The sequence below is a fragment of the Curtobacterium sp. USHLN213 genome, from assembly GCF_037144815.1.
Classification (GTDB): Bacteria; Actinomycetota; Actinomycetes; order Actinomycetales; family Microbacteriaceae; genus Curtobacterium.
The window spans coordinates 1-55,142 of sequence record NZ_JBBCYQ010000002.1 but is presented as its reverse complement, the minus strand read 5'-3'; the positions used below and the strand labels follow the sequence as shown (position 1 = coordinate 55,142).

Genomic DNA, 55,142 nt, shown 5'->3' with positions numbered 1-55,142 from the left:
TTGAGAATCTCCATCGCGCGAACCTCAACCCGCTCGAAGAGGCATCGGCGTACCAGCAGCTCCTTGCGGACTTCGGGATCACGCAGGAGCAGCTCGCCCAGCGGATCGGCCGTTCGCGTCCGCAGATCACCAACACGATCCGACTGCTGCGCCTCCCCTCCCCCGTTCAGCGGCGTGTGGCAGCGGGCGTGCTCTCGGCTGGACACGCACGTGCGATCCTCGCTGCGCCTGATGCCGAGGCCATGGAGTACCTCGCCGAGAAGATCGTCAACGAGGACCTGTCCGTCCGGGCCGCCGAGTCGATCGCGCAGCAGCTCGCGGCGAAGACGCCGGTGAAGCCCAAGGCGGAGCCGTCCAAGCGGCAGGTGCACTTCAACGACCTGGCGGAGCGGCTCGGGGATCGGTTGAACACGCGGGTCAAGATCGCTGTCGGGGCGCGGAAGAGCTCGGTGACGATCGACTTCGCGAACGGGGATGACCTCAACCGGATCCTCGGGGAGCTCGGTATCGAGGACGTCGCGGGCTGACGTTCGGCCGTCTCCTGCCGCGGGGTCTCTCTACGGCGCTGTGCGGCCGCCTGCCGACTAGACGGCGTCGCCGGGTCCGTGGGTCTGACGGTGGGTCTACTGGGCCCTGAGTGAGCCTGCTGTGGCCTCTCGGGTACCCCATTGTTCGGGGCCTGATCGTGCAGGCAGCGTTTCACGTGGAACATCGAGTCGAAGCGCCGAGGGTGGTTCGTGTCGTCCAGCAGGCGCCGTTCTGGCCGATCGCGGCGCCGTGCTTGCGCCCTCCGGAGTCGTCAGACCGAGCGATCTCGCCCCTGCACCGAGCGGCCAGGAGCGGCCAGGAGCGGCCAGGCGTCGATACCGGTGGCTCGCGTGTCCCCGTCGCGGCGATCATCCGGGCCAGGCACTCGCGGTGGGGCTGTGGAGCGGCTGCCGCGCGCCTCGAATCCGACCTCGAGCCGAGCTGCACGTTTGTACGCTTATGGGTGGCGGGAGACATTGAGACGGGATGTCGGATGTCCCGCAAGATACGAGGCGGAGTTGGTCCCCGGGGTTCCTTGTCGGCATTGGCGCGATCCGTGATGGGCAGGGCGCTCGGGCCGGACCGCTCCCCCGTTGGACGATGAGCTGCGAATGATCTCCTCGGCGCTTGGCATGGAGCCCTGGTCCTTGAGTCGCTGCGAAAGGCTCCAGTTCGAGGGCGATGAGATGGGTGCGGGCCAACCGGAGGAACCGTGCCCATCATGCGTCACGGCCGTGAGCAGGGATCCGCACCCGTCCCGGCATGCATGGAAATGAGGGCTGTGGCTCCGGGCTGGCTCACTCTGCCCGCGACCCTCGGGCGGCGAGTGAGGATCGCGGAGAGGTCGAGGCCGGCGTCTTGCGCGCGGGCTTGGGCGAATGTTCCCCGTGGAACGGGTGGATCAGGCCGGAGGGCTCACGTGGAACACGGCACGGAGCTTCCACAGCCCCACGGCAGCGAACACCGGCTTCAGCAGGCTCATCTCGCCGAACCGATAGTCATCGGCAGCCACGAGCCGCCCAGCGAGCTCCGGTCGCTGACGCCCAGCGATCCGAGCCCGCCACCGATTCACGACGTTGATCCGACGGCCCCGATTGCCGAACCCCAGGACGACGACGAGCCCAGTAGAGCCCTTCGTCGGTCGTGGAAGCCGTCCAGCCCGACGTGCGGCCCGGCAGTGCACGGCTTCGCCTGCGGCCAGTGTCACGAGGCCCAAGGCCGCGAGGACGACGGCAAGGGATGTTCCACGTGGAACGTGTCGGCACCCCACGATCGCGGTGTCAGGCCCGGTGGTCGCTGATCGCCTGCTCCGCGAGCTCGGCGTAGGTCCATCCCAGGTCGAAGCCCGACGCGGACAACGCCTGCGGCACGAGAGAGGTCTCGGTGAGCCCGGGGAGGACGTTCGCCTCGAGGAACCAGGGCGTCCCAGCGGCGTCGACGATGAGGTCGACGCGCGAGATGTGTCGCAGACCGAGGGCCTCGTGGGCTGCCACGGCGGCGGCGGACGCAGCAGCCGCGAACTCCTCGGACAGGCGGGCCGGCGTGTAGAAGGTGGTCTCGCCGGCGTTGTACCGCGCCTCGAACCCGTAGATACCGCTGCGCGGGACGATCTCGACGGCGGAGAGCGCCACCGGACCGTCGCCGGTGTCGATGATGCCGACCGCGACCTCGGTCCCACGGATGAGCTGCTCGACCACGACGTCGTCGCAGTACGTGTACGCGGTGACCATCGCGCGCGGCAGGTCGTTCACGTCGTCGACGAGGGTGACGCCCTGGGCGCTGCCGCCTCGGGCAGGCTTGACGGCGAGTGGGACCGGGTGTTCGACAGCGATGCTCTCGAGGACGCCGACCGCGCCGAGCTCCCGGAAGACATCGTGCGAGAGCGTGACCGAGCGAGGGGTCCGGACTCCCGCCCGCGCGACCAGCGCCGAAGCGGTGGGCTTGTCCCATGCCAGCCGGGCCGACGTCGAACGTGAGCCGACGAACGGGATGTCCAGCGCCTCCAGGATGCCCCGCAGGGCGCCGTCCTCACCGGAGGCGCCGTGCAGAGCCGGCCACACGACGTCCGGGCGGCTCTCCCGCAGGGTCGGCAGCAACGATGCGTCTGCGTCGCGGAGGTCCACCTGCCAGCCGTACCCGGTCAGGGAGTCGGCCACACGGCGACCGGAGCGCAGGGAGACGTCACGCTCGTGCGAGATCCCTCCCGCGACGACGACGACGTGACGGCGGGTGAGCTCGGCCATGCGGATGGACCTCCGGTACTGCAGGTGGAACGGTGAAAAAGGCTGATCAGGAGATGTTCGGCGGCGGAGCGCTGACCGACGATGCGGGTCGGACGACCGCGTTGGGCCGCGTCGCGGACCCGAAGGTCTCGACCAGCTCGAGCTCGTCGTTGACGACGTTCGCGAGCCGCTTCACGCCGATGCGGATCTGCTCCGGCGTCGGGTAGCAGAACGACAGGCGGATGTGACCGCCCCCGCGTCCGTCGGCGTAGAAGGCCGTCCCCGGGGTGTAGGCGACGAGCTCCTTGACCGCCCGCGGCAGCATCCCCTTGGAGTCGAGCGACTCGGGCAGGGTCAGCCACACGAAGAAGCCACCGTTCGGCTTCGTCCAGGACAGGTCCGGCAGGAACTCCCCCAGCGCGGACAGCATGGCGTCACGACGTTCGGCGTAGAGGCCCCGGAAGGTGTCGACCTGACCCTTCCAGTCCGCGGCGTCGAGGTAGGCGTTCACCACGTACTGGCCGAAGGAGTTCGGCGCGAGGACGGCCGACTCGTTGGCGAGGACGAGCTTCTCGCGGATGGCGTGGGGTGCGAGGGCCCAGCCGACGCGGAAGCCCGGCGCGAGCGTCTTGGAGAACGAGCCGAGGTAGACCACGCCCTCTTCGTCGATCGATCGGATCGCTTGCGGCGCCGGCTCATCGAACCAGAGGAGGCCGTACGGGTTGTCCTCGAGCACGAGGATGTTGTTCGACCGGCAGATGTCGAGGATCTCGATGCGACGCTCGCGGCTGAGCGTCACACCTGCGGGGTTGTGGAAGTTCGGGATCGTGTAGAGGAACTTGATCCGCTTGCCCTGGGTCCGCAGGTTCGCGATCGCTTCGCGCAGCGCTTCGGGGACGAGACCGTTCTCGTCGGTGGTGACGTGCACGGTCTCGGCCTGGTACGACCGGAAGACCCCGATCGCGCCGACGTAGGACGGCGATTCGGCGAGCACGACGTCACCCGGGTCGATGAAGAGTCGGGTGACGAGGTCCAGCGCGTGCTGCGACCCGGTGGTGACGACGACGTCCTCGGCGCTGGCACGGATGCCCTCGAGGCTCATCACGTCGACGATGTGCTCGCGCAGGGACCGCAGGCCCTGTCCCCCGCCGTACTGGAGCGCCATGGCGGCGTCCTCGGCCATCACACGGTCGAGGGAGCCCGTGACGAGCTCACGCGGCAGCGCGGAGACGTACGGCATGCCGCCGGCGAGCGAGACCACCTCGGGCCGCGACGCGACGGCGAACAGGGCTCGGACCTCGGAGGCGCTCAGCCCGGCGGTGCGCTGGGCGTAGGAGTCGTACCAGGGGTCGAGGCTGTTGCCGTTCGTCATCTTGGCTCCGTTCCAGCGGGACCTGCCCGCCACTCACATTCCCGCCACACTACGACATCGACCCCGGAAACCCGGGCCCCGCGACGGGGCCGATCCTGAACCAGTGGCCCGGGAACGCGAGCGGCCCCGCACCCGGTGGGGTGCGGGGCCGCTCGGTGGGGCAGGTGCCTACGCGAGGAACTCTGCGAGGTCGGCCTCGAGCGCCGGCTTCGGCTTCGCGCCGATGACGGTCTTGACGACCTCGCCGCCCTTGAAGACCTTCATCGCCGGGATCGACGTGATCTGGTAGTTCATGGCCGACTGGGGGTTGTCGTCCACGTTGAGCTTCACGATCTCGATCTTGCCGGCGTGCTCTTCGGCGATCTGGTCGAGGATCGGCGAGACCGCGCGACACGGGCCGCACCACTCGGCCCAGAAGTCGACGAGGATCGTCTTGTCGGACTTGAGGACCTCGTCCGAGAAGGTGGCGTCGGTGACTGCCTTGGCGTTGGACATGTGTGCTCCTTCGAGAAGTCGATCAGTGGGTGCAACGCCCGGGGCGCTGCGGTATTCCGTGGATCAGGCGTGGGCGGCTTCGACGTCGACCGTGACGGGCGACTCCGGCGTGACGCCCTCGGCGGGGCCGGTCAGCGCGTCGTCGAGCTCGGCGAGGTACTTCTCCGCGTCGAGCGCCGCGACGGTGCCGGAGCCGGCAGCCGTGATCGCCTGGCGGTAGGTCGGGTCGATGACGTCACCGGCGGCGAACACGCCGGGCAGGTTCGTCTTCGAGGAGCGACCCTGGACCGCGATCGTGCCCTCGGGGGCGATGTCGATCTGGCCGTGGATCAGGTGCGTGCGCGGGTCGTTGCCGATCGCGATGAAGAGGCCGTCGAGGGCCAGCTCGCTCTCGGTGCCGTCCACCGTGTCGCGCAGCGTGACGCCGGTCACCGCGGAGTCACCCGTGATGCCGGTGACCTCCTTGTTCCACGCGAACTCGATCTTCGGGTCGTTCATCGCCCGGTCCTGCATGATCTTCGACGCGCGCAGGGTGTCCTTGCGGTGGATGACCGTCACCTTGTCGGCGAAGCGGGTGAGGAACGTCGCCTCTTCCATCGCGGAGTCGCCACCCCCGACGACGGCGATGTTCTTCTGGCGGAAGAAGAAGCCGTCGCAGGTCGCGCACCAGCTGACGCCGTGGCCGGACAGTCGCTCTTCGTCGGCGAGGCCGAGGTGGCGGTACGCCGAACCGGTCGCGTAGATGACCGCGAGGGCCTCGTACGTCTCGCCGGAGCCGACCGTGACCTTCTTGACGTCACCGGTGAGGTCGACCGACACGGCGTCGTCGTACAGGACCTCGGCGCCGAACTTCTCGGCCTGTTCCTGCATCTTGATCATGAGGTCCGGGCCCTGGATCCCCTCGGGGAAGCCCGGGAAGTTCTCGACCTCGGTCGTCTTCGTGAGCTCGCCGCCGGTCTCGACGCTGGAGGCGACGATCAGGGGCTTGAGCTCCGCGCGTGCCGCGTAGATGCCGGCGGTGAACCCGGCCGGGCCGGAACCGATGATGATGAGCTGGCGCATGCCTCGCTGCCCTTCCGTAGATAGCTGACCGGGTCAACACATGCTACCGGCGTGGCATTCCGCATCACCCGGGAGCGCGTCAGCGACCGAGCCGCTTCCGCAGGATGTCGACCGCGCCCCTGATCTCGCCGTTCTTCGCGACGACGAGCGCCCCGAAGTAGACGAGCACCATCACGGCGCCGGTGAGGGCGATGGTGATCAGTGCGCCGGAGACGTCGGACATCGCGAACCCGTCGGCCGAGAAGCCGCCGAAGAAGTTGACGACGACGAGCCCCACGACGCCGGAGATGAGCGCGGCGATGACGAACTGCACGTGCGACCGGGTGACGATCGGCCCCTCGATGCCGTTCAGACGCTTGCGGACGAGGACGAGCGCGATGATCGTCTGCACGGTGCCCGCGACGGTCGTGCACACCGCGATCGAGACGCCGATCACGTTGCCGGGGAAGGTCGCGACGGCGAGGGCGCCGATGACGAAGAGCACCGACTGCACGCACTGCATCAGGAACGGCGTGCGGTGGTCGTGCAGGGCCCAGAACACCCGCTGGATGATGAAGAGCATGCTGAACAGCACGAGACCCGGCATGTAGGCCCACAGGACCTCGGCCATCGCCTGGGTGTGGTCGAACCGGTTCTCCCAGATCCGGGCGAACGGCATCGCGAGCACGATGAGCGCGACGCTCGCGAACACGGTGAACAGGCCGACGATCCGCAGCGAGAGCGAGAGGTTGCGGCGCACTGCTCCGAGGTCGCCGCGTTCGGCGTCGTGGCTCATCCGCGTGAAGTACGCCGTCGCGATGGAGACCGCGATGATCGAGTGCGGGAGCATGAACAGCAGCCACGTCGTGCCGAGGGTGGCGATGCCGGCGCCCCCGGCGAGCGACGCGACGCGGGACTGCACGATGCCGGCGAGCTGCGTCACGAGGATCATCGCGAAGAGCCACCCGGCGGCCGTCCCGGTGGAGCGCAGGCCCACCCCGCGCCAGCGGAAGTCCGGTCGGAAGGTCAGTCCGGCACGCCGCCAGAAGAACGGCAGGAAGGCGGCCTGCGCGAACACGCCCAGCGACGCGCTGCCGGCGAGGACGGCGATCTTGATCGCCGTCCACCCCTCTGTGGAGGAGTTGACGTCGCGACCGCCGAACAGCGCGATGAAGACGATCAGTCCAGCGATCGCGATGACGTTGTTGAGCAGCGGCGCCCAGGTGAAGGGCCCGAACACCTGCTTCGCGTTGAGGACCTCGCCGAGGAGCGAGTACATCGCGTAGAAGAGGATCTGCGGCAGGCACCAGAAGGCGAACGCGACGGCCAGGTCCGTCTGCGCGTCGGTGAAGCCCTTGCTGTCGCCGGACGCCTGCTGGCTGTACACGGAGACGAGGAACGGTGCGAGGAGCGTCGCGACGACGGCGATGACGATGAACACCGACCCGCCGAGCGTCACGATCTTGTTGACGTAGGCCACGCCGCCGTCGGTGTGCTGCTTCATCGACCGGACGATCTGCGGGATGAGCACGGCGGACAGCAGGCCGCCGGCGATGAGCGCGTAGATGTTGTTCGGCAGCTGGTTCGAGATGCCGAAGGCGTTCGCGGCGTCGGAGCCGGTGTTGCCGATCGCGAAGGCGAGGACGAAGGTCTTCGCGAAGCCGAGGATGCGCGACAGCATGGTGCCGGCAGCGAGCATCGCACTGGCACGGCCGAGACTGCGCTCGGCGGCCGGCTCCGCGTCGACGGACGGCTCGGGCTGGGTGGCGCTGATGGTCGGCTCCTCGGGGTCGGCTGTCGGTGCGTCGCGCACCGCGGTGTCGGACTGGAGGAACGGTGCCCGCCCGTCGTGCGGCGATGCGGCGGGCGCGGGGTCCCCACCGACCACCGGCTGGACCTCGAGCAGCCGGTTCGGGTCCTCGTCGTCGTCCTCGTCGACGTCGCCGTTCCGGCGACGGCGACGCTTCCGGATGCTCCGGAAGATGCCGAACCCGAAGATCGCGACGAGCGCCACCGCCGCGGCCGCGGTGATCACGGTCTCCCACTGCGCCTGGACGTTCAGCTCCACGGTGGCCGGGGTCGCGATCTTCACCCCGGTCGGACTCGTGAGGGAGAGGGTCAGGTTGACCTTGCCGTTCGCGACCGACTGGACCGGCACCGTCGTACGGGTGGAGGAGTCCGGCTGGATCTTCACCTCGATGTCGTTCCGCACCACCCGCAGCGCGGAGTTGGACGGCTGCACGGACAACAGCACCGTGACCGGGAAGTCGGAGCGGTTCCGGATGGAGATCGGCAGCGAGGACCGGTCGCCGAGCAGGGTGAGGCTGCTCGAGTCGGGGATGCTGATCTGCGAGGTCTTGCCCGCCCAGTTCGCGACCTGGGCGTCCACGGCGGTCGCGAGGCCGTCCGTGTCGGTGCGCCAGGCGTTCGAGGCCAGGGCGAGCAGCCGGAGTCGGGCGGGCGCGGTCAGGTCGGTCGGGGTGTCCAGCGCGGACGCGAACCCGGCGAGGTCCTGTTCGCCGGCCACCAGCCGCTGCAGCTGGTCGATGCGGGCGTCGCCGTTCGTCCCGGCGGACAGCGTGAGGGAGCCGGCCGTGGCGGAGGCCGCGGTGGAGAGGTCCGCCGGGGCGACCCAGGCGGTGTCCTCGAGCGCGTCGAGGGCCTGGCTCAGCCGCGCGGAGTTCGTCGGCCAGTCGCGACCGAGGGTCAGCAGGATCGGTGCCTCGGCGGTGCCCGCCCGGGCGGAGGTGGCGAGCGTCGCGGTGAGCTCGGACATGGCCGTCGACCACTCCTGCTGGCTCGACGCGGTCGCCGCGGTGCGGAGCAGGGCGGACATCGACTGGTCGGACACGAGGACGTGTTGCCCGGCGATCTGCTCGGACGCGGCGATCGTCGTGTCCGCGCCGGCCGACGTGTTGCCGCTCGACACGATCGTCGTCTTGGAACCGGCCTTCGCGAGCGCCGGCAGGTCCGCCGCGGTGACGGTGCCGTCCGACGGCCAGGCGATCCCGTCCATCGAGTAGGGGAAGTCGAGCAGGGAATCGGTGGTGGGCAGCGTCGCGGGTGCCTCGTCGTCCGTCCCGGGGTCGGCGGTGGCGTCGTCGGTCGGTGACGTCGAGGCGGAGGGGTCGGCCGTCGGGCTCTGCGGATCCGACGTCGGGGTCGGGGTCGGGGTGGACGCGCCGGGGAAGTTCTGCTGCTTGATCTCCTGGTCGAGGGAGATCGGCGAGAGGACCCCGTCGGCTCCCGCTTGCCGGAGGCCGGTGACGTCGGCGTCGGCGTACGGGAGCGCGAAGGTCTCGTTCCGGAGCGACTCGAGCCGGTCCAACCACGCGGTCGCCGACGACGGTGCGTTCTCGCCGAGGATCCGGATGGACGCGATGATCCGCGGGTCGATCGCGACGGCGACGTTGTGGTCCTCGGCGGCGTCGAGCTGCTGGGTGAGCGTGCCGTCGACGGCGGTCGCTGAGGCCAGGACGCCGGCCGTCAGGACGCCCTGGTTCGTCGCCGGGACGGTGATGGGCATCGCGACCGAGACGCTCACCGGGGTCTGGTCGGTCTCGGGGTACCAGGTGATCGCCGACCGCGCCACGGCGTAGGTGTCACCCGCCGTGTACTCGGCGGCGATGCGTCGCGCGCCGAACGACGAGTACCCGCCGAGGGCGACGTTGCCCGAGACGATCTTCACCGAGCCGAGCGTGACGGATCGGTGTGCCGGGACCGCCGGGACGTCCACGGAGTCCATCGGGGCGCCGAGGTAACCGGTCGTGCTGGTGTCGGCGAGCCAGTCGGAGAGGACGTCGCGCGTGCTCACGGAGCGGAAGATGTCGAGCTCCGCGGTGCCGGCGGGGACGTCCGCGTCGGTGTCGTTCGTGACCGTGACGGAGAGCTCGAGGTCCTCGTCGCGCTGGACGATCCCGCGGTTCGCCGGCGCGATCGTGATCGTCGTCCGGCCCTGCTCGGCCGCAGCGGGGTGTGCGGCGTGCGTCGTGGTCGTGGAGGCCGTCGTGGCGAGTGCACCGTCGGCCGCAGCGGGCGCGACGACGAGGCCGAGCGCGACGAGGGCCGACGCGGCGGCGGCGAGCGTGGTGCGGAAGATCTGCATGCGGGAGGGGCCACGGGGTCGGTTCGGGCCGTCCACGAGTGTATGAGGCCCGACCATGAACGCTCCCGTGCGCGCGCACGTTGTGGAGAACTCAGGCCTGCGATCTGGGAGGATGAGGACCGTCATGCAGTCCGTTGCCCAGGCCGTCGAGCGACTCGACGCACTCGCCGCCACCGAGCCCGTCGCCATCCTCGCTCGGGCCTTCGCCGACGCCGGACACGAACTGGCCCTCGTCGGCGGGCCCGTCCGCGACGCCTTCCTCGGGCGAGCGGTCACCGACCTCGACTTCACCACGGACGCCCGTCCGGACGACATCCTGCGGATCGTCGGACCGATCGCGAGCAACACCTGGGACGTCGGTCGGCAGTTCGGCACCATCGCCGCGCGGGTGGCCGGCGAGCAGGTCGAGATCACCACGTACCGCAGCGACGTCTACGACGGCGAGACCCGGAAGCCCGAGGTCGCGTTCGGCGACACCATCGAGGACGACCTGCTCCGCCGAGACTTCACCGTCAACGCGATGGCGCTCCGGTTGCCCGCACGGGAGCTCGTCGACGTGCACGGCGGCGTCGAGGACCTCCTCGCCGAGCGCCTGCACACGCCCCAGGCCGCCCGGGTCTCCTTCCGCGACGACCCCCTGCGGATGATGCGCGCCGCCCGGTTCACCGCGCAGCTCGGCTTCACGGTCTCGGACGAGGTGCGCGAGGCCATGACGGACCTGGTCGACTCGATCGACATCGTCTCCGCCGAGCGGGTCCGCGACGAACTGGTCAAGCTCCTGAACACGGACGAACCGGTGGACGGCGTGCGTCTGCTCGTCGACACCGGGCTGGCCGAGCGGTTCCTCCCCGAACTGCCGGCGATGCGGCTCGAGATCGACGAGCACCACCACCACAAGGACGTCTACGAGCACTCCCTCACGGTGCTGACGCAGGCGATCGGCTACGAGGCCGAGCGGCACCCCGGCGACGCCCCCGACACCGTGCTCCGACTCGCCGCGCTCCTGCACGACATCGGGAAGCCGGCGACCCGCAAGCTCGAGCCCGGCGGCGCCGTGAGCTTCCACCACCACGACCTCGTCGGCTCGAAGCTCGCGAAGAAGCGGCTCCGTGCCCTGCGCTTCGACAACGACACCATCGCCGCCGTCAGCCGCCTGATCGAGCTGCACCTCCGCTTCTTCGGCTACACGGACGGCGCGTGGACCGACTCCGCCGTCCGTCGCTACGTCCGGGACGCCGGCGACCAGCTCGAACGCCTGCACGAGCTCACCCGCTCCGACGTCACCACCCGGAACCGCCGCAAGGCCGACCGGCTCGCCTTCGCGTACGACGACCTCGAGGACCGGATCCGGGAACTCTCCGAGCAGGAGAAGCTCGACTCGATCCGGCCGGACCTCTCCGGTGACGACATCATGCGCATCCTCGACATCCCGCCGGGGCGTGCCGTGGGCGAGGCCTACCGCTTCCTCCTCGAGGTGCGGATGGACGAGGGCCCCCTCGGGTCCGACGATGCCGAAGCGCGCCTGCGCGACTGGTGGGCCGCCCGCGACGCGACCGCCTGACGGACGCGATCGGTTCTGCACAGCCGGTGGCGCGCCTCCAGGCCGTCCGCTAAGCTTGCCGGGTTGTCCGCGCGCACTCTGCGTGGCAGGACACATGCATCAACCCTCCTGCCCCGAGAACTGCTCGGGGCCGCTGAGACCAGAGGAGGTGGGTTCCGCATGCACCAGTACGAACTGATGGCGATCCTCGACCCCGAGATCGACGAGCGCACCGTCGCTCCCAGCCTGGACAAGTTCCTCGCTGTGATCCGCAACGACGGTGGCACCGTCGACAACGTGGACGTCTGGGGCCGTCGTCGTCTCGCCTACGAGATCGCGAAGAAGTCCGAGGGCATCTACGCCGTCGTGGACTTCACGTCCACCCCCGAGGCCGCCAAGGAGCTGGACCGTCAGCTCGGCCTCTCCGAGGCCGTGCTCCGCACGAAGGTCCTCCGCGCCGAAGAGGGCATCGCGCAGGTCGCCGCCCAGAAGCAGCGCGACGAGGCCCGCGCGGCCCGCAAGGCCGCCAACGCAACCGCGACCGCGAGCGCCGAGTAACCCGTGGCCGGCGAAACCGTCATCACGGTGGTGGGCAACCTCACCGCGGACCCGGAGCTGCGGTACACGCAGAACGGGCTCGCCGTGGCGAACTTCACCATCGCGTCGACTCCTCGCACGTTCGACCGTCAGGCGAACGAGTGGAAGGACGGCGACGCGCTGTTCCTCCGTGCGAGCGTCTGGCGCGAGTTCGCCGAGCACGTGGCGGGCTCGCTGACGAAGGGCTCGCGCGTCATCGCGCAGGGTCGTCTCCGTCAGCGCTCGTACCAGGACCGTGAGGGCCAGCAGCGCACGAGCATCGAGCTCGAGGTCGACGAGATCGGCCCGTCGCTCCGCTACGCGACCGCGCAGATCACCCGTGCCGCGGGTGGTTCCGGCGGCGGTCGTGGCCAGGTCGGTGGCGGCAACGCCCCGGCGGGCAACGGCGGCAACGGCGGCGGCTGGAACAACAACGGCGGCGGTCAGTCGGACGCGCCCTGGTCCCCCCAGGGTGGCCAGCAGGGCGGCAACGCACAGTCGAACGACGTGTGGAGCACCCCGGGCGGCACGTACGACGACGAGACCCCGTTCTGATCCTCCGCGGTTCAACGGACACAACTTCCACTTCTTAAGGACAAACAATGGCTGGAAAGAGCACCGGCGATCGCCGGAAGCCTCGCGGTAAGGGCGGCAAGAACGCCGCTCCCGCGAAGTCGATCAAGGTCGGCGTCATCGACTACAAGGACGTCGCGACCCTTCGCAAGTTCATCTCGGAGCGTGGCAAGATCCGCGCCCGTCGCATCACCGGCGTCTCCGTCCAGGAGCAGCGCCTCATCGCCCGTGCCGTGAAGAACGCCCGTGAGATGGCGCTCCTCCCCTACGCCGGCTCCGGCCGCTGATCGGAGGTCGACACATGTCGAAGCTCATCCTCACCCACGAGGTCTCCGGCCTCGGTTCCGCCGGTGACGTCGTCGACGTCAAGAACGGCTACGCCCGCAACTACCTGATCCCGCAGGGCTTCGCTGTCGCGTGGTCCAAGGGCGGCGAGAAGCAGGTCGAGTCGATCCGTGCGGCACGTGCCGCTCGCGAGCTCGCCACCATCGAAGAGGCACAGGACCTCAAGATGAAGCTCGAGAACGCGACCATCAAGCTGACCGTCAAGGCCGGCAAGGACGGTCGTCTGTTCGGCTCCGTCCGTCCGGGCGACGTCGCTGACGCCGTCCAGGCGCAGGGCGTCGGCTCGCTCGACAAGCGCAAGGTCGAGGTCCCCGCGACCATCAAGACCGTCGGTGACCACGAGGCCACCGTGCGTCTGCGCGAGGACATCACTGCCGTGATCTCGCTCCAGGTCGTCGCCGCCAAGTAACACTGGCTGCGGTCTTCCGCTCACGACGGGCGGGTCTCCTCCGGGAGGCCCGCCCGTCGTCGCGTTCCGGGGTCGTCGGTGGCGGTTCCGACCCAGGAGGCGCGGCTCGTCCCGCGCTGACCGGTTACTTCTCAGACAGGGTTGCGCTTGCTGGGAACGGCTTGGGAAAGTTGTCCTCAGGTTTCTGTTTGTCAACTGTTTTTACACAGGCGAAACGGTCGGATCGGCAACCTTCAATGCGTACTTGAACCCCACTTCTCCACACATGGTGTGGAACAGGAAACCCCAGGTCAAGCAGTCGAAAGTGTGTTCCCCGGCACACTTGTCCACACCCCTGTCCACAGTTGTCCACACAGCATCCCGGCGTGTTCCGCAGGCTCTCCACAGAGTTATCCACAGGGCCGTTTGCTGGGGATAACTCTGTCCCCGTAGCTTGGCCCAGCGACTCGGCGATGTCGGTCGCCCGGGGTAGAACAGGGACGGTCGGTTCGTCACGGCCGCCGTCGACGGACCCGTCGCAGCCACTGGACGAGCCGCCACTCAACAAGAGGAGCAAGTGTGTCGATCGCGCATCTCGAGCCCGCGCCGCAGGACTACGCGGATCGTGGTGGCGCGGAACGCACTCCCCCGCACGACATGCTCGCCGAGCAGTCGACGATCGGCGGCATGCTCCTGTCGAAGGACGCCGTGGCCGACGTCATCGAGACCGCCCGTGGCGTGGACTTCTACATCCCGAAGCACGAGGTCATCTTCGACGCGATCCTGTCCCTGTACTCGCACGGTGAGCCGACCGACGTCATCGCCGTCACCGACGAGCTGACGAAGACCGGCCTGCTGTCCCGCGCCGGCGGCGCCGAGTACCTGCACAGCGTCACGAGCATGGTGCCCACCGCGGCGAACGCCGGGTACTACGCGGCGATCGTGGCGGAGAAGGCCGTCCTGCGCCGCCTCGTCGACGCGGGCACCCGCATCGTGCAGATGGGCTACGCGTCCGAGGGTGAGGTCACCGACCTCGTGAACAGCGCCCAGGCCGAGGTCTACAACGTCGCCGGTGGTGTCCAGACCGAGGACTACGTCCCCCTCACCGACGCCATCTCCGCCGCCCTCGACGAGATCGAGGCCGCGAAGGGGCGCGACGGGCAGATGACCGGTGTCCCGACCGGCTTCGCCCAGCTCGACGGCCTCACCAACGGCTTCCACCCCGGCCAGCTCATCATCATCGCCGCCCGCCCGGCCCTCGGGAAGTCGACGCTCGCGCTCGACCTCTGCCGCGCGGCCGCCATCAAGCACAACGAGACCGCCGCGTTCTTCTCGCTCGAGATGGGTCGCGCCGAGATCGCGATGCGTCTGCTCTCCGCCGAGTCCAGCGTGCCCCTGCAGAACATGCGCAAGGGCACCGTCGACTCTCGCGACTGGACGACCATCGCGCAGACCCGTGGGCGGATCAACGACGCCCCGTTCTTCATCGACGACTCCCCCAACATGACGCTCGTCGAGATCCGGGCGAAGTGCCGGCGTCTCAAGCAGCAGCACAACCTCCGCATGGTCGTCATCGACTACCTGCAGCTCATGACATCCGGCAAGAAGGTCGAGTCCCGCCAGCAAGAGGTCTCCGAGTTCTCGCGTGCGCTGAAGCTCATGGCGAAGGAGCTCCAGGTCCCTGTCGTCGCACTGTCGCAGCTGAACCGTGGCCCCGAGCAGCGTGCCGACAAGAAGCCCCAGATCTCCGACCTGCGTGAGTCCGGGTCGATCGAGCAGGACGCCGACATGGTCATCCTGCTGCACCGTGAGTCGGCGTACGAGAAGGACAACCCGCGGCAGGGTGAGGCGGACCTCATCGTGGCGAAGCACCGCAACGGGCCGACGGACACGATCACGGTGGCGTTCCACGGGATGTTCTCGAGGTTCGTGGACATGCCGCAGTAGGCGGTTGTTGTCGTTCGCCAGCGAACTTATCCGGCTGCGAGTCAACGTGTCTGAAACACGGATATCGACCAGGAGTCGGCTCAGTGTTCGTGCGTCGTGAGGCGGCCGTATGGCGTGCGTGAACTGAGATAGTCCGCGGACCACCTATGTGCGACGGGTTCGCGCCGGAGTAGCGCCGTAGGAGTCCGAGGCCGTCCACAAGCACCCGGGGTCCACTGGAGGACCGGCTAACGAACGCCCGTGTGTGGGTGGCCGGGAGGCTGCAGAATCGCTCCATGGACATCGCTGCGCTCATCATCTCTGGCCTGGCCGCCGTAATTGCCGGCATTGGAACGATTCTTGCGAACCGGCGCTCAAGCGAAGCCCTTCGGGAATCTCGCAAAGCTGTGACGACGGCATTATGGTCGGCAGTCCAAGAGTCGGTCCAGCGCCTGGTGGGGTTTGACCCGAGCGCCGAGCCCGTTGGCGAGCGTCTAGCGAATCTCCGAATCACGATGATCGACCTCGCTGACGAGTACACAGCATGGGACGGTCTGGACAGATGGCTCGAAGCCGAACGACTTCTCGGCGCGACTCTTGGGCGACAGGTACTCGAAAGCGCAGGCCGGGATGACAGCGTGGACGAGCGTCTCGACAAGCTCGCCCCCCTTAGTGCGTGGGCGGAGGCGCTTAGCCAGAACCTCAGGCTCTTCCGCTCCAAAGGCTACGACGGAGATGCGTTGGCCAAGCTTCGGACACACGCCGAGTCGCTCGTGCGACAGACGCACGAGCGGCATGGATGGCAAATGCCCTCGGTCTCCAACCCAAATCTCGCTCCCCTTGATTGACGCCGACTCCCGATTAGAGGTTCATCGCCGGTCCTGATGAGGATCGTTCTCCGGATGCAGGCCGGCAACTCGGTGAACCGGGCCAACAGGTTGGTCTCAGAGTTCCCCGATTTGACCCTCACGCCGCGTGAGGGCAGAACGTGGACCCATGAGCAGCTACTACAACGCCTTTGAGATGAGCCCGGTCCCCGCCCCCGGCCCTGACGTGGTCGTGCCTGAGCCATTCCACGGGATCTACGGGATGCCGTCGTTCGTGACGATCCCGACAACCGACCTGGCCGCTTCCGTCGACTTCTGGACCCGCGGCCTGGGCTTCTTCGACCTGTTCAGCGTGCCGGGCAAGCTCGTGCACCTGCGCCGGTGGGCCTTTCAGGACGTCCTGCTGGTCCCAACCGCGTCCGCTCCGGATCAGCCGCCGGCGGTGAGCTTCAGCTTCGCGTGCGTCCTTAACCAGATCGACGCCCTCGTCGCCGCGTGCCGAGCCCACGAGGCGGGCGTGGTGAGCGAGCCGCGGGACACTCCCTGGGGCACCCGCGATGTCGAGGTGATCACGCCGGAGAGGGTGCGAGTGGTCTTCACTGCCGCGAAACCCTTCGAGCCGGCCAGCCAGACCGCCAAAAACCTCGAAGCGATCGGTATCACCGCACCTGGCGCCGACGGCGAGAAGAATGGAGCGCATGCCTGATGACAGCGACGCCGTGGACCTGACTGTCGGTCAGGCCGCGGCGCGCCTGCGCGTGACGGTCCGGACGTTGCATCACTGGGACGAGATCGCCCTTGCGAGGCCGTCGTCACGGTCAGCTGCCGGGTACCGGCTCTATGCCGAAGGCGACCTCGAGCGGCTGCGGCGCATCGTCGTCTACCGCGAGCTGGGGCTCGACCTGGAAGCCATTCGGAGCGTTCTCGACGATCCGAGTGCGGCTGTTGTCATTGCGCTGCGCGCCCAGCAGTCCCAGCTTGCGGCGCGGATCGAGCATCTCAGCGCGCTGGGCGATGACCTGGCCCGGATGGCCGACGCCCACGAGCACGGGCTGCTCATGACCGCTGAGGAGCAGACCGCGACGTTCGGGCCTGGATGGAATCCGCAGTGGCCGGCTGAGGCACGGCAACTCTACGGCGATACGCCGGAGTGGCGGCACTACGCCGAACGCTCCGCGTCACGAACCGTGGACGACTGGCAGGCCGTCGCCGATGCGTCGGCGGCGTTTGATCAGGCCCTTGCCGACGCAATGGATGCTGGTGTCGAACCCGGCAGCCCGACCGCGGACGCTCTCGTTGAACAGCACCGCGAGGTGTTCTCCGCCTACTTCCCGATTACCCGGCAGATGCAGGTCGTCCTCGGCCGCGTGTACGAAGCCGATCCCGCGTACGCCGCACACTACGACGGCGTCCGAACCGGCCTCGCCTCGTGGTTGCGTCGCATCATCGACGCCGGCGCACGCGCCCGCGGCATCGACCCCGACACCGCCACCTGGCATTAGGAGTCGCAGCTCACGGTGGCGCGCGTAGCAGCCGACGTCAACGTGGGAGCGAACGCTACCCTGAGCCACCGTCTCGATGATCGATCGGTCATCGGGCGCCCCCCGGATCCACTTCCGGCCGTATCCGGCTAGTGGTGCGCGTCGCGTGTGTCGAGCTCGTACTTCCACAGCACGCTGACCAGGTGGCCCACAGCGAGCACAGCGTTCAGCCGGGAGTACTGCTTCCCGCGCGCAACGGCGTGCACGGTCGCTTGCCGGTTGAAGGTGGTGGGGATGGCGTCTTCGGTAAAGCTCTGGAAGACGGCCTTGAGCTGTGCGAGGTGTAGCTCGCTCCGGAACAGCTGCGCCTGTTCGTGCTCGTTCTCAATCTTGCGGTAGTGGCCATATGGGCCGTACTTCATCGCCACGATCGTTTCCAGCGTGCTTGCCGCGTACGCCTGCGCGAGATCCGAGAAGTCCGCGCGAATCCCCGCGATCGCGCGCCGCACAGGCTCGACGAACGGGACGTAGTCGGCGGCGGTGATCTGGCCGAGGAGGTGCTCGCACGACTCGAGGACCTCGTCGGCGCGCGTCGACACAGCCGAGCGGCGCTCCGCGGGCGTGCCGGCTGCGGCGATGAGCTCGAGCGTCCCGGCATCGGGAACCCACGCGATCACGAGGCCTTCAGAGATCCAGGTCATCCATTCGTCGGGCTCGTAGTCGATGTCCGCTTCCATGATGTTCGCCGGCAAAGCGGGGCGGACAAGATCCGCGATGTCTGGGAAATTCCAACCTTTGCTGCTCTCACGCAGCGCCTCGACGATTGGCTCGAACCAGGCGGGGGAGTACAGCAGGGCGCTTGCCATCGTCTGCTCGGCGATCCTCCTGCTGAGGTCCGCAACCGCTGAGGAGTGCCCCCAAGCGGCGAAGCGTGAGAAGTCGATCGACGGCGTGTACAGCGAGGTAAAGTTCGCGAACATGCTGGCGTCGAAATTCAGCAGACCGAGCCTGCCAACGATGCCCCTTACATCCGCATTGCCCCCGGATCCAGGGACAACGATCCGTCGCGCAGGCTGGTCACTCTCCGCGTCGTCCCCCTGGATCGATGCGTCGACGTTGGGCGCATCATCGCACTCATCACGCTCGTGATCGTCCGGCGTCTCACTGTCGTTCATGCGGTGAACGTAGCTGAAGCCGACGGGATTGAGCACGTCAGGGAGCGTCAGCTACGGGCTCTGAACAGTCGCAGGTGCCGATCCTCTACCGGCGGCGTGCCCGGTTGGAACGACCGCGCCGCTCGCCCTATAGCCTCCTTGGCGTGAGCATCTCCGACTTCGAAGTCGAGCCCAGAACCGGGTCGCGCTTCGGGGTGGTCGTGCTCGGAATCGCGAGCGCAATTGCCGGAGGTCTCGCGATCATCGGGTGGCCGTTGCCTGTCATCTCGTCGACACATGGCAGAGGTCAGCACGCTTGGGCACGGACCATCCGAGGAGTCCAAGACTGGCTCTCACACGACGGCTGGCGGATGTCCGGAGCATCGTGGATCTACGGTGCTCTCGCGGTCGTCGCCGCGGCCGCCGTGGTAGTTCTGCTTCATCCTTCTTGGAGCGGCCGCAGCGCCTCGCTCATCGTCGTCGTGCCGGCCGGAGTGCTACTCGTAGTGGGCCCTGCACTGCAATGGGCTCTCGGGCTACCCTGGTCAAACTACGGAAGCGGGTCGGCCGGCGGTACGGCCATTGGCATCATCTCGACGGTTGTGTGCGGCGCTGCGCTCATGGGCTTCCGTCGGGCAGCGAGACGAAAGGCCAGACGTGACCAAGACCAGGGGACGCTCGCGCACTGATTAGGTGGGCCAGTGGACGGCCCGGCGGGAAGAGGCGCGCAACCGACGCCCCGACGCGTCTCGTCAGCCGATCGGCTACCGAAACGGATTCAATGGCGGCTGTTGCGCGCTCAAGACGAGGTGTACTGCCTGTCGCGCTTCGTCAGGAACAAGCCGTTCCTCGTCGAGCGACGTTGCGGCGATCCAGCTCGGGTCGTACTCGTTACCTGCCGACGCACGGCGCAGCTCAGGTCCTCCGAGCGACACCTCCATGGAGGTCACTCGCACCGCAAAGTATGCGGCGGGCACGTCGCGGTCCACGGGAACGTCGAGCAGATCGCCCACGTCGCCTTCGAGCCCGGTCTCTTCGAGGAGTTCACGGAAGCAGGCCTCGCGCAGGTTCTCGCCCTCTTCGACGCCGCCTCCGGGGAGCACGCAGTAGCTCCGACCGTCCTTGCGTCTCTTGATCACCAGCACCTGCTCATCGAGCACGACGACTGCGGCTGACCGAATACGCATGATCCCAGTTCACCATCCACTGCCTCGATCCGGCAGGCGTCACGACGCCCGATCGGCCTCCGGGCGCTGGTAACGTCCAGAGATGGCGCAAGCGATCGGCGGTTCGGCTCGCTCGAAGGTCCGCGAGCTGCTCGCGCTTCCGGCACCGGAGTCGATCCACCCGACGGTGGTCCGCCGTTCGCTGCTCCACCGCGAGGGGTCGATCTGGAGCGAGCGCATCGAGCTCGACACTCCCGACGGCGACACGATCCCGTGCCTCCTCCTCACGCCGGATGATCCCGCCGGCGTGGACGTCATCGCCGTTCACCAACACGCGGGGGCGTTCACGGTCGGCAAGAGCGAGCCGGCGGGACTGACGAGCGTCCCGGCACTCGCATACGGTGCAGCGCTCGCGAGTGCCGGAGCGCGGGTGATCCTGCCGGACCTCGTCGGGTTCGAGGAGCGACGACGCGACTGGACCGACGACCCCGCCGCGGACGAACGGCTCGACGCATTGTTCCGGGTGTCGAACGGCAGCAGCCTGCAGGCGAAGCACACGCGCGACATCGCAACGGTGACGAGCTGGATGCAGGACACGGGTGCGGTCGGCACCGACCTCGGGATCATCGGGCACTCGCTCGGCGGTCAGGTCACGCTGTTCTCCCTCGCTGTCGACCCCCGCCTGACGCGGGGCGTCGTGAGCTGCGGCATCGGGACGCTGGCCTCGTTCGAGTCGGAACGCATTCGCCACAATCCCGCGTGGTTCGTTCCGGGGCTCACCGCGGCCGGCGACGTTCCGCTGGTCGCCTCCGCCGTAGATCAGCCGGTCTTCGTCGCCGCCGGACATGACGACGGCCTCTTCCCGCTCCACGGCGTGCAGCAGGTCCTCGAAGCGTTCCGGCCAGGCATCCTGACCACCGAGGTGTTCAACGGCGGACACGCGATGCCGGCGTACGTCCTGGACGCAGCCGTCCGGCATCTGCTCCGAGAGCGGAACGCAGACTGACCTCCTCGCCCGTCCGGTCGTCGATCGACCGGCCCTCCGTCACGCCCCGATCTGCACGACCCCGATCGCGGACAGCACGAACGCCACGATCGCCGCGCTCGACCGGACCACGTCGATCCGCTCCCACCGCACCACGACCCGCTTCCAGTCCGCCGGCGGGTCGAGCGGATCCCAGTCGTTGACCCCGATGTTGATCGGGACCGTACCGAGGAACGACGCGAGGACGAACACCCCGAGCGCCACTGCGGCTGCCACTCGCCACCTGAGACCGTCGCCCGAGCCAGCGACGACCAGGACGGCGACGGTGGCGAGCACCGCCGGCACCATCAGCATCGGCACGACGACCTTGAGCGACTTGACGAGCGCGATCCGCGTGCGGAGGTGGGCATCGTCCGGCAGGGAGGCCATCGCCGGTTGGACGCCCCACCGCACGACGAACTCCTCACCGGCGAGGAGACCGACGAGGACGAGCTGCACGACCAGGATCACGTTCACGGACCACAGCCTCGTCCGTGCCACTCACACCACGCTGACGTGGCGCTCACATGGGTTCGACAGAACCGTCACCGGTGCCTGGGAGCCGCGATGGCGCGCATTCGACCACGAAACGGAACAGGAGCGACCCCGCTGCCAGCGGGGTCGCTCCTGTTGACCGTGGCTCTTACGACTGCGCGACGCAGACCTGCTTGACGCTCGTGACGTGGCCCGTCGAAGCACCGATCTGGAACGTGTACGTGTGGTACCCGGAGTTGTAGCTGTACGAACCGCTCTTCGTGACCACGCGGATCAGGTTCGTTCCGGCCGAATTGCGGTCCGGTGAACCGAAGATGTGGACTTCACCCGTGCTCGTCCAGTTCAACTGGGCGGTCTTGTTCCCGCACCCGATGGTCAGGAGTGACCCGATCTTCTCGGCGTGCGCCGGACCTCCGGTGAACAGGGTGGCGGTGACGAAGGCCACGGCGACCAGCAGGAGAGCGCCGAATCGCTTTCGACCGGTAAAGGTCGACGTCGTTTCTCGGGAGATTTGGCTGGTGATGTTCATGTTGCCTCATTCACTTCCGCTCGGGGATTCCCCGAAATGCCTTCGGGATCCCGTTCGGACGCTAACACCGGCGAGATGCGGTCAACAGTCCGCTGTTCGGTGGACTGCAATTCCTGGAGCATTGCGTATAGGGTCTCCGCCACAGGCGCAGCAGTCGTGCAACAACGCTGTGACAGTGCCGACTACCCATCCAGGGCAAACCACGTTCCTCGGACTGGCGGCCGGCGCCGTGGCCGGCAACGGCGACGTCGGGCAGTCGATCGCGACGGCGGGCTGGTTCGAGCGACTGCGCCGACGCAAGCGGGACTGAGCACCGCGACCGAGGTCAGCGCACCGCTGCGAGCACCGCCGCCTCCTCGGCCGCCCCGAGTCCCGCCCGCCGCGGCCGCTCCACCCCACGCGCCCGCTCGTCGTCGAGCACCCCTGTGAGGGTCTCCGCCAGCGGACGACTCCGACCCCCGGCATCGCGGAACGCCCGCGCAGACCGGTGCATCAGCGCCACATCGGAGTGCGGAAGCCACAGCGGCAGCGACCTCGGCCCCGCCCAGTACCGCACGTCGTGGGCGAGCAGCACGTCGTCCTCGACCTCGACGAGCTCGCCGTCGAACCCCGTGGCCTCGACGACCAGGCGGAAGAAGTCCCGCATCGGCACGACCTCGCCGACGGCGTTCACGACCCCGGTGTGACCCGTCCGCCAAGCACGTCCGACCCACGCGGCCAGGTCCGCGACGTCGATGACCTGTACGGACCGCCCTTCCGACGTGGGGACCAGCACCGGCCCGGGGCGGCTGAGTCGGGCGGGCCAGTACCCGAACCGGTCGCTCGGGTCGCCCGGGCCGACGATGAGGCCGGGTCGGGCGACGAGGAGCCGCGATCCGAGTCGGTCGGCGCTGCTCCGCTCGGCGGCGGCCTTGGCGTCCGCGTACTGCGTCAGGTCGACGGGTTCGACGACCTCGGCGGTCTCGTCCGCGCCCGGTTCGTCGTTCCGGGCGTAGACGGACACGGTGGACACGAGCGTCCAGTGCGCGGCGGAGTCTGCGAGCGCGTCGAGCGCGGGACGGACGAGGTCCGGATCGGACGAGAGTTCGACCACCTCGTCCCACGCGCCACGCACGGGTTCGTAGGCGCCGTCCGCGCGACGATCGGTGCGGACGAGTCGGGCACCGTCCGGGACGTCACCCGTCGCACCGCGTGCGAGGCAGGTGACCTCGACGCCGTCCTCGAGGAGGTCCCGGACGATCGCACGTCCGAGCCATCCGGTCCCACCCAGCACCAGTGCCCGCATGGACCCATTCAACCGTGGTCGACCCCGAGCGTCCGGCTCGTCCACCCCGCCAGTGCGGCGGTCGCCGTCCTCGAGATCGTGGCGTCGGGGAGCATGCTCGTGAAGCCGTGGAAGGCTCCTGGCCACACGTGGAGCTCGGCGTCGACGCCCGCTGCCCAGAGTCCGCTCGCGAAGGCCACGGTCTCGTCGCGGAAGACCTCGGCGCTGCCGCAGTCGATGTACGTGCGCGGGAGTCCGGCGAGGTCTGTCGCCCGCGCGGGAGCGGCGTACACGGACACGTCGTCGGTGCCGCGTCGGCTGCCGAGGTAGGCGTCCCAGCCGAACCGGGTCAACTGGCGGTCGGCGACGCCGACACCGTCGATCTGCACGGTGGAGACGGTCTCGTCGCGGTCGTCGAGCATCGGCGACACGAGGATCTGGGCCAGCAGCGACGGCCCGCGTCGGTCGCGGGCGAGCAGGGCCGTGCCCGCTGCGAGGCCACCCCCGGCGCTCTGCCCGGCGATGACGATGCGGTCCGGGTCGATGCCGAGCTCCTCGGCGTGCTCGGACACCCACACGAGCCCGGCGTAGCAGTCCTCGACCGGGAACGGGTCCGGGTACTCGGGCGCGAGGCGGTAGTCCACGCTGACGAGCACGACGTCGTGGACCAGCAGCCAGTCGTCGTAGGAGTCGAGGTTCCCGAGGTGGTGGCCGAACACCATGCCGCCCCCGTGGATCGTGTACACCCCCGTGGTCGCGCCGGTGCGACCGATGCGCTGGATCACCGCGAGGTCGATCGGGTCGCCGCCGTGACCGGGCACGGTGATGCGTCGACGCTCGTACCCGCGGGCGTGCAGCCGTGCATCGAGTTCGGCCTCGGTGACGTCGAGCTGCCGCATGTGCGGCAACACCTCGGGCGTGATGGTGACGGGACCGCGCGCTGCGAGGGCGTCGAGGAACGGCACGAGTTCGGGGTCGAACGGCGGGCGGGTGATGACTTCGGACACGGGTGCACTCCTTCGATGAAGAAGTGGCGACCCCCGTGAGCCGCGTGTGAGTACCCGGCAGCCGATGGGGCGCGGGCCTTTTCCCTCTGCGCCCGACGATAGCGCATCCCGACGGGCGCCAACCCACGCCGATCAGGTCGGTCGGTGCTGCTCCGCGTACCGACGCGCACGACCGATCCGCCGGACCGAGAGCGGGATCGCCCAGGCGAGCACGACGACCATCGCGACCAGGAAGACCACGGGCAGCAGCCCCAGGTCGCCGCGGACCGCGGACGACACGAACTGGAACGCGATGGCGACGTACAGCAGGCCCGTGAACACCAGCTGGAACTGCAGGGCGAGCGGGACGATCCGGGCGTACCGGACCGCTCCCGCGCGGTCGGCCTCGTCGAGGGGGAGCTCCTTGCCCCGCAGCACCACCTTCGCGGTGAAGGTCAACTGGCCCCCGAGCAGGACGACCTGGAGGAGCGCGCCGCCCCGGTCCGAGAAGGCCGCAAGGAGCGTCACCCCGATCGTGCAGACCACCGCAGCGATGACGAAGGTCGTCGCGATCGAGCGGATCGCGCGTCGGACCAGCCCGACGCCGGGGACGTCGTCGCTCAGGTCGCTGATGGGCGCCTCGGTGCGGCGGAACAGCGCACCGAGCGGGCGGGCGACGGCGAGGAGCAACCCGGCCCCGATGACAAGCAGCACCGGCACCCAGAGGGGCGCCTGCGCCGACAGAGCCGTCAGCACGAAGACCACGGCGGCCACGACGTCGACGGCGGCGACGACCGCCGAGACCCGGAACAGGGAGCGCTGGCTCTCGGGGGACGAGCGGTGGTCGTAGTAGCCGGCCAAGGCCCCGACGAGGACCGGTCCCATGACGACGAGCGGCGTGCAGACGGCCGCGGCGACGAGCCAGCCGTGTGCAGCGCTCCCGAGCTCGAGCGCCACGAGCAGCCCGCCGCCGAGGGACAGCGCCGTCGCGACGACGATCGTGGCGATGTACAGCAGGACCCGGATCACACCGTCGCCTCGGTCCCCCGGATCCGCCCGACGACGACGTCGACGATCCCCGCGAGCAACGCCGCCGCGACGAACCCGAGCGCGACGCCCAGTCCGAGCGGCAACCCCTGCGCGTAGTCGCCCTTCGAGCTCGCGAGCGCCGAGTAGAAGACGCTGCCGACGGCGGCGATCCCGATCGCGGACCCGACGCGCGCACCGACCTGGATGAGCCCACCGGCCGAGCCGCCCTGCTCCACCGGCACCTCGGACAGCGTGAGCGTCTGGTTCGGCGAGATCGTCAGTCCGGAGCCGACACCGGCGACGAGGAGCGGGACGACGAGCCACCACCCGAGGTCGGACCGGTAGTGGTTCGCGACGACCCAGATGACCCCACCGAGGCCGATCAGGACCAGCACGGTCCCGACGACGATGAGCTGTCGGCCGAACCGCGAGACGACGCGACCGCCGATGGTCGACGCGACCCCGGACCCGATCGCGAACGGCACGGACGACAGGCCGGCGAGCAGCGCGGAGTACCCGAGGCCGGACTGCAGGGCCAGCGTCAGGACGAAGAACAGCGGCGTGAACCCGGCGAAGTACAGCGTCGCGAGCCCGACACCGAGCGAGAACGACCGGCGGCGGAACAGCCCGAGGTCGATGACGGGCTCCTTCGACCGCGCGTACCGCCGCTCCCACAGGACGAACAGCGCGCCGAGCACGACGGCGGCGACCACGAGCCACCACTTCGCCGTGCCCTTCCACTCCTGCGACTGCACGAACGGCAGCAGCAGGGCGACCACCGCGGCGCCGAGCAGGACGATCCCGACGGGGTCGAAGTCGTGCTTCCGGCCGCGTTCCACCCGGCTCGCCGCCGGCAGGTAGCGGAAGGCCAGGAGGATCGTGACGAGTCCCACGGGCAGGTTCACGAAGAAGACGAACCGCCAGCCGTTCTCGGTGCCGAAGGCCGTGATGAGCAGACCACCGACGAGGGGGCCGATCGCCGTGGCGATGCCGACCGTGGCGCCGAACAGCCCGAAGGCGGTGCCGCGCTCCTTCCCGCGGAACAGCTGCTGGATGAGCGCCGTCACCTGGGGCGTGAGCAGACCACCGGCGAGGCCCTGCACCAGCCGCGCGACGACCAGCACGATCCCGTTCGGGGCGAAGCCGCAGAGCGCGCTCGCCAGGGTGAACAGGCCGACCCCGATGACGAACATGCGCCGGCGGCCGGAGGCGTCGCCCAGTCGACCGCCGGGGACGAGCAGGAGTCCGAACGACAGTGCGTAGCCGGACAGGATCCACTGCACGGCCTCCGGGGTGGCCCCGGGGAGTCCGGACGAGATCGACTGCAGCGCGACGTTGACGATCGACACGTCGAGCAGGACGATGCCGCCGCCGAGCAGACAGATGACGAGGGCCTTCCACCGGTTCGGGTCCGGCTGGTCGCCGGATCCGGCGTCGGAGTGCTCGGATCGCTCGGGGGGCGCGGCGGCGGCCGCGTGGTGCGCATCGTGGTGCGCGACGGTGGGAGCCGCGTCGGGCTCGGCGGGGAGTCGGTGTTCGGGTGCCATGACGCTCTCACGCTAGGCCGCGGATCCCGCGCAGGTCCGGCGAGCACGGATCTTGTCCACACCTTCAGGAGGCGCGGTGCGGGTCCGGTACGCCGGCTGGCAGCATGGCCTGGTGACGACCGATCCGGACCCCGCCCTCGTCCCCGAGCTCCTCGTCACCGACGTGGACGCGAGCATCGCCTTCTGGTCCGGCCTGTGCGGGTTCACCGTGGCCTACGCGCGTCCCGAGGAACGGTTCGCCTACCTGACCCTCGGGTCGGCGCACGTCATGCTCGAGCAGGCCGGGGTCGGTCGGAACTGGCTCACCGGGCCGCTCGATCGACCACTCGGCCGCGGGATCAACCTGCAGATCGGTGTCCCGGACGCGGACGTCGTCGCGGCGTCGCTCCGTGCCGGGGGTGTGGAGCTCTTCATGCCGGCGGAGACGCGCTGGTACCGCGTGGGCGACGAGGAAGCCGGGGTGCGGCAGTTCCTGGTCACCGATCCCGACGGCTACCTGCTGCGCTTCCAGTCGTCCACGGGGCGTCGACCGGTCGCGCCGTAGCGCGACTCACGCGTCGTCGCGCAGCGACCGCACCATGCTCCGCAGTGCTCGGAGCGCCGCGCCCTGCGCGTCGGCCGACATCCCGCTGAGCATCCGGACCTCGACCCCGCGGACGGCTGCCGAGGCCTCGGCGAGACGCTCCCGCCCGAGCGGGGTGAGCTGGACCGGCAGCGCCTTGCCCACCGGTGCCTCCGACGCGCGCGACACCGAGCCGTCCCGTTCGAGCGCCTGCAGCAGGACGTTCATCGACTGTCGTGTCACGAACGCCCCGCGAGCGAGGTCGGAGTTCGACGACCCAGGGCGCTGAGCGAGCAGCTCGAGGCACGAGTAGTGCGTGACGGTCATGCCGAGCGGGCGCAGGACCGACTCCATCGCGGTGCGGAGCGCGCTCGCGGCCTCCTTGAGCAGGTACCCGAGGGACGTGTCCAGGTCGATGCCGTGTCCGTCTTGACGCATGTCAGTAGTCTGACATAGGTTCTTCCGTGTCAGATAACTGACACCAACGAAGGAGACCCCATGCCCGTCACCGGCCCCGACTTCATCTCGCTGCAGACCCGCGATCTCGATGCATCCCAGGCGTTCTACGAGCAGTACCTCGGCCTCGTCCGGTCGCAGGCGGGTCCGCCGCACGCGGTGGTCTTCGAGACCACGCCGATCGCGTTCGCCCTGCGCGATCTCGTGCCCGGCACCGACCTCGACGCCGTGGCGCAGCCGGGGATCGGCGCGGCGATCTGGCTGCACGCGACCGACGTCCAGGCGATCCACGACGCCTTGGTCGCCGACGGCCACCGGATCGTGTCCGCGCCGATCGACGGCCCGTTCGGTCGGACGTTCACCTTCGCCGACCCGGACGGGTACCAGGTGACGTTGCACGACCGCGCCTGACGCCCTGGCACGGGCGGACCGGACGGTCTACGGTGTCGCCATGAGCGATGACGCCGGGGACGAACAGCTGTGGCGGTCGATCGTCGGGCGGCCGGCGCTCTGGATGGCCGTGGCGTGGACCGCCCTGGGCGCGGTGTGGATCGTGTTCGCCGCGGTCGAGGGCGGCGACGACGCGTGGCGGTGGATCATCGGTGCGGGCTGGACCGCGCTCGGTGTCGGCCGGATCGCCGTCGCGGTCTGGGACCGGCGGCACCACCGTGGGCGGTACGCCGGGCGCTGACCGGCGGCGCGGCTCGTGTCAGTCGTCGTCGGGGGTGGTCCGGCGACGGGCGACCAGCAGGACGGCGACGAGCGCGGCGGCGACCACGACCGCGATCCCGCCGAGGACCCACGGCGTCGCCCCGGGCCCGGACGACCCGGTCGCGGCGCTGGTCGCACCGGCACCGGCACCGGCACCGGCATCGGCTGTGGCGCTCGGCGTCGGGGTGCCCGCGCTCGGGCTCTGCGACGGTCCCGTCGCCGTCGGGGTCGGGGCCGGTGCTCCGGTCGACGTGAACCGGTAGCTCCCCGAGATCGGGTGTCCGTCCACCGAGACGCTCCGCCAGGTCACCGTGTACGAGCCGGCAGCCGTGAGGTCGGCGGCCGTGCGCAGCGTGCTGCCGTCGACGTCGACACTCCCCGCGCCGACCTCGGCGCCGTCCGGGCCGGTCACGCTGACGACGATCCCGGACTCGAGCCCGGCCAGCGGCGGCTCGGAGAACGTGAGTGTTACCTGGTCGAGGTCACCCCCGACCGTCGTGTCCGCAGCGGGTGCGGTCGAGGCGAGGACGTCGTGGGCGGACGCGGGGGCCGCCGTGACGAGGACGAACGCCAGGGTGACGGCCGACGCGGCGGTGGCGAGCAGGGCACGGAAGGGCACGGTCCATTGTCGCCGATCCTGACCGGACGCACAGGACGTCGGCGTGGACGACGGACCCCGCGACGGCTCAGTCCATCGCGTCGTCGTAGACCCCGATCAGCCGGTCGAGGAAGGTCTGCACCGTCGCACGCTCCGCGGGGTCCAGGTCGTCGACGATGCCCTCGATGCCCTCGATGAGCGGCAGCACGAGGTCGTACGCACGGTCGGAGGAGCGCTCCGCCGCCGTGACGACGAGCTTGCGTCCGTCGCTCGGGTGCCGTTCCCGTCGGACGTGCCCGGCGCCCTCGAGCCGGTTCAGGACGAGCGTCATCGCGGCCGTCGAGATCTCGAGCCGACGGGCGAGCTCGGTCGGGGTGGCCGGCCCGGTCGCGATGAGGTGGTCCATCGCCTCGAGTCCCGCCGCGTCGACCGACAGTGCCGCGGCGAGGTGCCGCTCGAAGCGCTGCTGCCGGACACTGACCTGCTGCACGCGGGACCGGATGTCGTCGTCGGGGAGCGATCGCCCGTCGCGTCGAGCCGTCGCCCGGTCGTGGCGGTCCTGCCGGTCGTCGGGGCGGTCGGTCGCTGGGTGCTGGTCGTCGTTCGGCACGTCCACCATGGTAGTCGTGTACATTGCCAATCTCATTGGTAATCAACGACGTGAGGGACCATGACCGACCACACCCGCGGACGCGTGCTCATCTCCGGCGCGAGCATCGCCGGCCCGGCGCTCGCCCACTGGCTCCACCGCTTCTCGTTCGAGACGGTCGTCGTCGAGCGGGCGCCGTCCCTCCGCACCGGCGGGCAGAACGTCGACGTGCGCGGAGCCGGGCGTGAGGTCGCGCGCCGGATGGGCATCGAGGACGACATCCGCGCTGCCACGACGGGCGAGGTCGGCACGCGGTTCATCGGTCCGAGCGGCCGGACGATCGCGGCGTTCCCGGCGGGGACCTCGGACTCCGGCGGGGCCACCGCCGAGCTCGAGGTTCTGCGCGGTGACCTCGCGCGGCTCCTCGTCGACGGGACGTCCGACGCCACCGAGTACCGCTACGGCGACCGGATCACCCGCATCGACCAGGACGACGACGGCGTGACCGTGGGGTTCGAGCACGGCCCGGACGACCGGTTCGACCTGGTGGTCGCGGCGGACGGCATCGGATCGAGCACCCGTCGGCTGGTGTTCGGCGACGAGCCGGAGATCCGGTCGCTCGGGCTCGAGACGACGTACGGCACGATCCCCCGGACCGCGGCGGACGACGACTGGTGGCGCTGGTACAACGCACCGGGTGGCCGGTCGATCACCCTCCGTCCCGACCAGCACGGGACCATCCGCGCGGCGATGTCGGTCGTGACGGACCGGAAGCGGGAGCGAGCCGGCTCCGAGCGCGGCGACCTCGATGCGGTGCGCCGCCGCCTGCACGCGGTGTTCGGCGACGCCGGGTGGGAGGCCGAGCGGGTCCTCGCGGGGTTCGACCACTCCGAGGACCTCTACTCCGAGGCGATCGGACAGGTCCACGCCCCGCGCTGGTCGGACGGCCGGGTGGTGCTCGTCGGGGACGCCGCGTACTGCGCCTCGCCGGTGAGCGGCATGGGCACGAGCCTCTCGCTCACCGGTGCCTACGTCCTCGCCGGGGAGCTCGCCGCCCACGTCCACCACCGTGACGCCCTGCGCGCGTACGAGCGCATCATGCGCCCGTACGTCGCGAAGGCGCAGCAGCTGCCGCCGGGCACGCCGCGGATCGCGAACCCGAGGTCCCGGCTCGGGATCGCGGCCTTCGGCACCGCCGTCCGCGTGGCGTCGCTGCCCCTCGTCGGGCGCCTCGGCGCCCGCTTCGCCACCCCACCGGCCGAGGCGATCGACCTGCCGAACTACGCGCACCTCGAGTGAGCCGGTGGCGGACGGGAGGCGCGGTGCGGGCCCGCCACGCGCCTCCCGTCCTCCCGTCCCGCAGCGATGTGCGCTACGGTCCGGTCATGATCGTCTGGATCAACGGGACGCACGGCGTCGGCAAGACGACCACCAGCAGGCTGGTGCAGCCGCTCCTGCCGGACGCTCGCGTGCTCGATCCGGAGAAGGTCGGCGAGACCCTCATGGACGTCCGGCCCCCGCTGCCCGAGTCCGGCGACTTCCAGCACTGGGACCCCTGGCGACCGCTCGTCGTCGAGACCGCCCGGCAGGTCCTGGCCTTCGCGGGCGGCACGCTCGTGATGCCGCAGACGGTCCTCGTCGAGCGGTACTGGCGGGAGATCGCGGACGGGTTCGCGGCGCACGGGATCCCGGTCCGGCACTTCGTGCTGCACGCGGAAGAGGAGACCCTGCGGGACCGGATCCAGAACGACGCCGTGGTGGGGCCGTCCACGTTCCGGTCCAGCCGCGTCGAGCCGTACGCCGAGGCGGCACGCACCTGGCTGCACGCCGCGGCCGAGGTCGTCGACACGACGGACACCCCGCCCGAGCAGGTGGCACGGAACATCGCCGACGCGGTGCTGCAGGTCGCACGGTGAGCGCCTTCGTGCAGCGGTCGCAGTGGTCGGTCGTGACGTCAGAGCCGGCGGACGCGGCAGAGCTCGTCACGCGGATCCCCGACGTCCGACGGGCCACGGTCGAGGGCGCGCCCTCGGGGTTCTCGTTCGAGGAACGGCGACGTGGCTCCGAGCTGCTGTCCCTCGTGTCGATGGCGAGCACCGGCGTCGTCGAGGGAACGGTCGAGGCCGAGTCCGCGATGGTCCTGTTCTGGCTGAAGTCCGGCAGCGGTGCGGTCGACGGCGACGGGGTGCCCACCGGCCGTCCGGTCCTGTTCCGCCACGACCCGCAGCAGGTCCGGTGGGACGGGTTCCAGCTCGACCTCATCCGCATCGACCGGACCACGGTGGAGCAGGTCGCTGCCGAACGCGGCGCCTGGCAGCCGGGGCCGATCGAGTTCCAGCCCCACCACATCCCCGAGGGGCCGACGCTCGCCGCCTGGTGGTTGATGGTGCGCGCGGTGGCGGCCGACGTGCTGCGCGGTCCGGAGGAGGTCACCGAGGAGCACGAGCGCGAACTGACCCGCTTCGCGGCGGGCGGCCTGCTCACGGCGATCCCGCACTGGCCGGTCGGGCAGGACCAGCCCCGCACGGCAGCGGCGGCGCGGTTCGCCCGGGCCGAGGCGTACCTGCTCGAGCACGCGACCGAGCAGATCACCGTCGAGGACGTCGCGGCGGCCGCGGGCCTGAGCATCCGCGGGCTGCAGGACGCGTTCCGGCGGCACCACGGCATCACGCCGACGACCTACCTCCGGCGCATCCGACTGCTGCTCGCGCGGGAGGGCCTGGAGTCCGGGGACGACCGGAGCGTCGGGGACGTGGCGCGGGACTCGGGCTTCGCGCACCTCGGACGGTTCGCCGGCAGCTACCGCGACGAGTTCGGGGTGCTGCCCCGCGAGACCTGGCAGGCCGCGCGCCGCCGCTGATCCGCGCGCCGCCGCTGATCCGCGCGCCGCCGCTGAACGGCGCGCCGCGCCGGTCAGGCCGCCAGCGGCTGGTCCCGCAGCGCCGGGCAGTGCTCCGGCGTCGGGTGCTCGGTGATCGCGATGACCTCGTCGAGCCGGTGCCGAGCGGCCTCGAGCTCGGCGAGCTGCGCCGTGATCCGGTCCCGCTCGGCGACGAGGAGCGCGAACGACTCCGGCGTCGCCACCCCCGCGTCCACGCAGGGCAGCAGCTGCACGATCGTGCGGCTCGGCAGCCCGGCGGCGAAGAGCTGCTGGATGAGCTGGACCCGCTCGACGGCGGGCACCGCGTAGGAGCGCTGGCCGCTCGCCGTCCGTCCGGCCGGCAGCAGGCCCTGCTCCTCGTAGTACCGGAGCGACCGCACGCTCACGCCGGTCGCCGCAGCGAGGTCTCCGATGCGCACGATCTCCTCCTTGCACCTGACATCGATGTGAGGTCTTAGCGTAGCCGAGCCGCTGCGGGAGGTGCCCGCTCGGCAGGAGGAACACCATGGACATCGCTGGATCGGTCGCACTCGTCACGGGCTCGAACCGGGGCATCGGACGACGGTTCGTGCAGCAGCTGCTCGAGCGCGGCGCCGCCAAGGTCTACGCCACGGCCCGGCGCCCCGAACTGGTCGACATCGAGGGGGTCGAGGTGCTCCCGCTCGACATCACCGACCAGGCGTCCGTCGCGGCGGCAGCGGCTGCGGCGTCCGACGTGACCCTGCTCGTCAACAACGCCGGGATCACCACGCAGGGCTCGCTGCTCACGGACGACCTGACCGACGTGCGGCGGGAGATGGACACGCACTTCTGGGGCAACCTCGGGATGGTCCGGTCGTTCGCGCCGGTGATCGAACGCAACGGCGGGGGTGCGATCGTGAACGTCCTGTCGGCGCTGTCCTGGTTCGCGTACCCGGGCTCGGGCGGGTACGCCGCAGCCAAGGCCGCCGAGTGGAACATGACGAACGCCGTCCGCCTCGAGCTGACCGGCCGGGGCATCAGCGTCCAGGGGCTGCACCTCGGAGCCGCCGACACCGACATGATGGCCGGCTACGAGGGGCCGAAGGTCGACCCGGCCGAGGTCGCCCGGCTCTCCCTCGACGGTGTGGAGCGGGGCGCGGCGGAGGTCGTCGTGGACGACTGGAGCGCCGGGGTCAAGGCGTCGCTCGCCGAGGCGCCCGAGCGGTTCTACGCGCAGTTCGCGTGATGCGGCCAGCGTGACCCGGGGGCGGACGGGAGGGACGGGGGGGGCCCGCCCCCGCCCGCCCCCCACGGCCGGCGTGCCGCTGGCGCGTCACGCCGGTACCGGCGGGTGGGGCCCTCCTCCCGTCCGCCGCTCCGCACGGTCCGCGCGCTCGTCGCGTCCTCCGCGCTCGCCGCGTCAGGACCGCGCACAGGATCGGACCGACGGCGTCAGCGATCCGTCAGGACGCTGTCCGCACGGCCGCCCCCGCCGGATCGTGGAGTGGTGACCCTGACCGCGATCCTCCCGACGCTCCGCGCGTCCCTCCCCGACCCCGTGGACCCGACCCTCTGGCCCGCCCACACCGAACCCACGACCGGCGACGTCCTGGTCGCCGCCGTGTCGATGGTCCGGCTGGCCGAACTCGCCGGCACCCCGTGCGTGCACACCGCCGAGCAGGCACCGCCCCGCTACCGACCCCGCACGTGGACGCCGGGCGAGGTGAGCGTCGCCGTGGCGTCGGTGCTGCGCGTGCGGCGCCCCCGGACCGGTGTCGTCCTGCTCGAACTCGACGCGGTGCTCCCCCGGTTCGCCGTCCTCGACCAGGTGCGGCTCATCGGCCGGGTGAGCACGGCGGCCCCGACCGGGACGTACGTCCTCACCCCGTGCGCCGGCGCGGAGGACGGTCCCTTCCACCGGCTCCCGGCCCCGTTGCCCGCGGACGTCCGCGAGGGCGACCTGCTCTGCTTCCCCTGCGTGACCGCGATCCGGCACCGCGACGTCGTGGTGCCGGTCCGTGCCGAGGTCGTCCGGTGAGCGCCGTCTCCGACCTGCGCGCACGCGTGGTCGACGGCCCGCACGTGTGGGGCCGGTACTCCGTGCGCCCCGTCGACCGGACGATGTGGAGCACGAGGACCCTCGTCGTCTACCCGCCTGGTACGACCCGCCGCGAGCGTGCGGTGCTCCGTGCGTGGTCGGCGTGGCCGGCCGTGGGGGCACTGCTGGCGATCGCCGTGATGGCCGCGCTCGCTCCCCGCGCCGCCCTCGGGACCGTCGCCGCCGTCGGGGTGTACGCGGGCGGCTTCCTGGTGCTCGGGCGGGCCGCTCGTCGACTCCGTCCCGGTGTCCGGACGTTGACGGTGACGACCTTCCACGGCACCGGGCGACCCGAGGTGCACGGGGACGTCCGGTTGCTCGGCGCCTCGCTCGACGCGTTGACCGTGCCGGAGCGGGCGCTCCGTGCCGGTGCGATCCGACCGGTGGACTTCGAGTCGATCTGGGCCGACGTCTGGGACGACCTGCCGAGCGGCCCGCGGTCCCGGGTCAGTCGTGCAGGAACGCCTCGAGCTGCCGGGCCACGAGGTCCGGTCGGGTGATGAACGGATGGTGCCCCGTCGGGAGTTCGACCGACCGGGTGGCCCGCGCCGCGTGTTCCCGCTGGAGTGCGACGGTCGTCGAGCGGTCCTCGGCGCACACCACCGCGGTGGAGTCCACGCCGGCCCACCCCTCGGCGCTCGTCGGCGTGCCGAACGCGCGGACGTCCTGCGAGGTGACCCGGTCCCACGCCGCCCGCTGCGTCGCGGCGTCGGCGTCCTGCAGGAACCGGGCGCCGAACGACCGCTCGTCGTACCCGTCGACGACGATCCGCCCGTCGGCGTCCGGACGCACCGCGACGGGGTCCGGCTCGCCGGACATGATCGACCCCTGCGACGCCCCGACGGGCGGCAGGTAGCTCGACACGAGCAGCAGGTGCCGGACCGCGGGGTGCGGGCCCGCCTCGGCGATCACGGTCCCGCCGTAGGAGTGTCCGACGACGATGGCGTCGGGGACCTCGTCGAGGGCGCGGCGCAGTGCGGCGGCGTCCTCCTGCAGGCCGCCGCCGGTGTCGGTCTCCCCGCACGACGGCAGGGCCACGGCGCGGCTGGCGATCCCGGTCCGTTCGCGCAGCAGGTCGCCGGTCGGAGCCCACCACCAGTCGCCGTCACGGACGAGGGCGCCGTGCACGAAGAGGACCGTCGGGCTCGTCACTCCATCACCATCGCGGACATGCGCGTCATCAGGCCACGGGGGACGAAGCGGTGTGCGCTCGCCAGCACGGCGTTGCGCGCGCCGGAGACGACCGTGGGTCCGCCGGCACGGGCGAACGCCCGCAGACCGACGCGTGCGACCTCCTCCGCCGACTGCCGACCGCCCTCGAGGAACGACCCGCCGCCGGCGGCGTCGAAGAAGCCCGTCGCGGTCGGGCCGGGGCACAGGGCGAGCACCCGGACGCCCTGCCCGCGCGTCTCCTGCCAGAGGGCCTCGGTGAAGGACAGGACGAACGCCTTCGTCGCGCCGTAGAGCGCCATGTGCGGGGTGGGCTGGAACGCGGCGGTCGAGGCCACGGTCATCACGCCGCCGACGCCGCGGGCGAGCATGCCGGGCAGGAACGCCCGCGTCAGCCGGACCAGCGCGGTCTCGTTGAGCGCGATCTGCTGCACGATGCCGTCCTCGGGCTGCTCGGCGAAGGTGCCGTGCCACCCGACCCCGGCGTTCGCGATCAGGACGTCGACGCGGGTGCCGTCGAGGGCCGTGATCACCTCGTCGACGCCGTCGGCCGTCGCCAGGTCGGCCGGGAGCACCCGCACCCGCACACCGTGGCGCGCGTGGATGCCCGAGGCGACGACGTCGAGCTTGTCGGCAGACCGGGCGACCAGGACGAGGTCGGCGCCACCCGCGGCGAGGCCCTCCGCCAGCGACTCGCCGATGCCGCCGCTCGCACCGGTCACGAGGGCCAGTCGGCCCCGGAACGGTTCGGGGTTCCGCGCCACCGCTCAGCCCGCCGTGCGGAGGAAGTCGGCGATCGGGGTGGAACCGGTGTTGAACCGGATCGTCCGGCCGATCGTCTCGTCGCCCTCGACCGCGTCGGCCACCACGTGCGCGACGTCGCCGCGCGGGACCTGCGTCGAGGAGCCGTCCCAGTCGACCGAACCCGTGGGCTCGTCGTCGGTGAGGGTGCTCGGCGCGACGACCGTCCAGCGGAGCCCCGAGTCGCGGAGCACGGCGTCGGCGATCATCTTCGACTGCGCGTACGCGAAGAAGTCGTCGTCCTGCGGCACCCGGTGGTCGAGGAGCGAGCCGGACCAGGAGACCATGACGTAGCGGTCGACACCGGCCTTCGCGGCACCCTGCACGGACAGGATCGCCGCGTCGCGGTCGATCGCCCAGGTGCGGTCGGCCGATCCGCCGCCGGCACCGGCCGACCAGACCACGGCGTCGTGTCCGTGGATGAGCTCGGCGAAGTCGGTGAGGGTCTGCTGCTGGATGTCGGCGACGTGCGGCTGCCCGCCGTGGGCGCGGATCTCGTCGGCCTGGTCGGGGTCGCGGATGACCGAGGTGACGGTGTGGCCGCGGTCGGTGAGGATGCGGGTGGCGAGGAGTGCGACCTTGCCGTGGCCGCCGAGGACGATGACGTTGCTCATGCATCGGACGCTACTCGCGGCGGCTCAGCGCGCGAGGTGCGCGAGGTGCGCACCAGCGGACGGGAGGGACGGTGCGGGCCGGCACCGTCCCTCCCGTCCGTCAGCCGGTCGCGTCAGCCGACCCGCCGGCGCTGCACGAGGGTCGCGACGCCGAAGGCGGCCAGCAGGATGCCGACGCACCACGCGAGGGCCACCCACAGGTCCGCGTCGAGCGGCTGCCCGGCGAACAGCGCACGGATCGAGTCCACGATCGACGTCACCGGCTGGTGCTCCGCGAACCACCGGACCGGCCCGGGCATGGAGTCGGTGGGCACGAACGCCGAGCTGATGAAGGGCAGGAAGATCAGCGGGTAGGAGAACGCACTCGCGCCGTCCACCGACTTCGCCGACAGCCCGGCGACGACCGCGATCCAGGTGAGCGCCAGCGTGAAGAGCACCAGGATCCCGAGCACTGCGAGCCACGCTCCGATACCCGCGCTGCTGCGGAACCCCATGAGCAGGGCGACCCCGACGACCACGGTCACCGACACGGTGTTGGCGACGAGGGACGTGAGCACGTGCGCCCACAGCGACGCCGCCCGGACGATCGGCATCGACCGGAAGCGCTCGTCGATCCCCGCCTGCAGGTCGAGGAACAGCCGGTACGAGGTGTACGCCACCCCGGACGCCACCGTGATGAGGAGGATCCCCGGCAGCAGGTAGTCGATGTACGGCGTGCTCCCGGTGTCGATCGCGCCGCCGAAGACGTACACGAACAGCAGCAGGAAGGCGATCGGCATCACGGCGGTGGTGATGATCGTGTCCGGGCTCCGGAGCACGTGTCGCAGCGAGCGCCCGGTCAGGACGGCGGTGTCGTGGATCGGGTGGGCGGACATCAGGCCACCTCCTTCGTGGTGTCGGCCTTCGTGGTGTCGGCGTCGGGACGGTGTCCGATGACGGCGAGGAAGACGTCCTCGAGCGTGGGGCGCTTCTCGACGTACTCGACCGTCGCGGGCGGGAGGAGTCGCTGGAGTTCGGCGAGGGTGCCGTCGGCGATGATGCGGCCCTCGTGCAGGATGGCGATCCGGTCGGCGAGCTGCTCGGCCTCGTCCAGGTACTGCGTCGTGAGCAGGACCGTGGTGCCGCTCGCGGCGAGGGCGCGGACGGCGTCCCAGACCTCGATGCGGGCCTCGGGGTCGAGGCCGGTCGTCGGCTCGTCGAGGAAGACCACCGACGGGTCGCCGATCAGGCTCATCGCGATGTCGAGCCGGCGGCGCATCCCGCCCGAGTACGTCCCCGCGCGGCGGGACCCGGCATCCGTGAGCGAGAACCGGTCGAGCAGCTCGTCGGCGATGCGGCCGGCGTGCCGGAGGTGCCGGAGCCGTGCGACGAGGACGAGGTTCTCGCGGCCGGTCAGCACCTCGTCCACGGCGGCGAACTGCCCGGTGAGGCTGATCGCCTCGCGGACCGCACCCGGATCGGCGGCCACGTCGTGCCCCGCGACCGACGCGGTGCCGGCGGTGGCCGTCGTCAGGGTCGCGAGGATGCGGATCGCGGTCGTCTTGCCCGCGCCGTTCGACCCGAGCAGGGCGACCACGGAGCCGGCCTCGACGTCGAGGTCGACCCCACGGAGGACGCGCAGGTCGCCGAAGGACTTCTCGAGCCCCCGGACCCGGATCGCCGCGGTCACGACGGCTCCCCGTCCGCATCGGCCGCCGCGATCGCGTCGACGAGGCGCTGCTGCTCCTTGCTGAGCCACGACCCGAGGCCGTAGTTCGCCTTGAAGTCCTCGGCGAAGGCGATCGGGTCGTCGCCGACCACCGCGCGGACGCTCGTGCCGTCGGCGGCGCTCTGCTCGAACAGGTCCGCGAGGTCGTCGAGCATGCGCATGAGCTGCTCGCCGTCGCTCGGGCCGGTGTACATGAGGTACCGCTCGATGCCGTCGACGGCGGTGCGGTGGCTCGTCGGTAGCGCTGCCGTGCGGGCCTTGTACTGCTTCCAGCGCTTCTTGTCGCCGATGAGCTTGGTCGTGATGTCCGAGATCGAGATCCCCATGATCAGTCCTGTCCGTTCGTGCTGCTGGTGGTGTGCCGGAGGTGGTCGAGCCGCTCGGCGAGGAAGGTCCACGCCCGCCAGAAGTCGTCGAGCTGCTCCTGCCCGCGGGCGTTCAGCGTGAACACCTTGCGGGGCGGCCCCTTCTCCGACGGGACCTTCTCGACGTCGACGAGGCCGCGCTGCTCGATGCGGACGAGCAGGGCGTAGACGGTGCCCTCGGCGATGTCGGTGAACCCCTGTTCCCGGAGCGAGGCGGTGATGTCGTACCCGTGGGCCGGGCGGCCGGCGAGCACGGCGAGGACGATCCCCTCGAGGATGCCCTTGAGCATCTCGGTCTCCTGCTTGGGCATGCGTGCCTCCTGCGGTCGGTGCCGTGTGTCGTGGTGCGCTGTACTCAGTGTCGCTGACTACTGGTACATAGTAACGCTGAGTACCAGGAGCGCAAGAGTAGTTTCCGAACCGACACGACAGGAGCACCGATGAGCACGAAGAACGAGCAGCACACCCTGGTCCGCACCCTGGTCCTGGGCATCCTCAGCGGCGGCCGGAGCGCCACCCCGCTCGCCGTCATGGCACTGAACCACGACCGCTCCTCGCTGAAGGGCTCGTGGCAGGACTGGAAGGTCTTCAGCACGCCCCTCGGCCGTGGCGTCCTCGTCGCATCGGCCGTCGGTGAGCTCATCGGCGACAAGCTGCCGGGGACGCCGAACCGGATCTCCCCCGCGGGCCTCGCCGGGCGCGTGGCGTCCGGAGCGCTCGTCGGGGCCGCGCTCGGCACGACGGGCAGGCGCGACCTGCGCATCGAGGGCGCGATCCTCGGCGGCGTCGGCGCGATCGTCGGCAGCTTCGTCGGCTGGGGTGCGCGCAAGCTCGTCGGCGCCACGACCCGCCTGCCCGACCCGGTCGTCGCGCTCGCCGAGGACGCCGCGACCATCGCCGGCTCCGTCAAGGTGATCACCACCTCGTGACGGCACCGCGTCGGGCCCTCGTCACCGGCGGCAGCATTGCCGGGCTCTCCGCCGCCTACTGGTTGGACCGGACGGGCTGGGACGTCACCGTCCTCGAGCGCTGGGCGGGCTTCCGCACCGGCGGCCAGAACGTCGACGTCCGGGGCGTCGCCCGCGAGGTCCTCGACCGCATGGGATTGACCGAGGCGATCCGCTCGGCCAACACGGGCGAGACCGGCACGGTGATCGTCGACGAGCAGGGGGACACCATCGTCCGGCTGCCCGACGACGACTCCGGTGAGGGGGCGACGGCGGAGCTCGAGGTCCTGCGCGGCGACTTCGCGGACGCGATCCGGCAGGCGCTGCCGGACCGCGTGCGCCTGGTCTTCGACGACGCCGTGGTCGCGGTGGACGAGGACGGCTCGGACGGACGACCCGTCACCGTCCGCACCAGGAGCGGAGCGACGCTCCAGGCCGAGCTCCTCGTCGTCGCCGAGGGTGTCCGCTCGAGCACCCGCGACCTGCTCTTCACCGTCGAGCCCCGGCGGCTCGGCATCACGATGGAGTTCGGGACGATCCCACGGATCCCGTCCGACGACGACACCTGGCGCTGGTACAACGCCGTCGAGGGTCGACAGGTGCACCTGCGGCCCGACAACCACGGCACGACGAGGGCGATGCTCGCGTACACGAACGACGACGGCGAGGTCCCCGACCGGCGCGACCGCTACGCCGGCGCCGGTTGGCAGACCGACCGGGTGCTCGACGGGTTCGCGCATTCGGACGACGTCTACGTCGACGACCTCACGCAGATCCACGCCCCGACCTGGCACCGGGGTTCCGTCGTGCTGCTCGGCGACGCGGCCTGGTGCGTGACACCGATGGGCGGCGGCGGGAGTTCGCTGGCGCTCACCGGCGGGTACGTCCTCGCCGCGTCCCTCGCCGACGAGTCCGACGCCACCGCGGCGCTCGGGGCCTTCGAGGCCTGGATGCGGCCGCTCGTCGACCGGATCCAGACCATGCCGTCCGGGATCAAGCACTTCGCGTACCCGCAGACGAAGCTCGGTCTCGCGGCGCAGCGCGCCGCGCACCACGTCCTGACCTCGCGCCCGGTGGCGCCCCTCATGGCGCGGCTGACGCACACGGCGGACTCGGACCAGCCGCTCCCGGCCCTGGAGCCGACCCGCTGACGGACGGGAGGCGCGGTGCCAGCCCGCACCGTCCCTCCCGTCCGTCACAGGGGTTCCGTCCGGGCCTGCCACGCCCAGTCGCGTGCGCCTAGCGTGACCGGCATGCGCATCGTCGTCATCGGAGCCACCGGCCACATCGGCACGTTCCTCGTCCCCCGCCTCGTCCGCGCCGGTCACGACGTCGTGACCGTCACCCGCGGCAGCAGCACCCCGTACGCCGACTCCCCCGAGTGGCAGCAGGTCGAACGGGTCACCGCCGACCGCGAGCAGGAGGACCGCGACGGAACGTTCGGCGACCGGATCGCCGCACTCCGTGCCGACGCCGTCGTCGACCTCGTCTGCTTCACGATGTCGTCGGCCGAGGCTCTCGTCACGGCTCTCCGCGGGAGCGGTACGCACCTCGTGCACTGCGGGTCGATCTGGCGTGCCGGGGTCTCGCACGTGCTGCCCGTCACCGAGGAGAACGCGACCGAGCCGTTCGGCGACTACGGCGTGCAGAAGGACGCGATCGCCCGGATGCTCAAGCATGAAACTGCCGAAGGGGGTTTGGTGACGACCTCGTTGCACCCCGGCCACATCAGCGGTCCGGGATGGATGCCCATCGGTCCGCTCGGCAACCTCGACCCGACGGTGTGGACGAAGCTGTCCGCCGGCGAGCCCGTCGAGGTCCCCGGCCTCGGTGCCGAGACGATGGCGCACGTGCACGCCGACGACGTCGCGCAGGCCTTCCAGCTCGCGGTCGAGCACCGGGACGCCGCGGCCGGCGAGGACTTCTTCGTCACGGCTCCGACGGCGCTCACGGCACGCGGGTACGCGCACCTGGTCGCGTCGTGGTTCGGCCAGGAGGCGCGGCTCGAGCCCGTCTCGTGGGACCGGTTCCGCGAGACCACGGCTCCGGAGCACGCCGGTGCGAGCTGGGAGCACCTGTCGCGCAGCCAGGTGTTCAGCACCGAGAAGCCGCGGCGGCTGCTCGGCTACGAGCCCGCCTGGACGGCCGAGGCGACGGTCCTCGACGCGTTCCGCTGGCTGGTGGAGCACGGTGAGGTGGACGTCGCGCGCCCCCTCGTCGTCTGAGGTCAGGCGCGGGCGGTGACCACCAGCCCGTGGCGGCGGTGGACCGCCCAGACCGTCAGGGCGAACCCGACCAGGACCGCTCCGCCCACGGTGACCGCGGTCCACCCGCCGGCGTTCCAGAGCACCGAGGCGAGTGCCGAGCCGATCGCCCCGCCGATGAAGTTCGCGGTGACGAACGCGGTGTTGAGTCGGCTGCGCGCCGCCGGGTCGATCGCGAAGAGCCGGGTCTGGTTGAGGACGTTCGTCGCCTGCACACCGACGTCGAGCAGCACGACCGCGATGAGGACGACCACGATCGACCGCGCTCCGAGGCCCGCGACCACGAGCGAGACGAGCACGACGGCGATCGCCGCACCGGTCACGGGCACGGAGACCCCGCGGTCGTGCAGCCGACCGACCCGCTGCGCGGCGACCGCCCCGGCGAGCCCGGCCAGACCGACGAGCCCGATCGCGCTCGTGGAGTACCCGAACGGCTCGGCGCTGAGCAGGAACGTCAGCGCGGTCCAGAACATCGTGAAGACGGCGAACATCGCGGAGCTGATGACGAGGGTCACCCGCACGGCCCGGTGCGCGGCGACGGCACGGAACACCGAGGCGATGAGCGTGGGGTACCGCACCCGGTCGCGCCGGTCGAGCTCGGGGATCGCCCGCCGGAGCAGCACGGCGAACAGCAGGGCCGCGACGGCGGCGACCACGTAGATCGCGCGCCAGCCGAACGCGTCCGCGACGAGCCCGCTGACCGTCCGCGACACGAGGATGCCGGTGAGGACCCCGGAGGCGATCGTGCCCACGACCCGCCCGCGGGACGAGGGATCGGCGAGGTCCCCGGCCAGCGGGATGAGCAGCTGCCCGGCGACGGTGGTGAGGCCGACGAGCGCGAGCGCAACGAGGAGCACGGCGAACGACGGGGCCACGGCGGCGAACAGCAGCGCGACCGCGGACGCGACGAGCACCCCGGGGATCAGGCGTCGTCGGTCGAGCACGTCGCCGAGCGGCACCACGAGCAGGATGCCCAGCGCGTACCCGACCTGGGTGAGCGTGACGAGCAGCCCGGCGACCGCGGCGGACGTCCCGAGCGAGGACGCGATGTCGTCGAGGAGCGGCTGCGCCCAGTAGAGGTTGCCGACGGCCGCGCCCCCGGCGACCGCGAACAACAGCGTGCGCGCGGGCGTCATCCCCGCACGGGCGGTCACGGACGCCGCCGGAAGAGCTCCGCGAGGTGCCACGGCCCCGGTGCGAGTCGGACGGCCGCCTCGGCGCGGATGCGGTCCTCGTGCGCACGGTCGCGCGTGAGTTCCTCGATCTCGCGTTCGGCACGCAGGCGGAACCGGACCCGCTCGAGGAACGTCAGCGGCTCCGCGGGGCGGGTGGTCCGGATCGAGTCGGTCTCGCTCATGCGTCCTCCGTCTCCGGGACGGCGGCGACCGTGGTCGCCGCGAGGTTGGCGAGGAGCTGCAGGCGCTCCTCGGACGGCGAGCCGGGCTCCGCGCCGTAGACGATGAGCGTCAGCCCGGTGTCCGTGACGAGCTCCATCGTCTCGTACGTCAGGTCGAGGTCGCCGACCTCGGGGTGGTGCACGTGCTTCGTGCCGGACCGGTGCCGCATCACGTCGTGCGCGGCCCAGCGCTGGCGGAACTCCTCGCTGCGGGTGGAGAGCTCCCCGATGAGGTCCGTCAGCCCGCGGTCGTACGGGGACCGGGCGGCCTCGGCACGGAGCACGGCGACCATGTCCCCGGTCACGCTGTCCCAGTCGCGCCAGAACTCGCGACCGCGGGGGTCGAGGAAGGCGAAGCGCGCGGTGTTCGGGGTACCGGACGGGGCGAGGAAGAGCGGCGCGTAGACCGCACGGGCGAGGGCGTTGCCGGCCAGGAAGTCCGACCGGCCGTTCCGCACCCACGCGGGAGCGGTCATCGAGTCGAGCACCCGCTGCACGTTCGGCCGGACCTTCGACGTCGGGGTCTTCCGACGCGTCGTCGCCGAGGCGTTCTGCGCACGGGCGAGGTCGAACAGGTGCGCGTGCTCGGCGTCGTCGAGCCGGAGCGCCCGGGACAACGATCCGAGGACGCTCTCGGACACCCCGGTGAGGTTCCCGCGCTCGAGGCGGATGTAGTAGTCGACGCTCATGCCCGCGATGAGGGCGAGTTCCTCGCGGCGAAGGCCCTTCACCCGTCGCGCGCCGCCGAAGTCGGGCAACCCGACCTGCTGCGGCGTGACGCGCTCGCGGCGGGTGCGGAGGAAGTCGCGGACTTCGTCTCTCGTGTCCATGTCCTCCACGGTAGGTCCGATCGACGCGTCGGAGCAGGGGCTGCTGGTACCCGTCAGGTCGGTCCGGGCGGTCGTAGCGTCGTGGACATGGACACACTCACCCTCAACAACGGACTCGAGATCCCCGCGATCGGGTTCGGCGTCTTCCAGAGCGCGCCGGCCGAGACGGTCGACGCCGTGCGCACCGCGCTCGAGACCGGGTACCGCCACATCGACACCGCCGCCGCGTACGGCAACGAGCGCGAGGTCGGCGAGGGCATCCGCGCCTCGGGTGTCGACCGCGACGAGATCGTCGTCGAGACGAAGATCTGGGTCTCCGACTACGGCCTCGACGAGACCCTGCACGCGTTCGACAAGGCGACCGGCAAGCTCGGCTTCGACCACGTCGACGTCCTGATCCTGCACCAGCCCGCACCCGACCGCTTCGAGCGGACCATCGCGGCGTACCGGGCGCTCGAGCGGCTGTACGCCGAGGGCCGAGTCGGCGCGATCGGCGTGAGCAACTTCATGCCGCACCACCTCCGGTCGCTCCTGGACGCCACGGACGTGATCCCGGCGCTCAACCAGGTCGAGCTGCACCCGTACTTCACGCAGCCGGACGTGCAGCGCGCCGACGCCGAGCACGGCATCCTCGACCAGGCGTGGTCGCCGATCGGCGGCATCACCTTCTACCCGGGCTGGGGCGACGAGCGGGTCAGCGTGCTCGACGACCCGACGATCCGGGCCATCGGCGAGGCGCACGGCAAGACCCCGGCGCAGGTGATGCTCCGGTGGCACGTGCAGCAGGGCCGCAACGCGATCCCGAAGTCCACGAACCCCGGGCGCATCGCCGAGAACTTCGACGTGTTCGACTTCGTGCTCTCCGACGACGAGCTCGCAGCGCTCGACGCCCTCGACACCGGTCGTCGCGGCGGGCCGGACCCGGACGGGACCGACACGAGCCGCTTCGAACGGGTGATCCCGGAGGCCTGACGCGACCCGGTGGGGCCTGGAGGCGGGGTGCGGGCCGGCACCGTGCCTCCAGTCCCGCAGGCGGTCGCGACCACCGCGTCAGACGCGCTCGCGCGCACGCTCCACGATGCGCTCCGTCGCCGCCCACGAGGCGAGCAGCCGCAGCGCGTCCGCCGTCGGGCTCCCGGGCGTCGCCGGGTAGATCGTCAGCGCGAGCCCCGGGTCCTCGGTGAGCTCGAGCGTCTGGAAGTGCAGCTCGAGCGGACCGACCACCGCGTGCCGGAACGACTTCACCCCCGCGTAGTGCCGGCGGACGTCGTGCGCCGCCCAGAGCGCGCGGAAGTCGTCGCTCCGCATCGAGAGCTCGCCGATCAGCGCCGCGAGCCCGGGGTCGTTCGGCGTCCGCCCGGCCTCGCGCCGGAGGATCGCGACGTTCGTGTGCGCCGCACGCTGCCAGTCGAGGTAGAAGTTCCGTGCCTGCGGGTCGAGGAAGATGAACCGCGAGAAGTTGCAGGGCCGTGCGCTCGCCGCGACGAGGTCCGAGTGCATCGCCCAGCCGAGGGTGTTCGCGGCGACGATGTCCTGTCGGTTGTTGACGATCATCGCGGGGGCGTCGGCGATGGCGTCGAGCAGGTACTGGAGCTCCGGGCGGACCGCCGCCACCGGTGTGACCGCGGCGGCACGGCGGGGCGTGGCGTTCTGGTGGCGGGCGAGGTCCCGCAGGTGCTCGTGCTCGGCCGGGTCGAGGTGGAGCGCGCCCGCGATGGCGTCGAGCACGCTGTCCGAGACGCCCTGCAGGTTCCCGCGTTCGAGCCGGGTGTAGTAGTCGATGCTCACGCCGGCCAGCCGGGCGACCTCCTCGCGGCGCAGCCCGGTGACGCGGCGGCGGGTGCCGAACGTCTCGACGCCGGCCTGCTCCGGTGTGATGCGGGCGCGGCGACCGGAGAGGAAGTCGCGGGCTTCGTCGCGGTGGTCCATGCCGGTCACGGTACTTCGGCTGGGCGGGGGCGAGCGAGGTGCTGCCGGACCCCCCGTGGTGGTCGGGGTCCGTCGCTCGGGCTCAGCTCGTCGCGAGCGGCACCGACACGATCCGGTCGTCGCCGTCGGTCGGGTCGCCACGCCCGTCGGTGTTGTTCGTGACGAACCACAGGGCACCCTCGGGACCCTCGAGCACCGTGCGGATGCGGCCGAAGTCCTCCGCGAAGTACTCGGTCGACGTCGAGGGGGCGTCGGCCGGCACAGCCCTGACGACCTCGCCCTGGAGGTTCGCGATGAACACCGTGTCGTCGATCACCGCCAGGCCGCTCGGTGAGGCGTCGTCGGTGGCCCACTGCTGCACGGGGTCGACGAAGCCCTTGCTCGTGCCGCCGGTACCCTCGACCTCGGGCCAGCCGTAGTCCCGGCCCTTCTCGATGACGTTGAGCTCGTCCCAGGTGTCCTGCCCGAACTCCGACGCGAACATCGTGCCGTCGGCCGTCCACCCCATGCCCTGCACGTTCCGGTGCCCGAGGCTCCACACCGGGGACCCGGGGAACGGGTTGCCGCCGGGGACCTGGCCGTCCGGGGTCAGCCGCAGGATCTTGCCCGCGAGCGAGTCCCGGTCCTGCGCGTCCGAGCCGGTACCGGCGTCGCCGACGCTCGCGTAGAGCATGCCGTCCGGGCCGAACGCGATCCGCCCGCCGTTGTGGAAGCTGTTCGACGGCAGTCCGTCGATCACGGTCGTGGCGTCCCCGAGCGCGTAGGACCCGGCGCTCCCGGACAGGTCGTAGCGCTGGATGCGGTTGCCGTCGTCGCCCGTCGAGTACACGAACAGGTCGCCCTCGTGCAGGGCGAGTCCGAGCAGACCGCCCTCACCGCCGTGCCGGACGCCCGCGATCGTGCCGACCTCGCGTGTCTTCCCGGCGCCGGTCAGTTCGAGCACCGTCGCCGAGTCCCGCTCGCTGATCAGGGCGTCGCCGCCGTCACCGGTGCGGACCACCGACCACGGAGCGTCCAGTCCGGTGGCGATGTCGGTCGTCTCGCCCCCGGGCTCGAGCTGTCCGGCGGCGCTCGCCGCGGGGGTCGTGGCGCTCGACGAGGGGCTGCTCGTGGCGGTCGCCCGACCCTCGAGCGTGCGGGCGTCGTCGTCGGTGCAGGCTGCGAGGACGAGGGCCGCGGCGGCGAAGGCGCCGAGGGCGGACAGGGTGCGGCGGGTGCGAGCGGTGGTGTGCACGGTGGTCCTCCCGGGTCGTGGGTCGATTGCACACGCGGCGGTCGGGAATCCCCTGGGTGACGGGGGTTGCGGTGGAACCCCTGTCGGCAGGGACTCCCACCAGCGCACCGACCAGCCGTTCGATGGGTCCGTGCCCGCCACCGTGACCCCGCCCGCTCCCCCGACCGCCCGCGCCGTGCCCACGGCCCTCGTCGCCGCCGTCGTGTTCCTCACCGCGGTCGCGCCGCTCGCGACCGACATGTACGTCACCGCGTTCCCGACCGTCGAGGCCGAGTTCCGCACGAGCGCGTCCGCCGTGCAGCTGACCCTCACGACGTTCTTCGCGGGCATGGGCCTCGGGCAGCTCGTCGGCGGACCGTTCTCCGACCAGCGCGGGCGCCGCCTGCCGCTGCTCGCCGGCACGCTGCTCGTCGTCGCGGCCTCGGTCGTGTGCGCGCTCGCCCCGTCGATCGGCGTGCTCACGGCGGCGCGCCTGGTGCAGGGGTTCGCGGGCGGGTGGGTGATGGTGATCGCCCGGTCGGTGGTCGTCGACCTCGCCCACGGCGCCCAGCTCGTCCGGGTCCTCAACGTCGTGATGGGCATCGGCGGGATCGCACCGGTGCTCGGGCCGCTGTTCGGCGCCGCGATCCTGGGGTTCGGCGACTGGCGGACCACGTTCTGGGTCCTCGCCGGCCTCGGGGTGCTCATGTGCGTGACCGCGGCCGTCGTCGTCCCCGAGTCCCTCCCACGGGACCGACGGCACGCCGGCGGCCTGCGCACGTTCCGGCTCGCGGCGCGGCAGGTCCTCGGCGATCGACGGTTCGTCGGCTACGTCGTCACCGCGTGCGCTGCGTTCGTCGGGGTGTTCGCGTACGTCGCGACCTCGCCGTTCGTGCTGCAGACCATGAACGGGCTGTCGCCGACGGCGTACGCGATCGACTTCGCGGCGAACGCGGGCGCGATGACGGTCGCGTCCCTCGTGGCCGCCCGACTCGCCGGCCGGGTGTCCACGAGACGCATCATCCTCGTCGGGCAGGGATGCATGGGCGTCGCCGGTGCGGGCATGCTCATCGGCGCGATCTGGTTCGGGATGCCGCTGATCGTGGCCCTGATCGGCTTCTTCGTGCTCATGATCGGCAACGGGCTGGTCGTCACGAACGGTGGGGCCCTCGCATCGTCCGCCGTCCCCGCACACCCCGGGACGAGCTCAGCCGTGCTCGGTCTGGTTCAGTGGACGACGGCCGGCGTGACCGCTCCGATCGCGGGACTCGGCGGCTCGGACACCGCCGTCCCGATGGCCGTCCTCGTCCTCGGTGGCGCGCTCGTGTCGCTCTGGGGACTGCTCGTCCTCGCACGACCCCACACCACCGGAAGGACCACCTCATGACCACCATCGCCATCGTCGGAGCCGGCAAGGGCCTCGGCCTCGCCGTCGCCGAGCGCTTCGCCCGCGAGGGCTTCTCGATCGCCCTGCTCTCCCGCAACCAGGACCGCCTGGACTCCCTCGCCGCCGGACTCCGGGAGCACGGGTACACCGCCGCCGGCTTCGCCGCGAACGTCCGCGACGGGGACTCCCTCCGTGGCGCCCTCGAGCGTGCGACCGAGCAGCTCGGGCCGATCGAGGTGCTGCAGTACAGCCCGCTGCCCGCCAAGGAGTACATGCGCCCGGTGCTCGAGACCACGGCGGAGGACCTCGTCGGTCCGATCGAGTTCTCGGTCTACGGCTCGGTCAACGCCGTCCGCCAGGTGCTGCCCGGCATGCGTGCGATCGGGCACGGCACGATCCTGTTCGTGAACGGCGGCAGCGCGGTGCGCCCGGGTGCTCGGGTCACCGGCACGTCCGTGGCGTTCGCGGGCGAGAGCGCCTACGCGCAGCTGCTGCACGACGCGGTCCGTGACGAGGACGTCCACGTCGGCCAGCTCATCATCCCGTTCGGCATCGACGACGGGCAGCCCGAGCACTCCGGTGCGTCGATCGCGGACCGCCTGTGGGCGATCCACACCGAGCGCGGTGCGTTCCGGACGTTCGCCGAGCCGCTGCCCGAGTGACCCACTGACGGACGGGAGCGCGCCCCGCTCAGCGGCAACGCGAAGCGTTGCGCGGGGCGCGCCGACCGAGCCTGCGAGGGAGGAGCGCGGGCCCGCCCCGCCCCTCCCGTCCGCCCCTGGTCGCGTCTCGATCAGCGCGCGGCTCGCGTGATCGCCGTCGCCATCACGCGCGCGACGACGACGTTCGTCGCCGCGTCGCCGTGGATGCCGTCCGCCGACGCGCCCCGGACCCAGGCCCCGTCCGCCTGCCGGAACCCGGCGAACGGGTCGACGTACGACCAGCCGTGCTCCGCCGCGTCGCGCTCCAGCGCCCGGCTGAGGACGAGCTGTCCCGCGCGACGGTCGGCGCCCCACTGGCTCCAGGTCCAGTTCGACGGCGGGCCGGAGACGACGAGGACGTGCCGCGCACCGACCTTCCGGACGACGGCGTCCACGTTCGCGATCGTCGTCGCGGTCGGGATCGCCTGGTTCACGTCGTTCGTGCCGAGCTCGACGACGAGGACGTCCGCGTCCGGAACGGGGCCGATCTCGTGGAGGACCTCGTCGGACCGGTACCCGCTGTGCGCGTAGCCGCCGACGGCGTGGAACCGGGTGTCCGGCACGAGGTCGTGGAGCCAGGAGTCCGGCCGTGCCGTGATGGAGTCGCCCGCGTACGCGAAGGTGACCGCGCCGGACCGGTCGCCGGAGCCGAGCGCCCCGGTCACGGCGTCGTCCGGTGTGGCGGCACGGACAGCTGTTCCGCCGGCTGCGGCTCGGGTGTCCGCACGTTCGACCGGCGCGGCGGAGGCGCGACCGACGGACGGGGCGCGCTCGGCTGCGGCGGTGCTCGCCGACACGACGGCCGTGCCGACGACGAGGGATCCGCCGGCGACGAGGCAGGCGGCGGTGACGATGCTCGCGACGAGGGCGAGACGACGGGTGCGGGACACGACATCAGGTATCCCCCGGATCGGCCTGCCGTACCAGTCCCCAGACCTGGGGAACCGCGCCGCTGGCTGTGGGTCTTCGCGGCCGTTCCCAGCCGGCCTCCCCGGTCGGGTCCGGGACCCGCCGCGTCCGGTCACGGTGTGCGTCGCAGTGCCACGCGGTGGCGGCGGCCCGCGAAGACCCACGTCCCCGCGGTGACGAGCAGCGGCAGCCCGAGCCCGAGGAGGGCGAGCACGGGCCAGTCCGCCACAAACGGCAGGTGCGTGGTGCCGGCTGGTCCCGCCGAGAAGCGGAGGGTGAGTGCCCGGATGGGCAGCAGCCCGAGCAGCGTGCCGATCACCGCACCGACGGTCGTCAGGATCGCGGCCTGCCACGCGGACACCCGGCGACGGAGCACGGGTGCCGCACCGACCGCGTCGAGGACCTCGTCGTCGCGTCGGCCGTCCGAGCGGGCCAGCCCGATGGCGACGGCGGTCGCGCCGATCGTCACCGCCGCGGCGAGGGCGAGGACGATCGCCTTGACGATGCCCTGCGCGTCGACCGGACCGGCCTCGTACTGGAAGTACGGGCCGCCCCACCGTTCGCGGTCCGCGCCGCCGAGGCTCTGCCACGCCGAGGTCAGCTCGTCGGACTGTGCCGGGGTCAGGTCCGCGGACTGCTCCGTGACGAGCATGCCGTCCACCGCCGGGACCCGGTACCGCTCGGCGGTCTCGCGGGTCATGAAGACGCCGACCTGGATGCGGGGGGTCTGCACGTCGAGCACCGCGGGGATCGTCGTCGTGGCGTCCGGACGGGTCTTGGTCGTGATCGCGGGGCTGTTCGACGTCTGGTCGCGGAACGCGTCGATCCGGACCTGGCCGTCGTGCGCGTACTCCGGCCACAGGGCGACGGCGCGGCCCGAGGTGAGCGCGTCGCGGACCTCGGCGGACGGACGGTGTCCGGTGAGGACGGCGTAGTCGTCCACCGTGCCGGTCCAGATGTGCGGAGCGGAGGTGTCCTGCGACTCCAGGTAGCGCGAGCACGACGTGGTGTCGTTCGCGCGGCAGTCCGTCCGCCCCCACGAGTGCAGGAGCGAGAGCGTCGACGGCTGGTCGCCGGCGACGTCGGGCGCGACGCCGAGCACACGCACCCGGTCGTGGTCGAGGACACCGGAGATGATCTTCGCCGCCTTCGCCGTGACGGAGGCGTCGTAGCCGCCGTCGCTGCCGTCCTCGTTCGAGAGCCAGACGTCGGCCGTCGCGACGCCCACGGCGGTGCGGTACTCGTAGTCGCGGACGAACTGCGCGTGCTCGGACGCACTCCACGTGATCGCCACCGAGGCCACGAACACGACGCTCATCACGCTCGCGAGCACCGGCACGGTCCGCACCGGGTTGCGCCGGGCGTCGCGGGCGGCGATGCGGGCGGAGAGCCCGAGCCGCGTCGCGGTCCTGGAGACGAGGGCGAGCAGCCACGGCGACGACATCGCGACCCCGAGCTGCATGAGGCACGGGCCGATCGCGACGCCGGCGCCGACGATCCAGGCGAGGTGGTCCTGCTGCACCGGGCGGTCGTTGAGGAGCAGCACGCCGGCACCGCACGCCAGGGTCATGACGGTGCCCGCGACGACGAGCACCGGTGCCCAGATCCGGCGACGGCGCTCGGCGCGCGGGTTCACCGCCGCGGGCCGGAGCGAGCCGCGCAGTGCGGCGAGGACGTTCACCCGCGTGGCCGCACGGGCCGCGACGAGCGCCGACACGAGCCCCGCGAGGACGGCGGCGGCACCGATCGACAGGACCAGGCCGACCGGGACGTGCAGCCCGGGCCACGAGCCCACGTTGCCGTTGTCGGCCAGGTGGAACGCGAGCACGCCGACCCCGGTGCCGAGCGCGACCCCGAGGACGGCGCCGGTGAGCCCGAGCACGAGCCCGGAGCCGGCGACGATCGACCGGACGAAGCGTCGGTCCCCGCCGACGCTCGTGACGATCGCGTACGAGCGGGTGTCCGCCCGGGTCCCGACGAGGAACGCGGCACCGGCGAGCAGGGCGACCTCGAACATCGCGAAGACGCCGAGCAGCGCCATCGCCCCGAGGAACCAGCCGATCGGGCTGCTGAGCCCGGCGCCGTGCAACCGCTCGTCGGGCGGGTCGAGCACGACGGGACGCGACTGCACCGTGATCCCGTGGGCGTTGAGCGCGCGGATCTCGGACCACGTCGGGGCGTCCGAGGCCAGGTACACAGTGACGTCGAACGGCGCCGCGGCCGTGCCGGTCGTCGGCTGCGTGGTGCCCCACGGCACGAAGACGCCCTGGGCGTCCGGGTCGGACGCGGCGTCGCGCATGGTGCCCGTGATCGTGAAGCGCTTCGTCACCGGGTCGGTCAGGTCGACCGTGTCGCCGATCGACGCGCCGAGTCGCTCGAGCGTCGCCGGGGTGACCATGAGCTCGTCACGGCTGGTCGGTGCGGCGCCGTCGAGCACGTGCCAGTGCCCGTCGAGGACCCGCGACCAGACCGCTCCCTCGACGGCCTGGATCCCGATCGGCCCCTTCGGCCCGGTCAGCACGATCTGCGCCGAGGTGACCGGGATCGACACGGCACCGGCGGGCACGTGGTCGAGGACGTCGGCGAACCGGGCCTCGCCGTCGGACTCCGCGACCGGGCTGTCCTTCGCGGACTCGGTGTACTGCCACTGCACGGGGTCCTGCCGCATGCCCGGGAGGTCCGGGCCGACGACCTGCATCTGCGCTGCCGCGTGCCCGAGGTCGTACCGCAGGCTCTCCGCCTGGGTCGGCTGCGTCGACTGCACGACGACCGACACCGCGGCGAACCCGGCGGTCGGGATGCCGATGAGGGCGACGATCAGCGCCGCCCGCCCGGCCTTCGCGAACGCCAGCCGGCGGCCCAGCCGGAGCGCCGGTCGCAGCGCGAAGGGCGTGCGGCGGTCACGCCCCGAGCGGGCTCCGGCGTCGGCGCGTCGCCGACGCGCGTTCACGAGGCGGTCCGGTCCGTGAGCGCCATCTCGACGCCCGAGTACACGGTCTCGTCCACGACGCGGCCGTCGCGGAGGAACACGATCCGGTCCGCCCAGGCCGCGTGCCGGGCGTCGTGGGTCACGAGCAGCGCGCCCGCCCCGGAGTCGACGTGCCGGCGCAGCATGCGGAGCACGACCTCGCCGGTCTGCGAGTCGAGGGCACCGGTCGGCTCGTCGGCGAGGACCAGCCGGCGCTCGCCGACGACCCCGCGCGCGATCGCGACCCGCTGCTGCTGGCCACCGGACAGGTCGTCCGGGAAGGCGTCGGCGCGGTGCCCGAGCTCGACGTTCTCGAGCGCGAGTTCGGCTGCACGCCGGGCACGGCTCGCTTTCCAGCCGTCGAGCTCGAGCGGCAGCGCCACGTTCTCGACCGCGGTCAGCGAGGGGATGAGGTTGAAGTCCTGGAACACGAACCCGACGAGACGCCGACGCAGGGCGGCGAGGTCCTTGGCCGGCCGGTCGGACACGAAGTCGCCGTCGATGACGACCTCGCCGCTGGTCGGCGGCAGGAGCGTTCCCGCGCAGGCGAGCAGCGTCGACTTGCCCGAGCCCGAGGTGCCCATCACGGCGACCATCTCACCTCGGGCGATCCGCAGGTCGATGCCGGCGAGGGCGGTGACGGCCTTCGCGCCGGAGCCGTACTGCACGCTCACGGCGTCGAGCTCGAGGAGCGGGGCGACGGCGTTCACCGGGCGCTCCGCACGGTGGCGTCGGACGACTCGGCAGCGGCCGTCGAGTCCGGTGTCGGGGACGGTCGGTAGCGCGCGACACTCGACTCCACGTGGTCGAGCCAGCGGACGTCGGCCTCGGCCTGGAAGAGCATCGACTCGAGCACGAGCGACCAGGCCAGGTCGTCCGCCGGGTCCGAGGAGCGCTTCAGCCGGGTCAGGTCCTGCAGGTTCCGCACGGCGGCGGCGCGCTGGACCTGCACGAGGCGCGGCACGTCGACGCCGGGCACCGTCACCGCCAGGGCGAACTTGATCGCGAGCTCGTCACGACCGCGCTTCGGCGGGACCGGCTCGCTGAACCAGCGTGCGACCTCCTCGTGACCCGCGTCGGTCGCCGTGTAGACGACGTGTCCGTCGTCGTCGGCGTCACCGCGGGCCACGAGGCCGTCGCGTTCCAGGCGGTCGAGCGTCGTGTAGACCTGGCCGATGTTCAGCGGCCAGCTGCCCCCGGTCCGGTGCTCGAACTCCCCCCGGAGCTGGTACCCGTAGCCGGGCCCGGCCACCAGCAGCGCGAGTACGCCCATCCGTACGCTCATGACGTCTTCCCCCTCGTTCCGTCCGCCTTGGACATACCGAGTATGCACATACCGCGTATGTGAACGCAACCCCATGACGGACTGGAGGCGGGGGGGGGGGGCGGGGCGGCCCCCCCCCCCCCCCCCCCCCCCGCGGCCGGGAGCGCCCGGCACGGGCCCGCAACACCGCGAGCCCGGCGAGACCCC

Annotated in this window: 61 protein-coding genes (1 of these 61 running past the window's edge); 28 read left to right on the top strand and 33 right to left on the bottom strand. The window is 71.2% G+C overall.

Annotation, left to right across the window (positions count from 1 at the left end):
• Window positions 1–527 carry the 3' portion of a ParB/RepB/Spo0J family partition protein gene (locus WFH25_RS02800; RefSeq protein WP_092385578.1) on the top strand. It extends 454 nt beyond the left edge of the window, so the window shows 527 of its 981 coding nt (coding positions 455–981); its start codon lies beyond the left edge, outside the window; its stop codon occupies window positions 525–527.
• Window positions 528–1,808: 1,281 nt separating this feature from the next.
• Here WFH25_RS02800 and WFH25_RS02795 read toward each other — a convergent pair.
• The 5 genes from WFH25_RS02795 to WFH25_RS02775 all read right to left on the bottom strand — a co-directional run bounded on the left by WFH25_RS02795 (window position 1,809) and on the right by WFH25_RS02775 (window position 9,763).
• The gene (locus tag WFH25_RS02795) at window positions 1,809–2,771 is read right to left on the bottom strand and encodes a D-alanine--D-alanine ligase family protein (RefSeq protein WP_336696742.1); all 963 of its coding nucleotides are present in this window, start codon (window positions 2,769–2,771) and stop codon (window positions 1,809–1,811) included.
• A 46-nt stretch (window positions 2,772–2,817) separates the two neighbouring features.
• Window positions 2,818–4,122, bottom strand: coding sequence for an aminotransferase-like domain-containing protein (locus tag WFH25_RS02790; protein WP_261645871.1), 1,305 nt, complete (start codon window positions 4,120–4,122; stop codon window positions 2,818–2,820).
• Between the two features lie 168 nt (window positions 4,123–4,290).
• Window positions 4,291–4,617 carry a thioredoxin gene (trxA, locus tag WFH25_RS02785; RefSeq protein WP_017887828.1) on the bottom strand — a complete coding sequence of 109 codons (327 nt, stop codon included), beginning with the start codon at window positions 4,615–4,617 and terminating at the stop codon, window positions 4,291–4,293.
• A 63-nt stretch (window positions 4,618–4,680) separates the two neighbouring features.
• Complete coding sequence (gene trxB / locus WFH25_RS02780) at window positions 4,681–5,679, bottom strand: thioredoxin-disulfide reductase (RefSeq protein WP_070417477.1); 999 nt, start codon at window positions 5,677–5,679, stop codon at window positions 4,681–4,683.
• 79 nt (window positions 5,680–5,758) lie between these two features.
• Complete coding sequence (locus tag WFH25_RS02775) at window positions 5,759–9,763, bottom strand: DUF6049 family protein (protein WP_336696741.1); 4,005 nt, start codon at window positions 9,761–9,763, stop codon at window positions 5,759–5,761.
• A gap of 124 nt (window positions 9,764–9,887) precedes the next feature.
• Here WFH25_RS02775 and WFH25_RS02770 point away from each other — a divergent pair, with 124 nt between their 5' ends.
• The 9 genes from WFH25_RS02770 (at window position 9,888) to WFH25_RS02730 (ending at window position 17,440) form a co-directional block, all read left to right on the top strand.
• Entirely contained in the window at window positions 9,888–11,324 is a 1,437-nt protein-coding gene (locus WFH25_RS02770) for a CCA tRNA nucleotidyltransferase (protein ID WP_261645873.1), read from the top strand.
• 159 nt (window positions 11,325–11,483) lie between these two features.
• Window positions 11,484–11,861, top strand: a complete 378-nt coding sequence (rpsF, locus tag WFH25_RS02765) for a 30S ribosomal protein S6 (RefSeq protein ID WP_070417479.1) — start codon at window positions 11,484–11,486, stop codon at window positions 11,859–11,861.
• Between the two features lie 3 nt (window positions 11,862–11,864).
• Window positions 11,865–12,434 (top strand): single-stranded DNA-binding protein, encoded by a 570-nt coding sequence (locus WFH25_RS02760; RefSeq protein WP_070417480.1) that lies wholly within the window; start codon window positions 11,865–11,867, stop codon window positions 12,432–12,434.
• A gap of 47 nt (window positions 12,435–12,481) precedes the next feature.
• The gene (rpsR, locus tag WFH25_RS02755) at window positions 12,482–12,739 is read left to right on the top strand and encodes a 30S ribosomal protein S18 (protein ID WP_017887834.1); all 258 of its coding nucleotides are present in this window, start codon (window positions 12,482–12,484) and stop codon (window positions 12,737–12,739) included.
• A gap of 14 nt (window positions 12,740–12,753) precedes the next feature.
• Complete coding sequence (gene rplI / locus WFH25_RS02750; RefSeq protein ID WP_069712629.1) at window positions 12,754–13,206, top strand: 50S ribosomal protein L9; 453 nt, start codon at window positions 12,754–12,756, stop codon at window positions 13,204–13,206.
• 558 nt (window positions 13,207–13,764) lie between these two features.
• Window positions 13,765–15,132 carry a replicative DNA helicase gene (dnaB, locus tag WFH25_RS02745; RefSeq protein ID WP_070417481.1) on the top strand — a complete coding sequence of 456 codons (1,368 nt, stop codon included), beginning with the start codon at window positions 13,765–13,767 and terminating at the stop codon, window positions 15,130–15,132.
• A gap of 275 nt (window positions 15,133–15,407) precedes the next feature.
• Window positions 15,408–15,959 (top strand): hypothetical protein, encoded by a 552-nt coding sequence (locus tag WFH25_RS02740; RefSeq protein WP_336696740.1) that lies wholly within the window; start codon window positions 15,408–15,410, stop codon window positions 15,957–15,959.
• Between the two features lie 148 nt (window positions 15,960–16,107).
• Window positions 16,108–16,644: a VOC family protein gene (locus tag WFH25_RS02735; protein WP_092385546.1), complete on the top strand. Its 537-nt coding sequence runs from the start codon at window positions 16,108–16,110 to the stop codon at window positions 16,642–16,644.
• Complete coding sequence (locus WFH25_RS02730; RefSeq protein ID WP_336696739.1) at window positions 16,637–17,440, top strand: MerR family transcriptional regulator; 804 nt, start codon at window positions 16,637–16,639, stop codon at window positions 17,438–17,440. The genes WFH25_RS02735 and WFH25_RS02730 overlap by 8 nt, the downstream gene beginning before the upstream one ends.
• A 128-nt stretch (window positions 17,441–17,568) precedes the next feature.
• Here the strand turns inward: WFH25_RS02730 and WFH25_RS02725 are convergent, their stop codons facing one another.
• Window positions 17,569–18,630 (bottom strand): hypothetical protein, encoded by a 1,062-nt coding sequence (locus tag WFH25_RS02725; RefSeq protein WP_336696738.1) that lies wholly within the window; start codon window positions 18,628–18,630, stop codon window positions 17,569–17,571.
• Between the two features lie 107 nt (window positions 18,631–18,737).
• Here WFH25_RS02725 and WFH25_RS02720 point away from each other — a divergent pair, with 107 nt between their 5' ends.
• Window positions 18,738–19,262, top strand: coding sequence for a hypothetical protein (locus WFH25_RS02720; protein WP_336696737.1), 525 nt, complete (start codon window positions 18,738–18,740; stop codon window positions 19,260–19,262).
• Window positions 19,263–19,337: 75 nt separating this feature from the next.
• Here WFH25_RS02720 and WFH25_RS02715 read toward each other — a convergent pair whose 3' ends face one another.
• Complete coding sequence (locus tag WFH25_RS02715; RefSeq protein WP_336696736.1) at window positions 19,338–19,760, bottom strand: NUDIX domain-containing protein; 423 nt, start codon at window positions 19,758–19,760, stop codon at window positions 19,338–19,340.
• An 82-nt stretch (window positions 19,761–19,842) separates the two neighbouring features.
• Here WFH25_RS02715 and WFH25_RS02710 point away from each other — a divergent pair, with 82 nt between their 5' ends.
• Entirely contained in the window at window positions 19,843–20,745 is a 903-nt protein-coding gene (locus tag WFH25_RS02710; RefSeq protein ID WP_336696735.1) for an alpha/beta hydrolase family protein, read from the top strand.
• A 39-nt stretch (window positions 20,746–20,784) separates the two neighbouring features.
• Here WFH25_RS02710 and WFH25_RS02705 read toward each other — a convergent pair whose 3' ends face one another.
• Window positions 20,785–21,240 (bottom strand): DUF1772 domain-containing protein, encoded by a 456-nt coding sequence (locus tag WFH25_RS02705; protein WP_336696734.1) that lies wholly within the window; start codon window positions 21,238–21,240, stop codon window positions 20,785–20,787.
• Between the two features lie 166 nt (window positions 21,241–21,406).
• The gene (locus tag WFH25_RS02700) at window positions 21,407–21,703 is read right to left on the bottom strand and encodes a hypothetical protein (protein ID WP_071294210.1); all 297 of its coding nucleotides are present in this window, start codon (window positions 21,701–21,703) and stop codon (window positions 21,407–21,409) included.
• 259 nt (window positions 21,704–21,962) lie between these two features.
• Here WFH25_RS02700 and WFH25_RS02695 point away from each other — a divergent pair, with 259 nt between their 5' ends.
• On the top strand, window positions 21,963–22,097 hold the full coding sequence (locus WFH25_RS02695) for a hypothetical protein (RefSeq protein ID WP_336696732.1): 135 nt from the start codon (window positions 21,963–21,965) through the stop codon (window positions 22,095–22,097).
• 15 nt (window positions 22,098–22,112) lie between these two features.
• On the opposite strand, the gene WFH25_RS02690 is transcribed toward WFH25_RS02695, so the two are convergent.
• From WFH25_RS02690 to WFH25_RS02675, 4 genes are all read right to left on the bottom strand, one after another.
• Window positions 22,113–23,072 carry an NAD-dependent epimerase/dehydratase family protein gene (locus WFH25_RS02690; RefSeq protein ID WP_336696731.1) on the bottom strand — a complete coding sequence of 320 codons (960 nt, stop codon included), beginning with the start codon at window positions 23,070–23,072 and terminating at the stop codon, window positions 22,113–22,115.
• 8 nt (window positions 23,073–23,080) lie between these two features.
• Window positions 23,081–24,058 (bottom strand): alpha/beta hydrolase fold domain-containing protein, encoded by a 978-nt coding sequence (locus tag WFH25_RS02685; RefSeq protein WP_336696730.1) that lies wholly within the window; start codon window positions 24,056–24,058, stop codon window positions 23,081–23,083.
• 132 nt (window positions 24,059–24,190) lie between these two features.
• Window positions 24,191–25,066 (bottom strand): hypothetical protein, encoded by an 876-nt coding sequence (locus WFH25_RS02680; protein ID WP_336696729.1) that lies wholly within the window; start codon window positions 25,064–25,066, stop codon window positions 24,191–24,193.
• Window positions 25,063–26,613 carry an MFS transporter gene (locus tag WFH25_RS02675; RefSeq protein ID WP_336696728.1) on the bottom strand — a complete coding sequence of 517 codons (1,551 nt, stop codon included), beginning with the start codon at window positions 26,611–26,613 and terminating at the stop codon, window positions 25,063–25,065. Before WFH25_RS02675 ends, WFH25_RS02680 begins: the two co-directional genes overlap by 4 nt.
• 112 nt (window positions 26,614–26,725) lie before the next feature.
• On the opposite strand from WFH25_RS02675, the gene WFH25_RS02670 reads away from it, so the two are divergent.
• Complete coding sequence (locus WFH25_RS02670) at window positions 26,726–27,157, top strand: bleomycin resistance protein (RefSeq protein WP_336696727.1); 432 nt, start codon at window positions 26,726–26,728, stop codon at window positions 27,155–27,157.
• Between the two features lie 6 nt (window positions 27,158–27,163).
• Here WFH25_RS02670 and WFH25_RS02665 read toward each other — a convergent pair whose 3' ends face one another.
• Entirely contained in the window at window positions 27,164–27,613 is a 450-nt protein-coding gene (locus tag WFH25_RS02665; RefSeq protein ID WP_336696726.1) for a MarR family winged helix-turn-helix transcriptional regulator, read from the bottom strand.
• A 60-nt stretch (window positions 27,614–27,673) separates the two neighbouring features.
• Here WFH25_RS02665 and WFH25_RS02660 point away from each other — a divergent pair, with 60 nt between their 5' ends.
• Both WFH25_RS02660 and WFH25_RS02655 read left to right on the top strand, forming a co-directional pair.
• Window positions 27,674–28,042 carry a VOC family protein gene (locus WFH25_RS02660; protein WP_070417517.1) on the top strand — a complete coding sequence of 123 codons (369 nt, stop codon included), beginning with the start codon at window positions 27,674–27,676 and terminating at the stop codon, window positions 28,040–28,042.
• Window positions 28,043–28,082: 40 nt separating this feature from the next.
• Window positions 28,083–28,322: a hypothetical protein gene (locus WFH25_RS02655; protein WP_336696725.1), complete on the top strand. Its 240-nt coding sequence runs from the start codon at window positions 28,083–28,085 to the stop codon at window positions 28,320–28,322.
• 18 nt (window positions 28,323–28,340) lie between these two features.
• Here WFH25_RS02655 and WFH25_RS02650 read toward each other — a convergent pair whose 3' ends face one another.
• Both WFH25_RS02650 and WFH25_RS02645 read right to left on the bottom strand, forming a co-directional pair.
• Entirely contained in the window at window positions 28,341–28,961 is a 621-nt protein-coding gene (locus WFH25_RS02650) for a copper resistance CopC family protein (RefSeq protein ID WP_336696724.1), read from the bottom strand.
• A gap of 67 nt (window positions 28,962–29,028) precedes the next feature.
• Window positions 29,029–29,550 carry a MarR family winged helix-turn-helix transcriptional regulator gene (locus WFH25_RS02645; RefSeq protein ID WP_336696723.1) on the bottom strand — a complete coding sequence of 174 codons (522 nt, stop codon included), beginning with the start codon at window positions 29,548–29,550 and terminating at the stop codon, window positions 29,029–29,031.
• A 60-nt stretch (window positions 29,551–29,610) separates the two neighbouring features.
• On the opposite strand from WFH25_RS02645, the gene WFH25_RS02640 reads away from it, so the two are divergent.
• From WFH25_RS02640 to WFH25_RS02630, 3 genes are all read left to right on the top strand, one after another.
• Window positions 29,611–30,828, top strand: a complete 1,218-nt coding sequence (locus WFH25_RS02640) for an FAD-dependent monooxygenase (RefSeq protein WP_336696722.1) — start codon at window positions 29,611–29,613, stop codon at window positions 30,826–30,828.
• Window positions 30,829–30,914: 86 nt separating this feature from the next.
• Complete coding sequence (locus tag WFH25_RS02635) at window positions 30,915–31,445, top strand: AAA family ATPase (protein WP_336696721.1); 531 nt, start codon at window positions 30,915–30,917, stop codon at window positions 31,443–31,445.
• The gene (locus WFH25_RS02630) at window positions 31,442–32,389 is read left to right on the top strand and encodes an AraC family transcriptional regulator (RefSeq protein WP_071302324.1); all 948 of its coding nucleotides are present in this window, start codon (window positions 31,442–31,444) and stop codon (window positions 32,387–32,389) included. Before WFH25_RS02635 ends, WFH25_RS02630 begins: the two co-directional genes overlap by 4 nt.
• Before the next feature lie 53 nt (window positions 32,390–32,442).
• Here WFH25_RS02630 and WFH25_RS02625 read toward each other — a convergent pair whose 3' ends face one another.
• Window positions 32,443–32,829, bottom strand: coding sequence for a MerR family transcriptional regulator (locus WFH25_RS02625; protein WP_336696720.1), 387 nt, complete (start codon window positions 32,827–32,829; stop codon window positions 32,443–32,445).
• 86 nt (window positions 32,830–32,915) lie between these two features.
• Between WFH25_RS02625 and WFH25_RS02620 the strand changes: the two genes are divergently transcribed.
• The 3 genes from WFH25_RS02620 (at window position 32,916) to WFH25_RS02610 (ending at window position 34,969) form a co-directional block, all read left to right on the top strand.
• Window positions 32,916–33,617: an SDR family oxidoreductase gene (locus tag WFH25_RS02620; protein WP_070417523.1), complete on the top strand. Its 702-nt coding sequence runs from the start codon at window positions 32,916–32,918 to the stop codon at window positions 33,615–33,617.
• 261 nt (window positions 33,618–33,878) lie between these two features.
• Window positions 33,879–34,409: a hypothetical protein gene (locus tag WFH25_RS02615; protein ID WP_071294344.1), complete on the top strand. Its 531-nt coding sequence runs from the start codon at window positions 33,879–33,881 to the stop codon at window positions 34,407–34,409.
• Window positions 34,406–34,969 (top strand): DUF6611 family protein, encoded by a 564-nt coding sequence (locus tag WFH25_RS02610; RefSeq protein ID WP_229084773.1) that lies wholly within the window; start codon window positions 34,406–34,408, stop codon window positions 34,967–34,969. The genes WFH25_RS02615 and WFH25_RS02610 overlap by 4 nt, the downstream gene beginning before the upstream one ends.
• Here the strand turns inward: WFH25_RS02610 and WFH25_RS02605 are convergent.
• The 7 genes from WFH25_RS02605 to WFH25_RS02575 form a co-directional block, all read right to left on the bottom strand.
• Complete coding sequence (locus WFH25_RS02605) at window positions 34,917–35,621, bottom strand: alpha/beta hydrolase (protein ID WP_229084775.1); 705 nt, start codon at window positions 35,619–35,621, stop codon at window positions 34,917–34,919. The genes WFH25_RS02610 and WFH25_RS02605 overlap by 53 nt on opposite strands.
• Complete coding sequence (locus WFH25_RS02600) at window positions 35,618–36,361, bottom strand: SDR family NAD(P)-dependent oxidoreductase (protein WP_336696719.1); 744 nt, start codon at window positions 36,359–36,361, stop codon at window positions 35,618–35,620. The genes WFH25_RS02605 and WFH25_RS02600 overlap by 4 nt, the downstream gene beginning before the upstream one ends.
• A 45-nt stretch (window positions 36,362–36,406) precedes the next feature.
• On the bottom strand, window positions 36,407–37,054 hold the full coding sequence (locus WFH25_RS02595; RefSeq protein WP_336696718.1) for an SDR family oxidoreductase: 648 nt from the start codon (window positions 37,052–37,054) through the stop codon (window positions 36,407–36,409).
• A gap of 113 nt (window positions 37,055–37,167) precedes the next feature.
• Entirely contained in the window at window positions 37,168–37,929 is a 762-nt protein-coding gene (locus WFH25_RS02590) for an ABC transporter permease (protein WP_336696717.1), read from the bottom strand.
• A complete protein-coding gene (locus tag WFH25_RS02585) occupies window positions 37,929–38,723 on the bottom strand; it encodes an ABC transporter ATP-binding protein (protein WP_336696716.1) in 795 nt (264 codons plus the stop codon). The genes WFH25_RS02590 and WFH25_RS02585 overlap by 1 nt, the downstream gene beginning before the upstream one ends.
• Window positions 38,720–39,088, bottom strand: a complete 369-nt coding sequence (locus WFH25_RS02580; protein WP_071294194.1) for a DUF1048 domain-containing protein — start codon at window positions 39,086–39,088, stop codon at window positions 38,720–38,722. The genes WFH25_RS02585 and WFH25_RS02580 overlap by 4 nt, the downstream gene beginning before the upstream one ends.
• A 2-nt stretch (window positions 39,089–39,090) precedes the next feature.
• On the bottom strand, window positions 39,091–39,438 hold the full coding sequence (locus tag WFH25_RS02575) for a PadR family transcriptional regulator (RefSeq protein ID WP_070417530.1): 348 nt from the start codon (window positions 39,436–39,438) through the stop codon (window positions 39,091–39,093).
• Between the two features lie 129 nt (window positions 39,439–39,567).
• Here WFH25_RS02575 and WFH25_RS02570 point away from each other — a divergent pair, with 129 nt between their 5' ends.
• The 3 genes from WFH25_RS02570 to WFH25_RS02560 all read left to right on the top strand — a co-directional run bounded on the left by WFH25_RS02570 (window position 39,568) and on the right by WFH25_RS02560 (window position 42,299).
• Complete coding sequence (locus WFH25_RS02570) at window positions 39,568–40,056, top strand: DUF4126 family protein (RefSeq protein ID WP_070417531.1); 489 nt, start codon at window positions 39,568–39,570, stop codon at window positions 40,054–40,056.
• Window positions 40,053–41,225 carry an FAD-dependent monooxygenase gene (locus WFH25_RS02565; protein WP_336696715.1) on the top strand — a complete coding sequence of 391 codons (1,173 nt, stop codon included), beginning with the start codon at window positions 40,053–40,055 and terminating at the stop codon, window positions 41,223–41,225. Before WFH25_RS02570 ends, WFH25_RS02565 begins: the two co-directional genes overlap by 4 nt.
• A gap of 102 nt (window positions 41,226–41,327) precedes the next feature.
• A complete protein-coding gene (locus WFH25_RS02560) occupies window positions 41,328–42,299 on the top strand; it encodes an NAD-dependent epimerase/dehydratase family protein (protein WP_336696714.1) in 972 nt (323 codons plus the stop codon).
• A 2-nt stretch (window positions 42,300–42,301) separates the two neighbouring features.
• Here the strand turns inward: WFH25_RS02560 and WFH25_RS02555 are convergent, their stop codons facing one another.
• From WFH25_RS02555 to WFH25_RS02545, 3 genes are read right to left on the bottom strand one after another with little or no spacing between them, the layout of a single operon-like run.
• Entirely contained in the window at window positions 42,302–43,492 is a 1,191-nt protein-coding gene (locus tag WFH25_RS02555; protein WP_336696713.1) for an MFS transporter, read from the bottom strand.
• Window positions 43,489–43,695, bottom strand: a complete 207-nt coding sequence (locus tag WFH25_RS02550; RefSeq protein ID WP_336696712.1) for a hypothetical protein — start codon at window positions 43,693–43,695, stop codon at window positions 43,489–43,491. Before WFH25_RS02550 ends, WFH25_RS02555 begins: the two co-directional genes overlap by 4 nt.
• Window positions 43,692–44,564 (bottom strand): helix-turn-helix domain-containing protein, encoded by an 873-nt coding sequence (locus WFH25_RS02545; RefSeq protein ID WP_336696711.1) that lies wholly within the window; start codon window positions 44,562–44,564, stop codon window positions 43,692–43,694. The genes WFH25_RS02550 and WFH25_RS02545 overlap by 4 nt, the downstream gene beginning before the upstream one ends.
• Window positions 44,565–44,651: 87 nt before the next feature.
• Between WFH25_RS02545 and WFH25_RS02540 the strand changes: the two genes are divergently transcribed.
• Window positions 44,652–45,536 (top strand): aldo/keto reductase, encoded by an 885-nt coding sequence (locus WFH25_RS02540; RefSeq protein ID WP_070419328.1) that lies wholly within the window; start codon window positions 44,652–44,654, stop codon window positions 45,534–45,536.
• Window positions 45,537–45,614: 78 nt separating this feature from the next.
• On the opposite strand, the gene WFH25_RS02535 is transcribed toward WFH25_RS02540, so the two are convergent.
• Together WFH25_RS02535 and WFH25_RS02530 are read right to left on the bottom strand one after the other, a co-directional pair.
• Window positions 45,615–46,493, bottom strand: coding sequence for a helix-turn-helix transcriptional regulator (locus WFH25_RS02535; protein WP_070417537.1), 879 nt, complete (start codon window positions 46,491–46,493; stop codon window positions 45,615–45,617).
• Between the two features lie 82 nt (window positions 46,494–46,575).
• On the bottom strand, window positions 46,576–47,727 hold the full coding sequence (locus tag WFH25_RS02530; protein WP_071302333.1) for a PQQ-dependent sugar dehydrogenase: 1,152 nt from the start codon (window positions 47,725–47,727) through the stop codon (window positions 46,576–46,578).
• Window positions 47,728–47,857: 130 nt separating this feature from the next.
• On the opposite strand from WFH25_RS02530, the gene WFH25_RS02525 reads away from it, so the two are divergent.
• Both WFH25_RS02525 and WFH25_RS02520 read left to right on the top strand, forming a co-directional pair.
• Window positions 47,858–49,093, top strand: coding sequence for a multidrug effflux MFS transporter (locus WFH25_RS02525; protein WP_336696710.1), 1,236 nt, complete (start codon window positions 47,858–47,860; stop codon window positions 49,091–49,093).
• On the top strand, window positions 49,090–49,755 hold the full coding sequence (locus WFH25_RS02520) for an SDR family NAD(P)-dependent oxidoreductase (protein ID WP_336696709.1): 666 nt from the start codon (window positions 49,090–49,092) through the stop codon (window positions 49,753–49,755). The genes WFH25_RS02525 and WFH25_RS02520 overlap by 4 nt, the downstream gene beginning before the upstream one ends.
• A gap of 131 nt (window positions 49,756–49,886) precedes the next feature.
• On the opposite strand, the gene WFH25_RS02515 is transcribed toward WFH25_RS02520, so the two are convergent.
• The 4 genes from WFH25_RS02515 to WFH25_RS02500 form a co-directional block, all read right to left on the bottom strand.
• Window positions 49,887–50,684, bottom strand: a complete 798-nt coding sequence (locus tag WFH25_RS02515) for an SGNH/GDSL hydrolase family protein (RefSeq protein WP_070417540.1) — start codon at window positions 50,682–50,684, stop codon at window positions 49,887–49,889.
• A gap of 131 nt (window positions 50,685–50,815) precedes the next feature.
• The gene (locus WFH25_RS02510; protein ID WP_336696708.1) at window positions 50,816–53,653 is read right to left on the bottom strand and encodes an FtsX-like permease family protein; all 2,838 of its coding nucleotides are present in this window, start codon (window positions 53,651–53,653) and stop codon (window positions 50,816–50,818) included.
• Complete coding sequence (locus WFH25_RS02505; protein WP_071294186.1) at window positions 53,650–54,381, bottom strand: ABC transporter ATP-binding protein; 732 nt, start codon at window positions 54,379–54,381, stop codon at window positions 53,650–53,652. Before WFH25_RS02505 ends, WFH25_RS02510 begins: the two co-directional genes overlap by 4 nt.
• Window positions 54,378–54,956, bottom strand: coding sequence for a PadR family transcriptional regulator (locus WFH25_RS02500; protein WP_070417543.1), 579 nt, complete (start codon window positions 54,954–54,956; stop codon window positions 54,378–54,380). Before WFH25_RS02500 ends, WFH25_RS02505 begins: the two co-directional genes overlap by 4 nt.
• Window positions 54,957–55,142: the final 186 nt, after the last annotated feature.

Coding starts and splice junctions, on each gene's coding strand:
- WFH25_RS02795 (WP_336696742.1), bottom strand. CDS start 2,771: ATGGCCGAGCTCACCCGCCGTCACGTCGTCGTCGTCGCGGGAGGGATC.
- WFH25_RS02790 (WP_261645871.1), bottom strand. CDS start 4,122: ATGACGAACGGCAACAGCCTCGACCCCTGGTACGACTCCTACGCCCAG.
- trxA (WP_017887828.1), bottom strand. CDS start 4,617: ATGTCCAACGCCAAGGCAGTCACCGACGCCACCTTCTCGGACGAGGTC.
- trxB (WP_070417477.1), bottom strand. CDS start 5,679: ATGCGCCAGCTCATCATCATCGGTTCCGGCCCGGCCGGGTTCACCGCC.
- WFH25_RS02775 (WP_336696741.1), bottom strand. CDS start 9,763: ATGCAGATCTTCCGCACCACGCTCGCCGCCGCCGCGTCGGCCCTCGTC.
- WFH25_RS02770 (WP_261645873.1), top strand. CDS start 9,888: ATGCAGTCCGTTGCCCAGGCCGTCGAGCGACTCGACGCACTCGCCGCC.
- rpsF (WP_070417479.1), top strand. CDS start 11,484: ATGCACCAGTACGAACTGATGGCGATCCTCGACCCCGAGATCGACGAG.
- rpsR (WP_017887834.1), top strand. CDS start 12,482: ATGGCTGGAAAGAGCACCGGCGATCGCCGGAAGCCTCGCGGTAAGGGC.
- rplI (WP_069712629.1), top strand. CDS start 12,754: ATGTCGAAGCTCATCCTCACCCACGAGGTCTCCGGCCTCGGTTCCGCC.
- WFH25_RS02740 (WP_336696740.1), top strand. CDS start 15,408: ATGGACATCGCTGCGCTCATCATCTCTGGCCTGGCCGCCGTAATTGCC.
- WFH25_RS02735 (WP_092385546.1), top strand. CDS start 16,108: ATGAGCAGCTACTACAACGCCTTTGAGATGAGCCCGGTCCCCGCCCCC.
- WFH25_RS02730 (WP_336696739.1), top strand. CDS start 16,637: ATGCCTGATGACAGCGACGCCGTGGACCTGACTGTCGGTCAGGCCGCG.
- WFH25_RS02715 (WP_336696736.1), bottom strand. CDS start 19,760: ATGCGTATTCGGTCAGCCGCAGTCGTCGTGCTCGATGAGCAGGTGCTG.
- WFH25_RS02710 (WP_336696735.1), top strand. CDS start 19,843: ATGGCGCAAGCGATCGGCGGTTCGGCTCGCTCGAAGGTCCGCGAGCTG.
- WFH25_RS02690 (WP_336696731.1), bottom strand. CDS start 23,072: ATGCGGGCACTGGTGCTGGGTGGGACCGGATGGCTCGGACGTGCGATC.
- WFH25_RS02675 (WP_336696728.1), bottom strand. CDS start 26,613: ATGGCACCCGAACACCGACTCCCCGCCGAGCCCGACGCGGCTCCCACC.
- WFH25_RS02665 (WP_336696726.1), bottom strand. CDS start 27,613: ATGCGTCAAGACGGACACGGCATCGACCTGGACACGTCCCTCGGGTAC.
- WFH25_RS02660 (WP_070417517.1), top strand. CDS start 27,674: ATGCCCGTCACCGGCCCCGACTTCATCTCGCTGCAGACCCGCGATCTC.
- WFH25_RS02655 (WP_336696725.1), top strand. CDS start 28,083: ATGAGCGATGACGCCGGGGACGAACAGCTGTGGCGGTCGATCGTCGGG.
- WFH25_RS02640 (WP_336696722.1), top strand. CDS start 29,611: ATGACCGACCACACCCGCGGACGCGTGCTCATCTCCGGCGCGAGCATC.
- WFH25_RS02635 (WP_336696721.1), top strand. CDS start 30,915: ATGATCGTCTGGATCAACGGGACGCACGGCGTCGGCAAGACGACCACC.
- WFH25_RS02620 (WP_070417523.1), top strand. CDS start 32,916: ATGGACATCGCTGGATCGGTCGCACTCGTCACGGGCTCGAACCGGGGC.
- WFH25_RS02595 (WP_336696718.1), bottom strand. CDS start 37,054: ATGAGCAACGTCATCGTCCTCGGCGGCCACGGCAAGGTCGCACTCCTC.
- WFH25_RS02590 (WP_336696717.1), bottom strand. CDS start 37,929: ATGTCCGCCCACCCGATCCACGACACCGCCGTCCTGACCGGGCGCTCG.
- WFH25_RS02580 (WP_071294194.1), bottom strand. CDS start 39,088: ATGGGGATCTCGATCTCGGACATCACGACCAAGCTCATCGGCGACAAG.
- WFH25_RS02575 (WP_070417530.1), bottom strand. CDS start 39,438: ATGCCCAAGCAGGAGACCGAGATGCTCAAGGGCATCCTCGAGGGGATC.
- WFH25_RS02570 (WP_070417531.1), top strand. CDS start 39,568: ATGAGCACGAAGAACGAGCAGCACACCCTGGTCCGCACCCTGGTCCTG.
- WFH25_RS02560 (WP_336696714.1), top strand. CDS start 41,328: ATGCGCATCGTCGTCATCGGAGCCACCGGCCACATCGGCACGTTCCTC.
- WFH25_RS02550 (WP_336696712.1), bottom strand. CDS start 43,695: ATGAGCGAGACCGACTCGATCCGGACCACCCGCCCCGCGGAGCCGCTG.
- WFH25_RS02545 (WP_336696711.1), bottom strand. CDS start 44,564: ATGGACACGAGAGACGAAGTCCGCGACTTCCTCCGCACCCGCCGCGAG.
- WFH25_RS02540 (WP_070419328.1), top strand. CDS start 44,652: ATGGACACACTCACCCTCAACAACGGACTCGAGATCCCCGCGATCGGG.
- WFH25_RS02535 (WP_070417537.1), bottom strand. CDS start 46,493: ATGGACCACCGCGACGAAGCCCGCGACTTCCTCTCCGGTCGCCGCGCC.
- WFH25_RS02520 (WP_336696709.1), top strand. CDS start 49,090: ATGACCACCATCGCCATCGTCGGAGCCGGCAAGGGCCTCGGCCTCGCC.
- WFH25_RS02500 (WP_070417543.1), bottom strand. CDS start 54,956: ATGAGCGTACGGATGGGCGTACTCGCGCTGCTGGTGGCCGGGCCCGGC.